This window comes from Pseudomonas sp. GW821-FHT02H09, from assembly GCF_059421425.1.
This window is the reverse complement of record NZ_JBWKVA010000015.1, coordinates 57190-114860: the sequence shown is the minus strand read 5'-3', so window position 1 is coordinate 114860 and position 57671 is coordinate 57190. Positions and strand designations below refer to the sequence as shown.

General features: G+C 56.9%; 52 protein-coding genes and 9 pseudogenes (2 of these 61 only partly in view). 20 read left to right on the top strand and 41 right to left on the bottom strand.

All coding sequences use genetic code 11. From position 1 onward, the window contains the following. From AC07VR_RS20230 to AC07VR_RS20220, 3 genes are all read right to left on the bottom strand, one after another. On the bottom strand, positions 1-3030 hold the 5' portion of the coding sequence (locus tag AC07VR_RS20230) for a response regulator (RefSeq protein ID WP_495012322.1). 717 nt of this gene lie to the left of the window's left edge; only the first 3030 of its 3747 coding nucleotides appear in the window; the start codon lies at positions 3028-3030; its stop codon lies beyond the left edge, outside the window. Positions 3031-3194: 164 nt separating this feature from the next. Continuing rightward, positions 3195-4115: a GGDEF domain-containing response regulator gene (locus tag AC07VR_RS20225; RefSeq protein ID WP_495012321.1), complete on the bottom strand. Its 921-nt coding sequence runs from the start codon at positions 4113-4115 to the stop codon at positions 3195-3197. A gap of 303 nt (positions 4116-4418) precedes the next feature. After that, the gene (locus AC07VR_RS20220; RefSeq protein ID WP_495012320.1) at positions 4419-4523 is read right to left on the bottom strand and encodes an alcohol dehydrogenase catalytic domain-containing protein; all 105 of its coding nucleotides are present in this window, start codon (positions 4521-4523) and stop codon (positions 4419-4421) included. 57 nt (positions 4524-4580) lie between these two features. On the opposite strand from AC07VR_RS20220, the gene AC07VR_RS20215 reads away from it, so the two are divergent. Both AC07VR_RS20215 and AC07VR_RS20210 read left to right on the top strand, forming a co-directional pair. Continuing rightward, positions 4581-5189, top strand: coding sequence for a trimeric intracellular cation channel family protein (locus tag AC07VR_RS20215; protein ID WP_494991623.1), 609 nt, complete (start codon positions 4581-4583; stop codon positions 5187-5189). A 423-nt stretch (positions 5190-5612) separates the two neighbouring features. Beyond that, on the top strand, positions 5613-6479 hold the full coding sequence (locus AC07VR_RS20210) for a patatin-like phospholipase family protein (protein ID WP_495012319.1): 867 nt from the start codon (positions 5613-5615) through the stop codon (positions 6477-6479). Between the two features lie 468 nt (positions 6480-6947). On the opposite strand, the gene metC is transcribed toward AC07VR_RS20210, so the two are convergent. The 8 genes from metC to AC07VR_RS20170 all read right to left on the bottom strand — a co-directional run bounded on the left by metC (position 6948) and on the right by AC07VR_RS20170 (position 14076). Further along, a complete protein-coding gene (gene metC / locus AC07VR_RS20205; protein ID WP_495012318.1) occupies positions 6948-9695 on the bottom strand; it encodes a cystathionine beta-lyase in 2748 nt (915 codons plus the stop codon). A 22-nt stretch (positions 9696-9717) separates the two neighbouring features. Beyond that, entirely contained in the window at positions 9718-10071 is a 354-nt protein-coding gene (locus tag AC07VR_RS20200; protein ID WP_495012317.1) for a glutathione binding-like protein, read from the bottom strand. Continuing rightward, the gene (locus AC07VR_RS20195; protein WP_495012316.1) at positions 10068-10664 is read right to left on the bottom strand and encodes a cysteine dioxygenase family protein; all 597 of its coding nucleotides are present in this window, start codon (positions 10662-10664) and stop codon (positions 10068-10070) included. Before AC07VR_RS20195 ends, AC07VR_RS20200 begins: the two co-directional genes overlap by 4 nt. 17 nt (positions 10665-10681) lie before the next feature. Further along, entirely contained in the window at positions 10682-11518 is an 837-nt protein-coding gene (locus AC07VR_RS20190; RefSeq protein ID WP_495012315.1) for an amino acid ABC transporter ATP-binding protein, read from the bottom strand. Further along, entirely contained in the window at positions 11505-12293 is a 789-nt protein-coding gene (locus AC07VR_RS20185; RefSeq protein ID WP_495012314.1) for an amino acid ABC transporter permease, read from the bottom strand. The genes AC07VR_RS20190 and AC07VR_RS20185 overlap by 14 nt, the downstream gene beginning before the upstream one ends. Further along, positions 12283-13017 (bottom strand): amino acid ABC transporter permease, encoded by a 735-nt coding sequence (locus tag AC07VR_RS20180; protein ID WP_495012313.1) that lies wholly within the window; start codon positions 13015-13017, stop codon positions 12283-12285. Before AC07VR_RS20180 ends, AC07VR_RS20185 begins: the two co-directional genes overlap by 11 nt. After that, entirely contained in the window at positions 13014-13172 is a 159-nt protein-coding gene (locus tag AC07VR_RS20175; protein WP_495012362.1) for a hypothetical protein, read from the bottom strand. Before AC07VR_RS20175 ends, AC07VR_RS20180 begins: the two co-directional genes overlap by 4 nt. Before the next feature lie 61 nt (positions 13173-13233). Beyond that, positions 13234-14076, bottom strand: a complete 843-nt coding sequence (locus tag AC07VR_RS20170; protein WP_495012312.1) for a transporter substrate-binding domain-containing protein — start codon at positions 14074-14076, stop codon at positions 13234-13236. A gap of 245 nt (positions 14077-14321) precedes the next feature. Here AC07VR_RS20170 and AC07VR_RS20165 point away from each other — a divergent pair, with 245 nt between their 5' ends. Beyond that, positions 14322-15173, top strand: a complete 852-nt coding sequence (locus tag AC07VR_RS20165; protein WP_008001698.1) for a LysR substrate-binding domain-containing protein — start codon at positions 14322-14324, stop codon at positions 15171-15173. Between the two features lie 79 nt (positions 15174-15252). Here AC07VR_RS20165 and AC07VR_RS20160 read toward each other — a convergent pair. Then, positions 15253-15398, bottom strand: a pseudogene (locus AC07VR_RS20160) (metallophosphoesterase family protein); the annotation flags it as partial. 32 nt (positions 15399-15430) lie between these two features. Then, the gene (locus AC07VR_RS20155) at positions 15431-15646 is read right to left on the bottom strand and encodes a hypothetical protein (RefSeq protein ID WP_494991632.1); all 216 of its coding nucleotides are present in this window, start codon (positions 15644-15646) and stop codon (positions 15431-15433) included. Between the two features lie 489 nt (positions 15647-16135). On the opposite strand from AC07VR_RS20155, the gene AC07VR_RS20150 reads away from it, so the two are divergent. Genes AC07VR_RS20150 through AC07VR_RS20140 form a run of 3 tightly spaced genes read left to right on the top strand, consistent with a single transcriptional unit; the run spans position 16136 to position 17732 of the window. Then, entirely contained in the window at positions 16136-16675 is a 540-nt protein-coding gene (locus tag AC07VR_RS20150; RefSeq protein ID WP_494991633.1) for a kinase inhibitor, read from the top strand. A gap of 5 nt (positions 16676-16680) precedes the next feature. Next, the gene (locus tag AC07VR_RS20145) at positions 16681-17502 is read left to right on the top strand and encodes a helix-turn-helix transcriptional regulator (RefSeq protein ID WP_494991634.1); all 822 of its coding nucleotides are present in this window, start codon (positions 16681-16683) and stop codon (positions 17500-17502) included. 8 nt (positions 17503-17510) lie between these two features. Beyond that, the gene (locus tag AC07VR_RS20140; RefSeq protein ID WP_495012311.1) at positions 17511-17732 is read left to right on the top strand and encodes an SDR family NAD(P)-dependent oxidoreductase; all 222 of its coding nucleotides are present in this window, start codon (positions 17511-17513) and stop codon (positions 17730-17732) included. Here AC07VR_RS20140 and AC07VR_RS20135 read toward each other — a convergent pair. Further along, positions 17704-17862 (bottom strand): annotated as a pseudogene (locus tag AC07VR_RS20135) (hypothetical protein); the annotation flags it as partial. The gene AC07VR_RS20140 and the pseudogene AC07VR_RS20135 sit on opposite strands and share 29 nt — an antisense overlap. Positions 17863-17865: 3 nt before the next feature. Beyond that, positions 17866-18426 carry an RBBP9/YdeN family alpha/beta hydrolase gene (locus tag AC07VR_RS20130; protein ID WP_495012310.1) on the bottom strand — a complete coding sequence of 187 codons (561 nt, stop codon included), beginning with the start codon at positions 18424-18426 and terminating at the stop codon, positions 17866-17868. Here AC07VR_RS20130 and AC07VR_RS20125 point away from each other — a divergent pair. From AC07VR_RS20125 to AC07VR_RS20115, 3 genes and pseudogenes are all read left to right on the top strand, one after another. Continuing rightward, entirely contained in the window at positions 18403-18948 is a 546-nt protein-coding gene (locus tag AC07VR_RS20125) for a MerR family transcriptional regulator (RefSeq protein ID WP_495012309.1), read from the top strand. The two genes, AC07VR_RS20130 and AC07VR_RS20125, sit on opposite strands and share 24 nt — an antisense overlap. Before the next feature lie 106 nt (positions 18949-19054). Then, positions 19055-19345 (top strand): transposase, encoded by a 291-nt coding sequence (locus tag AC07VR_RS20120; RefSeq protein WP_495012308.1) that lies wholly within the window; start codon positions 19055-19057, stop codon positions 19343-19345. Further along, a pseudogene (locus AC07VR_RS20115) lies at positions 19321-19425 on the top strand (transposase domain-containing protein); the annotation flags it as partial. The gene AC07VR_RS20120 and the pseudogene AC07VR_RS20115, both read left to right, overlap by 25 nt. Before the next feature lie 180 nt (positions 19426-19605). Here the strand turns inward: AC07VR_RS20115 and AC07VR_RS20110 are convergent. The 5 genes from AC07VR_RS20110 to AC07VR_RS20090 form a co-directional block, all read right to left on the bottom strand. Beyond that, positions 19606-19914, bottom strand: coding sequence for a hypothetical protein (locus tag AC07VR_RS20110; protein ID WP_494991637.1), 309 nt, complete (start codon positions 19912-19914; stop codon positions 19606-19608). A 44-nt stretch (positions 19915-19958) separates the two neighbouring features. Then, entirely contained in the window at positions 19959-20672 is a 714-nt protein-coding gene (locus AC07VR_RS20105; protein WP_494991638.1) for a helix-turn-helix transcriptional regulator, read from the bottom strand. Further along, positions 20665-20919 carry a helix-hairpin-helix domain-containing protein gene (locus tag AC07VR_RS20100; protein WP_494991639.1) on the bottom strand — a complete coding sequence of 85 codons (255 nt, stop codon included), beginning with the start codon at positions 20917-20919 and terminating at the stop codon, positions 20665-20667. Before AC07VR_RS20100 ends, AC07VR_RS20105 begins: the two co-directional genes overlap by 8 nt. Before the next feature lie 245 nt (positions 20920-21164). Then, complete coding sequence (locus AC07VR_RS20095; RefSeq protein ID WP_495012307.1) at positions 21165-21776, bottom strand: hypothetical protein; 612 nt, start codon at positions 21774-21776, stop codon at positions 21165-21167. A 468-nt stretch (positions 21777-22244) separates the two neighbouring features. Then, positions 22245-22874: a LysE family translocator gene (locus AC07VR_RS20090; protein ID WP_495012306.1), complete on the bottom strand. Its 630-nt coding sequence runs from the start codon at positions 22872-22874 to the stop codon at positions 22245-22247. A gap of 135 nt (positions 22875-23009) precedes the next feature. Here AC07VR_RS20090 and AC07VR_RS20085 point away from each other — a divergent pair. Then, a pseudogene (locus AC07VR_RS20085) lies at positions 23010-23219 on the top strand (transposase domain-containing protein); the annotation flags it as partial. A 16-nt stretch (positions 23220-23235) separates the two neighbouring features. On the opposite strand, the pseudogene AC07VR_RS20080 reads toward AC07VR_RS20085, so the two are convergent. Further along, positions 23236-23499: pseudogene (locus tag AC07VR_RS20080) on the bottom strand (oxidoreductase); the annotation flags it as partial. Positions 23500-23865: 366 nt separating this feature from the next. Here AC07VR_RS20080 and AC07VR_RS20075 point away from each other — a divergent pair. The 4 genes from AC07VR_RS20075 to AC07VR_RS20060 all read left to right on the top strand — a co-directional run bounded on the left by AC07VR_RS20075 (position 23866) and on the right by AC07VR_RS20060 (position 28841). Beyond that, positions 23866-24486, top strand: a complete 621-nt coding sequence (locus AC07VR_RS20075; protein WP_494991642.1) for a TetR/AcrR family transcriptional regulator — start codon at positions 23866-23868, stop codon at positions 24484-24486. A 127-nt stretch (positions 24487-24613) separates the two neighbouring features. Then, positions 24614-26122 (top strand): efflux transporter outer membrane subunit, encoded by a 1509-nt coding sequence (locus AC07VR_RS20070; protein WP_495012305.1) that lies wholly within the window; start codon positions 24614-24616, stop codon positions 26120-26122. Further along, entirely contained in the window at positions 26119-27309 is a 1191-nt protein-coding gene (locus AC07VR_RS20065) for an HlyD family secretion protein (RefSeq protein WP_494991644.1), read from the top strand. Before AC07VR_RS20070 ends, AC07VR_RS20065 begins: the two co-directional genes overlap by 4 nt. A gap of 11 nt (positions 27310-27320) precedes the next feature. Beyond that, positions 27321-28841, top strand: coding sequence for an MFS transporter (locus tag AC07VR_RS20060; protein ID WP_495012304.1), 1521 nt, complete (start codon positions 27321-27323; stop codon positions 28839-28841). A 21-nt stretch (positions 28842-28862) separates the two neighbouring features. On the opposite strand, the pseudogene AC07VR_RS20055 reads toward AC07VR_RS20060, so the two are convergent. The 4 genes and pseudogenes from AC07VR_RS20055 to AC07VR_RS20040 form a co-directional block, all read right to left on the bottom strand. Continuing rightward, a pseudogene (locus AC07VR_RS20055) lies at positions 28863-29036 on the bottom strand (PaaX family transcriptional regulator C-terminal domain-containing protein); the annotation flags it as partial. 233 nt (positions 29037-29269) lie between these two features. Then, on the bottom strand, positions 29270-29872 hold the full coding sequence (gene wrbA / locus AC07VR_RS20050) for an NAD(P)H:quinone oxidoreductase (protein WP_123359376.1): 603 nt from the start codon (positions 29870-29872) through the stop codon (positions 29270-29272). Positions 29873-30486: 614 nt separating this feature from the next. After that, positions 30487-31770 carry a salicylate 1-monooxygenase gene (salA, locus tag AC07VR_RS20045; RefSeq protein WP_495012303.1) on the bottom strand — a complete coding sequence of 428 codons (1284 nt, stop codon included), beginning with the start codon at positions 31768-31770 and terminating at the stop codon, positions 30487-30489. A 244-nt stretch (positions 31771-32014) separates the two neighbouring features. Next, on the bottom strand, positions 32015-33355 hold the full coding sequence (locus AC07VR_RS20040; protein ID WP_495012302.1) for an MFS transporter: 1341 nt from the start codon (positions 33353-33355) through the stop codon (positions 32015-32017). Between the two features lie 364 nt (positions 33356-33719). Here AC07VR_RS20040 and AC07VR_RS20035 point away from each other — a divergent pair, with 364 nt between their 5' ends. The 4 genes from AC07VR_RS20035 to AC07VR_RS20020 all read left to right on the top strand — a co-directional run bounded on the left by AC07VR_RS20035 (position 33720) and on the right by AC07VR_RS20020 (position 39364). Continuing rightward, positions 33720-34622, top strand: a complete 903-nt coding sequence (locus tag AC07VR_RS20035; protein ID WP_495012301.1) for a LysR family transcriptional regulator — start codon at positions 33720-33722, stop codon at positions 34620-34622. Positions 34623-35126: 504 nt separating this feature from the next. After that, positions 35127-36818 (top strand): NAD-dependent malic enzyme, encoded by a 1692-nt coding sequence (locus AC07VR_RS20030; RefSeq protein WP_494991648.1) that lies wholly within the window; start codon positions 35127-35129, stop codon positions 36816-36818. A gap of 327 nt (positions 36819-37145) precedes the next feature. Continuing rightward, complete coding sequence (locus AC07VR_RS20025; RefSeq protein ID WP_494991649.1) at positions 37146-37631, top strand: acyl-CoA thioesterase; 486 nt, start codon at positions 37146-37148, stop codon at positions 37629-37631. Positions 37632-37693: 62 nt separating this feature from the next. Next, the gene (locus AC07VR_RS20020; RefSeq protein ID WP_495012300.1) at positions 37694-39364 is read left to right on the top strand and encodes an FMN-binding glutamate synthase family protein; all 1671 of its coding nucleotides are present in this window, start codon (positions 37694-37696) and stop codon (positions 39362-39364) included. Between the two features lie 422 nt (positions 39365-39786). On the opposite strand, the gene AC07VR_RS20015 is transcribed toward AC07VR_RS20020, so the two are convergent. From AC07VR_RS20015 to AC07VR_RS19990, 6 genes and pseudogenes are all read right to left on the bottom strand, one after another. After that, positions 39787-41058: a c-type cytochrome gene (locus AC07VR_RS20015; protein WP_495012299.1), complete on the bottom strand. Its 1272-nt coding sequence runs from the start codon at positions 41056-41058 to the stop codon at positions 39787-39789. A 1-nt stretch (position 41059) separates the two neighbouring features. Further along, positions 41060-42670 carry a GMC family oxidoreductase gene (locus AC07VR_RS20010; protein WP_495012298.1) on the bottom strand — a complete coding sequence of 537 codons (1611 nt, stop codon included), beginning with the start codon at positions 42668-42670 and terminating at the stop codon, positions 41060-41062. 2 nt (positions 42671-42672) lie between these two features. After that, on the bottom strand, positions 42673-43182 hold the full coding sequence (locus tag AC07VR_RS20005) for a sugar dehydrogenase complex small subunit (protein ID WP_495012297.1): 510 nt from the start codon (positions 43180-43182) through the stop codon (positions 42673-42675). Between the two features lie 369 nt (positions 43183-43551). Next, a pseudogene (locus AC07VR_RS20000) lies at positions 43552-43791 on the bottom strand (ABC transporter permease subunit); the annotation flags it as partial. A 55-nt stretch (positions 43792-43846) separates the two neighbouring features. Next, a pseudogene (locus AC07VR_RS19995) lies at positions 43847-43948 on the bottom strand (hypothetical protein); the annotation flags it as partial. An 88-nt stretch (positions 43949-44036) separates the two neighbouring features. Beyond that, positions 44037-45173, bottom strand: a complete 1137-nt coding sequence (locus AC07VR_RS19990; RefSeq protein WP_495012296.1) for a glycoside hydrolase family 3 C-terminal domain-containing protein — start codon at positions 45171-45173, stop codon at positions 44037-44039. Between the two features lie 424 nt (positions 45174-45597). Between AC07VR_RS19990 and AC07VR_RS19985 the strand changes: the two are divergent. Next, a pseudogene (locus AC07VR_RS19985) lies at positions 45598-45779 on the top strand (group II intron reverse transcriptase/maturase); the annotation flags it as partial. A 123-nt stretch (positions 45780-45902) separates the two neighbouring features. After that, positions 45903-47594, top strand: a complete 1692-nt coding sequence (locus AC07VR_RS19980) for a sigma-54-dependent Fis family transcriptional regulator (RefSeq protein WP_495012295.1) — start codon at positions 45903-45905, stop codon at positions 47592-47594. Between the two features lie 18 nt (positions 47595-47612). On the opposite strand, the gene AC07VR_RS19975 is transcribed toward AC07VR_RS19980, so the two are convergent. From AC07VR_RS19975 to AC07VR_RS19930, 10 genes are all read right to left on the bottom strand, one after another. After that, a complete protein-coding gene (locus AC07VR_RS19975; RefSeq protein WP_495012294.1) occupies positions 47613-48812 on the bottom strand; it encodes an amino acid aminotransferase in 1200 nt (399 codons plus the stop codon). Between the two features lie 298 nt (positions 48813-49110). Further along, a complete protein-coding gene (locus tag AC07VR_RS19970; protein WP_495012293.1) occupies positions 49111-49848 on the bottom strand; it encodes an alpha/beta fold hydrolase in 738 nt (245 codons plus the stop codon). 98 nt (positions 49849-49946) lie between these two features. Continuing rightward, positions 49947-50954, bottom strand: coding sequence for a cytochrome d ubiquinol oxidase subunit II (gene cydB / locus AC07VR_RS19965; protein ID WP_495012292.1), 1008 nt, complete (start codon positions 50952-50954; stop codon positions 49947-49949). A 3-nt stretch (positions 50955-50957) separates the two neighbouring features. Continuing rightward, positions 50958-52358, bottom strand: coding sequence for a cytochrome ubiquinol oxidase subunit I (locus AC07VR_RS19960; RefSeq protein WP_495012291.1), 1401 nt, complete (start codon positions 52356-52358; stop codon positions 50958-50960). Positions 52359-52802: 444 nt separating this feature from the next. Next, a complete protein-coding gene (locus tag AC07VR_RS19955) occupies positions 52803-54104 on the bottom strand; it encodes an MSMEG_0569 family flavin-dependent oxidoreductase (RefSeq protein ID WP_495012290.1) in 1302 nt (433 codons plus the stop codon). 56 nt (positions 54105-54160) lie between these two features. After that, positions 54161-54496: an MSMEG_0570 family nitrogen starvation response protein gene (locus AC07VR_RS19950; RefSeq protein WP_494991663.1), complete on the bottom strand. Its 336-nt coding sequence runs from the start codon at positions 54494-54496 to the stop codon at positions 54161-54163. 1 nt (position 54497) lies between these two features. Next, positions 54498-55529 (bottom strand): sll0787 family AIR synthase-like protein, encoded by a 1032-nt coding sequence (locus AC07VR_RS19945; protein ID WP_495012289.1) that lies wholly within the window; start codon positions 55527-55529, stop codon positions 54498-54500. Next, positions 55522-56082, bottom strand: a complete 561-nt coding sequence (locus tag AC07VR_RS19940; RefSeq protein WP_495012288.1) for an MSMEG_0567/Sll0786 family nitrogen starvation N-acetyltransferase — start codon at positions 56080-56082, stop codon at positions 55522-55524. The genes AC07VR_RS19945 and AC07VR_RS19940 overlap by 8 nt, the downstream gene beginning before the upstream one ends. A gap of 28 nt (positions 56083-56110) precedes the next feature. Continuing rightward, positions 56111-57193, bottom strand: coding sequence for an MSMEG_0568 family radical SAM protein (locus tag AC07VR_RS19935; RefSeq protein ID WP_495012287.1), 1083 nt, complete (start codon positions 57191-57193; stop codon positions 56111-56113). Then, on the bottom strand, positions 57180-57671 hold the 3' portion of the coding sequence (locus AC07VR_RS19930; protein WP_495012286.1) for a Nit6803 family nitrilase. Its footprint extends 486 nt past the window's final position; 492 of the gene's 978 nt are visible here — the last part of the coding sequence; its start codon lies off the right edge, out of view; it ends in the stop codon at positions 57180-57182. The genes AC07VR_RS19935 and AC07VR_RS19930 overlap by 14 nt, the downstream gene beginning before the upstream one ends.

Genomic DNA, 57671 nt, shown 5'->3' with positions numbered 1-57671 from the left:
TACACACTGCTCACGCTCAGACTCAAATACCCCCGCAGTCATGGCTAATATCGGCAATGTCAGTCGCAACTCATTGCGGATAACTCGGGTGGCGGAAAAACCATCCATGACTGGCATTTGCACATCCATTAGCACTACTTGATAACGCTGCGGATCGGCACGCAATCTGTCGACAGCCTGCTGACCATCGCCGGCGACCTCCACAATCGCGCCAGCTTGTTCCAGTATGTTCGTTGCCACGAACTGATTCAGGGGATTGTCCTCCACCAGCAGTAGGAGCACGCCATCCAATTGCAGACTTGAAGATAAGCTCTCGCTTTTGAATTGGACGGACACCTGGGGATCTATTCGCGCTGCCAGCGCTTGATGCAGCGTATCGAACAGATTTGAACTGGTAACGGGCTTGATCAAGACTGCATCGATCTCCGCCGACGAAGGCTCTTGCATGAGCTTACCCTGATCAAATGCATTGACCATTATGATAATCGGCTGCGTATACGTAGGCAGTATCCTCCGGATCCCCTGCATGGTTTCGAGCCCATTCAAGCCCGGCATCTGCCAGTCTACTATCACCGCGTCATAGAGCTCACCACGCCGTTCAAGCACGCGCACCTGCTCTACCGCCTGCTCGCCTGACGCCACCCCGTCGGCTTGCCAGTTCCAACCAAAAATCGTTTTGCACAAATACTCACGACTGGTCACGTTGTCATCGACAACCAAAATGCGTAAGTCACCCAAGGTATTTTGTGGATGTTGTATGTGTTCAATGGAGCTTTTTTGTCGAAGTGGAATAGTTACCTGGAACTCACTGCCGACGCCGACGGAACTCTCCATCGTGATGGTTCCCGCCATTAAGGAAACCAAACGCTTCGAAATAGCCAGCCCAAGGCCAGTGCCGCCAAAGCGACGGGTGATGGAGGTATCTGCCTGGGAAAACGGTGAAAATAAACGCGCTTGTTGTTCGTTCGTCATACCAATGCCGGTATCACGCACCCGGAAGCACATGTTGACGATGTCCTCTTCGCTCCCCACCCGCTGCACGAGCACAACAACTTCCCCACGCTCAGTGAACTTAATAGCGTTACCCACCAGGTTGACCAGCACTTGCTGTAACCGTAGTGCATCACCGATAAAAGCTTGCGGTACATCCGGCTCGACGCCGATCACCAACTCCAAATCCTTGTTGACGGCATTGATGGACATAATGGTCGCTAGTGCGTTGAGTACATCGCACAACTGGAACGGAATGGGGACAATCTCTAAGTGACCGGCCTCAATTTTGGAAAAATCCAGAATGTCATTCAAAATTTCAAGCAAGGACTCCCCAGCACCTCGCAGCATTTGCAGGTATTTATTTTGGTCGGTGGATAAAGACGTATTAGCCAGAAGGTGCGTTATGCCCAACACGGCATTCATCGGCGTGCGAATTTCATGACTCATATTGGCAACAAACTCACTCTTCGCTTGACTGGCGACTTCAGCACGATCCTTGGCGATCAGTAACTGGGCAGTACGCTCAGCGACCTGCTGCTCTAGATTGGCGTTTAGCGAGAGAATCCGAGACTCGTTGGCCTTTTCTTGGCTGATATCACGAATTGTTTGCGCAACGGCTGTCACTTTACCGTCAGCCTCACGGACGGGTGAAACAGCGATAGAGACGTCCACGGTCGTACCATCGCGTCGGCGTCGTGTTGTAGCAAAATGGGGGACTGCTTCTCCGCGCTCAATGGCTGCCGTCAGGCGCACCTGTTCCGCTATCAGCTCCGGCGAGCCAATCAACTTTGCTAACGAGCGGCCCACTGCTTCGTCTTCACTGTAGCCAAACATGCGCTCTGAGGCCTCGTTCCAACTGAGCACAAAGCCTTGCGGTGTTGTACCAACGATGGCATCGCTAGAGCTGGCGACAATGGCAGCAAGGCGGCTTTGCTCCATCATTACTTGCAACTGACGTCGCGTACTGACTCCATACAGGTAAAGAAAGCCGGCAGCGATGCCGGAAATGACCAGCATCGTAAACAGGGTGATCTGTCTCGAACTGGCCACACTTTCGATGACCGCTGTGTCGCTGACAGCAATAAATACTGTCAGGTGGCGCTCCGAACCCTCACCGCTCAGCATCTCGTCATGCCGCACAACATGCAGCAAGCTTCCCGCCTGGCTTCTCCAATTTTGGACAGGGCCTTTCTCGCCAGGAGCAGACTGGCTCACAGCCTTAAATTCATCCTCCCATCGATAGCGCTTACCCAGATCAAAACCAAAGGCGCGAGCTGAGTCGGGGTGCAGCAGAAAGTCCCCTTCCTGATTGACGATGTAAGCAGAATAGTTATCAGGCAACCGCTCTCCCACCTGGGACAATATGGCGTTGCTGTCGATATTGAGTACCACGATACCGAATAGGCTGCCGTCGTCGGCATAGATGGGGGTTGCCACCCGTACCGTTGGTACGATGGGTAGTTCCAGCTTGCCACGCTCACGATTGAGGTTGAAGTCTGAGGTATAAACCTGCCCTTGGCGCAGTTTACCGGTGGCTTGGAAATAATCGCGGTCGCCCTTGAACTGCAACTGATCGGCGGGAGTCACCAACACAGCTCCAGCCTTGTGTTCAACACGCACCAACTCCTTGCCATTATTCGCTACGCCAATCAGCCTTGCCTGCAAGTAGTGCGGGTTGGTTTCGAGGTATGCGCTGTAGAGTTGTTCGAGCCGGTGTGTCCAAACCTCATAGCTGTCGCTTTCTTTGGCGTCAATACCTCCGGCAAGGGAAGCACGAACCATTCCCGACACCGCAGGAACCTTGGATAGAAACAAAACATCGTTGTGCAAGTCTGCAATCCGATGTTGCAACTGCCCAAAGCGCACTTTGGCAATTCTGACCACTTCTGCATCAAGTTCCGAGGTGGCTTTTTGCCGAGTCCGATAGTCAGAGACCAGTACCACCAATGTGGTTGTCAGGCATAACACAAACAGCAGGCAAGGCCATACAAACCACACGTCTGCAAAAAAAATGGACGTTCTCTTCTTGGTCTGCAAGCTGCTGCTCCTTGGTTAACCATCAAGCTAAGCACTTTCTAGGTATATCTCTAAGCCCCTCACTGGATACCCAAGGGGCCATTGCACTAAGCCCGCCCCCGTAGAATGTAGCTCAGCCAGATACGAAGCTATTGCCGCTGACGACTACCCGCCAGCGTTTCGAATCACTTCGGCGTACTCATCACCGCACGATTTCGCCCAGCTGACTTTGCTTGGTATAGCGCCTGGTCAGTTGCTGCAATCAGTTGCTGCATAGAATCGCTCTGATTAGGCACAATGGAGGCTAAACCAGCACTGATCGTAACGCTGCTGGCGGTTGCTGAGGACTGATGTTCGAGGTTTAAACTACGAACCTGTTTACAGATCCACTCCCCGTGCTTTTGTAGATCATATGTTCCCGTGTGCGGCAGGATGACCACGAACTCTTCACCGCCATAGCGTGCGACGACTTCACCTGGTCGTCTCGTGGTAGCACCAATGGCAGCCGACACACGCTTCAAGCACTCATCGCCACCCTGATGACCATAATGATCGTTGTAAGCCTTGAAGTGATCGATATCGATAAGCATTAGGCCTAAAGGCATTTTCTGCCGTCGGTGCCGCTCGAACTCTAATGCGAGTGTTTCATCAAAAAAGCGTCGATTATATAGCCCCGTTAGACCATCCCGATTCGCCAGTTGAAGCAAGAAATGATTGTGCTGTTGCAGTCGAAGGTGCGTCTGAACACGTGCGCGCACGACCGGAGGATTGAACGGTTTAGTGATGTAATCCACTGCACCAGAAGCCAACGCTGCGACTTCACTTTCCACCCCCGTATGTGCCGTAATAACAATGACAGCACAGCCAGAGGTGCTTGGGTCTCCTTTCAGCGCCGCGCAGACTTCATAGCCACTCATACCGGGCATTTCCACATCGAGCAGGATCAGTTGCGGTTTTCGCTCATGGGCCAGACGAATACCGGTTTCGCCGCTGGTGGCGAACAGTATTTGGCCTTGATCTTTGAGCATGCCGCTCAACAGACGAATCGTATCGACGCTGTCGTCAACAATCAGTATCAGGTTCTGCTCGGCAAAAAGATCTGACATCGATTCATCCCTATCGTAATCATCGTTTGCCGTAATGGCGTCACGCCCCCTTCATCATGTAGGCACGCTGAGTGCCATTGCCATCAACACGTCTTCCGCCGACGTGGTGTATGGGGTCACTGCAAGGCTATCGTTAAGAAGCAGCGCTTGCCGCGATTCACAGTTCCAACGAATTTACTGATACTGGGGGAAGCCTTCGATGTCGCAGAAGAGCTGCGTTGTACCGATAAGCAGCAGTTCCCCTCCCTTCCCAAAAATCTATCAGCCCAGTCTGCTGCACTAGCCTAGTACAAAAAAACACGCTTAGGCGACGCGATCCCCTACTCGCACATTGCTGACACCTGCACCAACAGCGGCGACATGCCCCGCGCCTTCCAACCCAGGTGCCCGAAAAAGCGATTTCCCCATCTTGGGCTACTGTCTCAACATAGTTGGGCGATTGGTAACCCGATGAAGGAACACAGGATGCTTTATTTTCAGGAAATGCTAGGCATTGCCGTATTTTCAATAACCGGTGTGCTGGCTATCCAAAAAGCCGATGTCGATTTGTTCGGTGCTGTGGTGCTCGGCATCATCACCGCTATTGGTGGTGGCACCCTACGAGATCTGCTGCTGGGTCTACCGATCTTCTGGATTGCCGATTTCAATTACATTTGGGCCGCCTTGTTTGCTGCGCTGTTGGCGTTTTTTCTGACTAAAAGATTACAACGACGTTATCGCCTGCTGCTCTATCTCGATGGTTTGGCCGCTGCACTGTTCGGCCTGGCTGCTACTGAGAAAGTATTGGCATTCCACCTTGCCGCGCCTTTGGCAGTGATGATGGGCGTGCTGACCAGCATTGGAGGCGGCATAGCACGCGATGTCCTGGCCGGAAGAGTCTCATTGTTGATGTCACGTGAGATATATGCCACGCCAATCCTGCTGGGATGCACCCTGTATGTTGTGTTGCGCAACATATTCCCGTCGGTCTGGATCGCCGGTTGGATTGCTTTGATTTTCACCTTCGGCCTGAGGTTTTTGGCCATTTACAGGCATCTTCAAATGCCAGCGATTTTCTCTACCAAGCAGGGATAATTCGTCCGGGGTGACGGCCGTGTCGGATCTATTGAAACCTGGCAGCGCTGTGGCACTGATCCAGTTGAGCTATCGAGTGCCTCGGGGCATGAACAGTAGAGCTTCTGTTAAATGCGATCTGAGTGAGTTCAACCATTCCTCACTCGCAACACTGACGCCATTTTCCATATCGTGGTGTGTCTCTAAGATAGCGCACCACAAAGTCAGCCTTAAGCGTCTCGCTCCAAGGCATCCAGCAACCCAAAAAACTCCAGCGAAAGCTTATGGTTAGGGGCCAAATGGACAATAGGTACTGAAACGTTGTGAGATACGCGCATCTTGACGGAGCTGCTCAGGTGTCTCGATCATGTGGCGAGCACCCGGAAGTAACCCCGACCCGCCAGCTACACTAATTCGATACATTTCTGCACAGAGACTTCGACCATGGCTACCAATACCGCAATCGTATTCGCTGGCGGCGGCAGCTTGGGTGCTGTCCAAGTGGGTATGTTGCGGGCCTTGGTCGAGGCCAACGTTCGATGCGACATGGTGGTGGGCGCTTCGGTGGGCGCCATCAACGGTGCCTATTTTGCCGCAAGACCCGATTCCGAAGGCGTCGAGGCGCTCGCCAATTTCTGGCGGGGCCTACGTAAAACGGACATCTTTCCCCTGTCCTGGCTCGATACCTGTAGAGGACTGATCAAACGGCGTGGTTTTCTGTTGCAGCCGGCGGCCTTGAATCGACTGCTGGATCAGGCACTGCCCATTCATCGCATTGAGGATGCGGTGCTGCCCCTACACATCGTCACCACCGACCTGCTCAGTGGTGCCGAGACGGTTCTGTCCAGTGGCGAACTTGAGCAGGCGTTACTGGCCAGCGCTGCCATCCCGTTGGTGTTCCCCTGCGTACAAATCGCCGATCAGTTCCTGGTTGACGGCGGCGTGGCAAGCAATACACCTATTTCGACTGCCGTAGCCTTGGGAGCCACCAACGTCGTGGTAATTCCCACCGGGGTGAGTTGCGCCCTAACACAACCGCCCCGAGGCCTGGTCGCCTTAGCCCTGCACACCGTCAATCTGATGAGCATGCGCCAACTGGTGAGCGACATCGAACACTTCCGCACTCTCACCAGCCTGCACATCGTCCCGCCCTTGTGCCCTGTGGATGTCTCGGTGTTCAACTTTGACCAGACCGAGTCTTTGCTGCAGCGCGCCTATGAGCAGACCCTCCGGTGGCTGGAACGTGGGGGGCTCGAACGCACCAAGGTACCTGGTGCCCTGACCATCCATTCACATGCCCATGAGCATTGAGTCTCCGCTGAACTAAGCGCCACACCTGAGATTCGAGTGTAGCGAGCACCATCCGCAGCAGCCCAAAAAGGCAATGGATATGCGCAAAAGCTTGGGATAAAGGACGGCCTAGCAGCGCCGAGGATAAATAAGGAATGCCATAGACCTCTTCGGTCACTCAGCAACATAGAGCGGAGCGGCAGAGACCTCCGCCGAGCCGGCAATATAAACTGGGCACATTGAGATTGTGTTTCCGTCTGGAAGGGCGGGGAAGACAAATAATCACTCCTCTCCCCCAGTCGACCGATAAGATCGACGACAACGTTCGTTTCCGCCCTCGCCCCCAGCATCTCCAAGGGACGCTTCGAACCAAGCCCCGAGCCGGCGTGTCCACCCACCCTCTCGCAGCGTTCACGCTACTACCGGTCAGTGCCCCTCGGCAGATATGCATTACCGTGTGAAAGCGCAGCAAAAGCCTCGAGCCAAGCCCTATTCCAAAGCCTTAAACCCGCGCTGCAGATCTTCGATCAACGCTGCGACATCTTCCAGACCGATGTGCAACCGCAACACAGGATTCATTGAGCGATCAGCCGCACTGTTACGGTTTTGTGTATCGGCCACGGTGATCAGACTTTCAAAACCGCCCCAGGAAGCACCCAACCCGAACAGCTGCAGTGCATCAATGAAGCGCTCGACATACGCGTCGTCCGCCTCGCTCAGTTCAAAGGACAGCAAGCCGTTGCTGCCGGTGAAATCTCGCTGCCACAAGGCGTGGCCAGGATGATCGGTCAAGGCCGGATGGAACACCCGTTTCACCTGCGGTTGCGCTTGCAACCAATGAGCGACTTCCAAGGCCTGGCGCTCATGCACCTCCAGGCGTGGCGCCAACGTTCGGGCGCCTCGCAATACCAGATAAGCGTCGTCGGGGCTGACGGTCGCGCCAAAGGCATCGCTCATATTCATCATGGGCTGCCAGGCTGCTTCACAGGTGCAGACACTGCCCATGACCACATCACTGTGGCCGCTCAGGTACTTGGTCAGCGCCATGATCGAGATGTCCGCACCAAGTCTCAGCGGTCGGTACAGGTAACCAGAGCCCCAAGTATTATCGACGGCCAGCAAAATCCCTCGCGGTTTGCACAGGGCGGCGATGGCCGGCAAGTCACACAGTTCATACAACAAAGAGCCTGGCACTTCGGTATAGACCATTTTGGTGTTGGCTTGCAGTAGAGCCTCCAAGTCATGGCCGTCCGGGGCGAAATAATTGACCTGAATACCGAAGGGCTGAAGAAACTCCCGTGCTAGACGCCGCACAGGCGCGTATACCGCGTCGGTGATCAGCACATGATCGCCGGGTCGCAGGTAAGCGAGAAACGTCTGCGCGACCGCTGCCAACCCGGTACCGAACAAGCGAGTGCGATAACCACCCTCCAGCTCGGTGACCAGGTCTTCGAGGGCAAACGCCGTTGGATTTCCGCGTGCTCCATAACTCAGCACACGCTCGCTATCACGGCGAGCTCGGGCGTCACGCATTTGCGCCAGGTTGTCGAACAGCACGGTGCTTAAGCGAGTGACCGGCACATTGACTGCGCGACCGCCGACACCCTGAGCCCGCGCCGAATGCACCAGGCGCGTACGCACCTGCGAATCCGAACGAGCTAGAGGTTGCAATGGTTTAAGACTGGCGATTTCGTCGTCGCTCATCTGCGCCAGCAAACCGATTTCCCAAGCCAGATACTGACGCGCCGCGTCTTTGTTGCCGGAGTGGCGGTCATGGGTAAAAAACAGAAAATCGATGCATCGATCATTGGATGGCGTGTCCGGGCTTTCCCGCACGGCGAAACCCGCTGCACGCCAGGCCTCGAGCCCGCCGTCAAGCAGCTGCACCTGCGCACGCTGGGCTTGAGGTAATTCCAGTGTGACGAACGCAGCCAGTTGCGGATCATCGGCCAGTAACACCAGCGGTCGCTGTTCATCTACGACGTGTGACGCCAGCAACGAGCGGATTGACCAGCTCGAACCGACAATGTGCCCCTTGCGAAAGGTCATGCTCGGACGCAGGTCAATCAGCGCGACGGCGTTATCTTTCAACGCATCAGCCAGCGCCCGCGCAGTGATCGTTGGCAACTTTTCATAAGCGAGAGCGTTACCCGCGGGTAACGCCAGGCCACTGCTCACACCACCTTCCAGCACATACGCCTCATGCCCCAATTGGCGCAGCCAACTCGCGACAATCGGCGCCCGCACACCATCGCTGTCGATCAGCACCAGCCGCGCCTGACGCACGCCGATATACAGATCAGTCGATTGAACTAACTGACCGCCTGGCGTGTGTTGCGCACCAGGTAAACTGCCGGCGGCAAACTCTTCGGCGGTGCGCACATCGCACAAAAACAGACTGCGCCCGGCGTCTGTGGCCCACTGCATGACCTTTGCAGCCGTTACCGTTTTCACACCGGCCCGATCCGCCAGTTGCGTGGCCGCCAGACGTTGCGCCGTTAGTGGTGCAACGGACACCGCATCGGCATATCGACGGCTGCTGCCATGCTCCAGTTGAAAGTCTTCCAGGTACCAGCCTTGGGTTCCGTTTTCCAACGCGTAGATCGGGTTTTTCAAGCCCAGGTTGATCAGCGTCTGCGCACCGATAATGCTACGGGTTCGACCAGCGCAATTGATCACGATTGGCGTGCTGTTGTCTGGCACCAGGTCATGGATTCGATAGCCCAGCTCGCCGTTCGGGCAGCACACTGAACCGGGAATGGTCATCTTGCGGTATTCATCGAACGGCCGGCCGTCCAGTACCACCAGAGGCTCGCCACGAGATTGCCAATCGGCCAATTGTTGCGCGGTGACATGCGGTGTATGACTGGCCTCTTCCACCAACTCGCCAAAAGCCTTGGACGGGACATGCACGCCGGCGAACAGTTGATAACCGGCGGCCTGCCAACCATCCGCACCGCCTTCCAGAACGTGCACGTTGCCATACCCCAACGCATACAGGCGCTGGGCAGAACGCGAAGCGACATCACCGCCGTTCTGGTCATAGATCACCAGCCGCACTTGGAGATTCGGTGCAAGACGCAGCACCTCCAGCTCCAGTCGGCTGTAGGGCAGATTGACTCCGAAAAACAGATGGGCTTCGCCATACTGGCCATGCTCGCGCACATCAAACAGGGCGATTTCCTGCCCGTCGAACAGCCACTGCTGCAATTGCCCTGAGGTTACGGTTTGGCTCATGGGTGTTCCGCTCGAAAGAAAATTATTGAAGCGCCAGAGAGCGCTCATTGGCCGCCAGTTCGCGGCCCTTCGCGTACGCACGCTGAATGGCTGGACGCGCCTTGAGGCGTTCGCGCCAGGCACGGATGTGCGGAAAATCCGCCAGTTCCTGGCCGTGTCGCTGCGGCTGAATCCACGGAAAAATCGCCATGTCGGCGATGGAGTACTCACCCGCCACATGCCGCACTTCAGACAGACGCGCTTCCAGCACTCGATACAGTCGCGTCTCGCCTTCGCGGATGTTGATCGGCAGCACACGGTAATCCAGCCCGAGCTCTTCGATCAGGATGCCGATTTTTAAACCGTTGGCGGTAGGCCAATAGTAAAGATCGATCATGCGTAAGCCTTGATCGACGGCGCCATTTGCGAGGCGTTGTAGTTGAGAATGCGCCCGTCAGCCTCTACGCCATAGCGCCCATTGAGAGACTCCAGCGGCAGACCGTAGAGGTGAAAATGCAAGGTCGCGTGCTCGCCTTCGACGCGAATGCCGTGCAGGTCTTCACCCAAGAACGAGATTGATCTGCCTGGTTGCACGATCACTTCCTTTTCCAGGTGCAAGGTGGTGAAACCAGGCTCGCGACCTTCGTCATCACGGCTGTAAACGTAGTTGATCTCCTGGCCTTCGACGGCACTGATAATCGCCCAGGTTTCGTGGTTGTGCGGGATCGTACTTTTGCCCGGCAACAGTGAGTTCAGGTACAGCGTCGGTGTGTCTCCGTCGTCATTCAGACGGTAACGAAAGGCAGAACTGCCCTGCCCCGGCACCGGCGCGGGAAACTCGTCGAAATTAAATAGATCACGGCGTTCGGCCAAGGCTTCGAGCAGGTAAACAATTTCCACCAGCGCGGCGCGGTCAACGCCGTGTTGGTTGATGACGCGGATTTTCTTCAGGAAATCTTCGATAACGATGGCACGGTTTTCGGTGCTCATGAACAGGCTCCTCGGTTTTAGACGGACAGGCTGTAGCGACCCAGGTTGGTCAGCAGATAAGGGTCGTTGACGACGGCAGGACGGCGCCCCGAATCACCCACCGCATGGCGCAGAAATTCCTGGGTACGCTCGCTGGTCGGGTGCTGAAAAATCTGAGCGGCGCTGCCGTGCTCGACGATTACGCCGTTTTCAGTGAAGTAGACGATGTCGCTGATCTCTTCGGCGAAACGCATTTCGTGTGTGACCAGCACGCAGGTCATGCCCTCTTCGGTCAACTCGCGAATCACCGTCAGCACCTCGCCAACGGTTTCCGGATCAAGGGCCGATGTCACTTCATCGAACAGAATCAGTTCAGGCCGCATCGCCAGCGCCCGGGCAATTGCCACACGCTGTTGCTGGCCCCCGGACAGTTGTCCCGGATAGGCATCGGCCTTGTGCTCCATGCGCACTTTGGCCAGCAAGGCACGTGCCTCTTTTTCGGCATCGACCCGGCTGCGCCCCAACACCTTGCGCGGTGCTATCACCAGGTTCTCCAGCACCGACAAATGCGGGAACAGGTTGTACTGCTGGAATACAAAACCCACGCGCTTGCGCAATTCGATGCGCTGGGCTTCCTGGGCCAGGGTGTGAACTTCGGTGGCACCGACGCGGATGGTGCCGCGCTGCGCCTGCAATAGCCCGGTGATGCAGCGCAGGATGGTTGATTTACCGGAGCCGGACGGGCCGATGATCGACACCGCCTGACCACGGTGGACGTCAAGGTCGATGCCTTTGAGCACCGGATTGCTGGCGAACGACAGGTGAAGATCGCGCAGGCTCACCAGCGGCTCGGCGACGGTTTCAATAGAAGGCATAACGTCGCTCCAGGCGTTGGGTGAGACGGGAAATCGGGTAGCAATAAGCAAAGAAGAGCACCAGCAAGCTCAGGTAGATCACCACAGTGAAACCGGTCATGTTCACGGTGTTGCTGGCAATCTGTGCGGTGTCGATCACATCATGCACGCCCACCAGAGAGGCCAGCGCGGTGCCCATGGTGATCACCGCATACAGGTTCATCCACGGTGGCAACATGCGCTTGAAGCACTGCGGCAGAATGATCGAGCGGAAAATTTGCCCCCGGGTAAACGCCAGCGAGCGTGCGGCCTCCCATTGAGTGCTGGGGATCGAAGCGATGGCGCCACGGAAGATCTCCGCAACGTTGGCACTCGCCGGCAAAGCCAGGCCGATCGTCATCTTGACCCAGTCCGGAAACGACACATAAGCACTGCCGATGTGGATTTCAAACGGGAACACGTAGGTAGTGAAATAGATCAGCACCAGCCAGGGTGCATTGCGGAAAATCTGCACCCAGATCCGTGCAGGCAAACGCAGCAGACGCAGTGGCGACAACCCCAGTGCCCCAACCAGCAACCCCAGCAGCGAGCCCAATGCGATCGCGACCAGGCTGATCAGAATGTTCTGACCAAAGCCTGCGGCCAGTGCCGGCGACCATTGCAGCAACGCCTTTAACACCGGACTTTGCGGGGCGAACCACACCAACCAGAGCACGACGCAGACCAGCAGCAGAAGTTTGCCGACATGCCGACGCGGCCAGGCCACCGGTACGGTGACGGACGATTCAATGGCCATAGCCAGGCATCCTCAGGTGCGCTTCAAGGTAGCGCCCCACACAATTGACGATAAAACTCAGCAGACCGAAAAAGCTCAGGATCAGAATCATCAGTTCCAGCACGTTATCGCTTTGAGTCCAAATCATGATCGACGCGTAGGTGATGTCACCGACGGCAATCGCCGAGGCGACGGCGGTCATCTTCACCAGGTCGATCAGGTTGTTGATCAGCGAAGGCAAAGCGAACCGCAGGGCCAGCGGCAGTTGCACGTTCCATAGCAACTGACGGCTGCTGAATGCCAGCGAACTGGCCGCCTCCAGCGTCACAGCCGGTACAGCCTCGATGCCGGCGCGCAGGGCCTCGGCATGGAAAGCGCCCTTGTGCAACGAGATCACGATCACCACCCAGGCGAACGGCGTCAGTGGGTTTGCTGCACCAACGGCTTGAGTGAGCAACATGTTCAATACGAGGAACGCGCAATACAGCTGCACCAGGGTCGGCGTGTTGCGGGTGACTTCGACGAACACACGTGCCGGTTTCGCTAACCAGGGATTGCCCGACGTCAGCATCGCCGCCAGTCCGAGCCCGGCGAGCAAACTGCCGAGGATGGTGAACAGGCACAGCCACATCGTGGTCAACGCACCCTGCACCACGGTGCCGCGTTGATAGGCGTCCAGCAGGAAGTTGTAGTTCAGACCGAACCCGGCAGCCCAGTGGACGAAAAGCTCCAACCAATGACTCATGCTTCGCCCCGCAATTGCGCGCAGGCCCGGGCGATGCGACGTCCGGCTTCAGCGACGCTATCGGTCGCGGTGGACAGGTGAAACCAGGGCGACAATGCAACAACGCTGGCCAGGCACAGTGAGGTCAGGTTTTTAGTGAAAAAATGACGGTTCATGCGCGACTACCTTGAATAGCCGTCGCGCGATGCGGCGGCGTATTGAATACGACTAGGTGAATCAGGCGCCGTTGGCCTGGAACTGCTTTTGCAGCTCCACCAGCGCGGGTGACGCGGGGGTGATGTGATTGCGGGTCTGGGCTTCGATCAACCAGCCGCTGCGGTGCAGTTCCTTGACGATCGGGTCGAGCTTGGCCTGGGTGTCGCTTTCACCACGACGTGTCCAGATCACCGACGGCGCCGGGTTGAGCTCTGGACTGATGGCGCGATAGCCTTGCCATTCGGTGTTGTTGGCGATTAACGGATTGATCAGTGTGGCGTCATGTACTGCCGCAACGCAGTTGTTGCCACGCAGTGCCAACAAGGACTCGGACGAACTTTTGAACGCCTTCAACTCAACGCCCAACTCGGTGAGTGGCTTGACGTAGCTGCTGCCTTGAGAGGTGCACACCGGTTGCCCTTTCAGGTCTTCCCAGCGGGTGATCTTGCTATCCTTGAGTACTGCGGCGGTACCGCCAACCCGGTAAAACGGTGTCGGCACAAAACCGAGAATCTCGCCGCGTTCTGCCGTCCATTCCATATTGGCGATCAGCAAATCGACCTTACCCTGCTGCAGAAACTGCACGCGGTTGGCCGGCAATACCGGCACCAGTTGCACCTCAGCACCCAACTGCCGACCCAGTTCTTGAGCGAGCTCTACGTTCAGACCACGCGGCTTCTGTGTGGCAGGATCGATCCCGCCAAAGGGGCCACCCGACAGCAGCACGCCAACCACAACCACATGACGCTGCTCGATCTTATCCAGCGTCGCGTCAGCTTGGGCAGCAGTGCTGGCGGCCAGTGAGATCAAGGCACCCAACATCACGGGCAATAAACGTTTTATAGGCGCGCGCTCGAACAACATGGATTTCCCCTCATTAATGATCGGCAAAACCCCGATCTGATGAGTGGGCATCCTGCGTACAGCGCCGAGGTAACGGAAATACAAATATCTAATATCGTTATAACTCAGGTGCTGTCACTTTTTAGATAAACGCCTATAAGCCTACGTTTATTGGCCTCTGCGGGCTTCCAGGAAAATAAATTTCTCCGAACACATAAAGATATGTAATGTTTATGTTCGCACCCTTAATGTAAAAAGCAGCCGCCATGTCGACCCTCGATCTCGAGCTACTGCGCACCTTCATTGCCGTAGTCGATCAGCACAGCTTTGCCGAGGCCGGTGTGCAACTGGCCCGCACACAATCGTCGGTCACTCAGCACATGCAACGCCTGGAGCAACAGGTCGGGGTCAGCCTGTTCGAAAAACGCGGGCGGCAAAAGCAGCTCACGGAAGCCGGGCAGCAGTTGCTACGCCATGCCCGGCAGATGCTTTCGCTCAACGATGACGCGCTGAACTCCTTGCGCGAAAGCAGCTTGAGCGGCGTGCTGCGCATTGGCTCTCCCCATGACATCGCCGACACCATCCTGCCACCGATTCTCAGTCACATCGCGCGTTCGGCGCCACGTTTGCGCCTGGAAATCGACGTCGGTCGAAGCCCGTTTCTCATGGACGACCTGCACCGGGGCAAGGTCGACATGGTGATTTCCACTCGAGAAGACCCCAATCTGGAAGGTTTTGCCTTGCGCACCTCGCCGGTATGGTGGATTTGTTCTGCGCAGTACCTTCACAACCCCGGCGAGCCCTTGCCGTTGATCCTGGTGGATGAACCCAGTATCTATCGGCGATATGCTCTTGAGGCTCTTGAACGCGCCAACATTCCTTGGCGCCAGGCTTATCTGGCGTCGAACCTGATTGGTATCAAGGCGGCGACCCGCGCAGGTCTTGGCGTCACTGCCAGAAGCATGGAAATGTTAGGCCCGGATATGCGGGTGCTGGGTGAAAGCGATGGTTTGCCCCGTCTGCCGGACGTCACCTACCACCTTTGGATTCGGCCCAATACTATTAATCCTCTGGTGCGTCGGGCTTATGAGTTAATTCGCAGCAGCCGCGGGCATTAAATGCCGAATCAACATGACGCTCGCGGTGCTGATGACACCTGAGTGATCTGGTCGTCCTTTTCACCATTGATGATACGAGTCACTCGAATAGGTGAATCAATCGAGGCTTAATGGAGGTTGCAGATGTTTCAAGCAGAGCTGCGTTACAGGCAGCTGGAAGCGTTGTCGCCCCGCACTACCTGGATTTAGATAAAGCTGCTCATCGCGCCACTCAATGCGTGGCTTAGGTGGACGAGCTTAGAAGTGGAGGATGCGGGTCACGCGAGCTTGATAGCTCCGCCCTGGATATCCTCCCGGGCCATTCGCAAGTCATTGGCGTCTTGGTTGAGCCGATGAATGAGATTAAGCAATCGTTGCCGCAACACCTCATCTTGGAGCTGCTCGGCAGCACGCATCACATCAAGCGCCGCTGCCTCATTGTTGGTGGCAACGGCGTCGAGCAGTTTGCGCATACTTCTTGATGGCCGATTCATCTCCAACCCTCCTAGCTTTCGGTGACGCGAATCATATGGCCGGAATGTTTCGTCAGTGTTTCAGCTACTCGAACTGGTTTTGAATCACCGGCTCTTGTCGAAGGAGGCTCGGCGAGCGTGTTCAAGGTCAGAGCTGAAGTCGCGACTGTTTGCACCGACTGAACACCGAACATCCATAGTCGGCAGGCACGTCCGGGTCTGTAGCTTCGTACCATTGCGCCATGCCTGTAATAAACGCTCGAGTACCGTCGATGGGTAGGGGTTAGACGCAACGTTTCGCCGTTGCACATGATCAGGGAGACCTCGGCTCTCCCTAAACCCATCGAGCAAAGGGCGGCTGAGTTTGGCTTCACGCTGCAACCGGCGAATGATGTTTCCCAGTACAAACTAATCGAGCGTTTCGGCACAGCTATCGAGCATTTCGGCACAGTAACCACCCTTTGATCTACCTAGACTCGGGTTTCACTCTAAGATGCAGATGAGATCGCAATGAAAATCAGATTAATCCTGCCGGCCCTATCTATGGCAGTAGCTCTCAGCGGATACGCTGCCGATTTCTCGCTGACCAGCCGGGATATTGCTGAAAACCGACCGCTGACCAATCTTGAAGTATTCCAAGGCTTCGGTTGCGAGGGGGGGAATACCTCTCCTGAGCTTTCCTGGAGTAACGCCCCTGCAGGTACTAAAAGCTACGCGATCACGGTCTACGATCCTGATGCGCCGACCGGCAGCGGCTGGTGGCATTGGACTGTGGTCAACATACCTGCTTCAACCAGCAGCTTGCCAAGAGGAGTGGGGTCGAACCTGCCTATTGGTGCAGTACAAGGGCGGACCGATTATGGTCAGTCGGGATTTGGTGGAGCTTGCCCACCAGTCGGGGATAAGCCCCATCGCTATCAATTCACCGTATGGGCATTGAAAGTAGATAAGCTACCGCTCGACGAGCAGGCCAGCGGCGCCTTGGTTGGCTACATGCTTAATGCCAATACCCTGGCCAAAGCCACAATCACTTCCACTTACGGACGTTAGGAACGATGCACCCTCCTGCCAGCATCCAGCACCGAGAAAACTTCATCGAGGGTTGCGTAATCCGGGCTCGGCAGCCCCATACCTTACAAAGGGTGCCGATATTCGTTACCACCTTGTGTCGAGTGCGGCAGGGAGAAAAGCTGTTGCAGTGGGACGAGCGGGAGATGCGTGCAGGACCACAACATCTATTGCTGATGCCGGCAGGGTGCGAACTGGGAATTTCCAACCTCCCCGGCCTTTACGGTCACTACATCGCCGATGCAGTGACCTTTCCCAGCTCGACACTGCGTAACTTCAGCGCTCGATATGGCCAGCAGATCATGAGTCATCGTAGTCGAGCCTTGAAGACGGACCTATGTGTCCTTCTGGATAGACATACAACACAGGCATGGGATCAGTTATTGGCCTCCATCAGTGCCAATGCCCCAGACGCATTACGCACACTCTATGGGGAGGCCGTCCTTCTGAGCTTGGGCCTTTCCGGCCTGGCCGGCCCGCTACTGATGAATCGCAACGATCCACTTTGCGAACGTGTGCAGCAGCTAGTAATGGGCAACCCAGCCAGGGAATGGACTGTTGCAAGCGTCGCACAACAGCTAAACCTTGGTGAATCGACTTTGCGTCGCCAACTGGCCAATGAAGGTGACAGCTTCAGGAACATTCTGGAAAACGTCCGACTAGCCATGGCGTTGCAATGGTTGCAAACCACGTCTCGCCCCATCGGTGAAATCGCCGCTGCCTGCGGTTACGCCTCGGCCTCACGTTTTGCAGTGCGCTTTCGCTCGCACTATGGTCTGTCGCCACGGGAATTGCGGGCGGCAATTTAAGCATTCCTGTGAGGTATCCCCATACCTTCCTGTTGAAACAACCCCGTGGCGCGATCCCGAACGTCACCTCCACTGCGGGGTTTGTACCCAAGACCGTCATCACCAGCTACTGCGCGACGAAAGCCGCGCTTTATTCCTGCGCGCAATTGTTGCGTCAACGGACTCAAGGGCATCAGCCTTCAGGTCGTCGAGATCGTTCCACCCGGTCAGCCACATTAGTTCGACGTTGAGCTGGACCTCTCGCTCTTGCTTACAACTCGACTGGATGCAGTTCAGAGTTCATAGACAAACAACGCGCACTGGGTTGGTTTCAGTGACGTAATCGTCAAGGCTCTCCGGACGCCGGATTTTATTGTGCAAACTCTAGTGCTCGATCATCGGCAGCAGCCCCACCAGCACTTGCGGCATCCGCACGAATCCATCAGAAGCCAGAAAATGACCGCCATGCTCCACTGACATTAAAGGCGACTTCAGCTGTATGGCGAGTGAGGCACTTAACGCGTAAGGAACTATCGGATCATCCTGGGCTGCGATCACGCGACGATTGTCGACTTTTTGTATGATTGCGTTGTAATCCACAGGGGGACTGACAAAGTCATCAAGTTGCGGGAGGGAGGGAAGCTTTGCGGAAAAGCCCGACACCAATAGCATCCCACCGATCCGGGTTCCCGCCGGCTGACGCTGTAAGTACCTGAGTAGCGCGATACAGCCAAGACTGTGCGCGACAAAAAATGTCTCACGATCCTCGCGGGTAATCGTCTGGTCGAGATAGTCTGCCCAAGCTTTCGATGACGGATGGCTCGAGTCGGGTAAAGACAGTATGTGTGCCTCGATACCTCGTTCGGCCAGGCTGTTCTGAAGCCACGCAAACCAGTGATCGTCTGCGGAGGCTGCGTAGCCATGAAGGATGTAGACAATTGGCATGAGGGGCTTGCTGGAGGCAGTAGCCGGCAGACCATAGATGCAAAACACGGCGACAATGCAAGTCAGCGAAGCAGCTTTCAGGAAACTGATCATTTGGGAATACCAACTCTTTTCAGGAAACAAGACATCAGTCTGAACCCTGACAGCACTGTGAAGGTCAAGGAAAACGCGATGCGAATTAGCGAGGTGTCTCGGCTGACCGGGGCCAGCGAGCGAATGCTGCGCTATTACGAAGAACAAGCGCTGCTCTGCCCGCAACGATCAACCACCGGGTATCGGTCCTACAGCGATCAGGATTTAAGAACAGCGCACGCCATATGCCAGCTAAACCGCGCAGGGCTCAGGCTGGAAACCATTCGTATGGTGCTGCCTTGCATGATTGACGATACACCTCGTTTTCATCCATGCGCCGCAGTGCGCTCTGCTTTGCGTGACGAACTGGAAAGGTTGGAAGAGAGACTCGAAGCCCTGATGCAAAGCCGGCGTGTTCTTGCTGCTTTCGTTGGCCAGGTAGAGAGTTAGTTTGTATCCGTCCGCCCAAGTCATCTACCCAACCCTGCAAAGCCAAGACATGGTGTGCACTTAAATTTAAGTGGGCACCAGTTCTAGCCTTTTAAGCGGGTATTTCATGCAGCCACAACGCCGTTCCTACTCCAAATCCTTCAAAGTCCAGGTCATTCAAGAGTACGACCAGCCCGGTGCCTCGATTGCCAGCGTCGCGCTGAGCCATAGCCTCAACGCGAACCTTGTCCACAAATGGATTCGGCTGCAAACGCAAAAAAGCACGGAGCTGCAACCTGCTTTTATTCCGTTACCCATGAAGCTAGCCGGAGCAAATTCGCAAGCTGCATCACCGAATATCTGCATTGAAATCCAGCCGCCGCGTGGCACTACGGGCATGATCCATATGCTTACCTGAAGGACGTCCTCACGCGCCTGCCGACGCAGCGGGCGAGTGAAATTACGGAGTTACTGCCGCATAGGTGGACGCCCGTTTAGTCACGCAAGGTGTGAGGGCGGACGATACGTTTTTTCGAAACGGTTTTACCATATAACGTCAGTTCGCAGCCCGGAACCTAGCAATAGGTGATCTGAGAACACTTACACTGGAAGTGACGACAACGATGCCTGACAGCAAAGGCATCGGTGTCGCTTGCCTGCTCTGACAGTCCGTCGGGGTCAACTCATCTCTGGAACGAGGTGGCTCATGAACGTCAGGTTTTCAATAGCGTGCATATACTCAGAGAATCTCGGATCTCCATCGTTGAACGCCTTTGCCACTTTTTGTGCGTTCTCAAGACTGTCCCACATTGCTAAGTCCGCGAAGATTCGGTCGTCGCTCATAGGGCAGTAGGCGCGGTACTCGATCAAACCAGGGAAGGTCTTTAACGTTTCACGAAGACCTGCGCGGAGCACAGGCACTTGCGCAACGCATTCCTGTTTGACCTTGAAAATGGCTAATTCGAGTACATGAGATGAGCGCTGCATAGGGATGACCTTCTGTGTGTTAGGGAGTCCCAATTATCAGTGCCTCATACTGACAGCGTAGTGTCAGTAGTGGTGATCGCTTTCCACTGGCTTGCCTGGTGCTTCATATACGCTTGGAGATCAAGGGCAGGATTGTCGGGTGATGGTTGTTGGGCAATAGCGATGGAGGCTATGCGATCGACCCGAAAATCGCGGTAAGCCGCCTTGGCACTACACCAGCTTCCAACCGTCCACTTTCCTCCCCAGTAGAAAAGGCCAAGGGGAGAAATGAGACGTTGCGAAACCACACCGTCCAAGCTGGTATAAATTATCTTCAGCGCCTGAGTGTTTTCGATGGCATTTCGAAGGGTTGCCAAATGGGCACGCGTTGAGGAAGGTGTTGCTCCAAGTGCCCTGATTTTTGCCGTGCTGGGGTCAACCTTGTGATGGACTATGGACGCTGAGATTTTGCTCAACAACATCCCCGCAGCAGCACTTAGTTCGTTATCGGCGGAAGCTGAAAGCATTTCCATCCCGAGCATCAATGCATCCAGTTCGAGCTTGTTCAACGTTAAAGGCGGCATCTCAAAATCGGCATCCAAGGCATATCCCACGCCAGCGGTACCATAGATTGGGATTCCACTGAAGGAAAGGTCGTCGATGTATCGATAGATTGAGCGAACGGAAACTCCGACTCGGCTAGCCAGTCGTTCAGCAGAGATTGGCTGATGGACACGAATCAGATTTACCAATTGAAATAAGCGATCAGCTTTACGCACCAGGTGTGCTCAACTGAGAGTCCTTCGCAAGCTCAATGGCCGCGTTAATGGCGGCCCGAGCTTGGGGGCTATTCTTCCAGCAAGTCGATCCCACTGCTGCCGATGCCTGAGCCAGGATGTCACAAACATTCGCTTTGCTGAGCACAGCTAGCGAGTCAATGCCCATCTGCTCAAGGCGAGCGATAACGGCCGGCCCCACGCCCTTTAGGGCCAACAAGGCATTATGTTCCGTCAGTGGAAATGGCATCCGTAAACTCCTGTTATCGGCCAATGAGGCAACCGGAGTTTGCCCGACGAGAGAGGGCATCTCAATAGATGGACTCCATCGCCCTAAGCGTAAGCATCAGGAAGGTGGGTTCGGCAGACGGACGATGCGGCTGCCAACCCAGCGCGCGAGTGAGATCGAGCAGCTGCTGCCGCATCGGTGGATACCGGCCTGACTAACGTCGAGCGATTCGGTCGCACGCTTGTCGGAAGCCAGCTATCGCCTGCTCAATCTGGCAATGTCTTAGCAATTGCCGCTTCAAGCATAGGTTTGGCTGCGTCATGCAAGAGTTGGCCGTGAGCGCCTACGACATGTTCGAAATCAAGCCTCAGAAGCCTCTCGAAGTCGGCGGCAAGGCTGCCCCCCTCCGGCGTGACGCGTTTCAGCCAAGGGCCGCCAATAAGTAGCGTCAGCTTAAAACCCATCATTCGAAGTATGCATCTGCTAAGGAAAGTCGTGTAACTCCAGTCGGCCCAATATTGAATGCTATCCGTGGCGATGAGCAGTTTTAGATTCTTCAGCAAAAGGCACGCCTCAGGGTATTTGGCCGCTTCATACACGAAAAACTGTGCATCAGGCATCGGCGGAGACGCTGCGGCGTTGATCACATGGTTTGCCATAGGCACCTTGTAAGTCTCCGGTCGAGATTGGCACCAGAACTCCGCCTGATATCGGTCAACGTAAAACCGATCGTCTAGACCATGGAAATCTCCTAGACGCAGGACATGGCGAACATTACCTAGCGCATCCAGCTGACTAAGTGCGGCATCGCTCAGGCGCACCGGGTTGATGAGGGTCAATTCATCGCCACTTTTGACAATGACCATGTTTCGGTTCATACGCATTCCAGGGCCGATCCTGATGCTGCCATGAACTAGGTAAACGTTGTGGAAAATAGGAGTGATAGGGTCATGGGGGAACGCGGGTGGGTACACTGACAATTCCTTGTGAAGTTATCCTTACTCACTGCTTGGCGAATCCTTATCAACCCAAGCGTGACGACCGTACCTTACCTTGGGACGTCCTACGCATCCATAGCTGACCCTGCCAGCAATGTTCAGGATCCTATCTAGACCGTTGCGCGGTGAGGTTCGGGGCGACTGCACCTCATTGCAGATCCTGCTCAGTACAGGTAGGCGCCTTCACCGGACGGTTACATTACACAAGGTGTGTTGAGCGGACGCTTATCCAGAAATGTCGAACTGGGGAGGTTCATCGTGGCACCCGCAACCTGGGATGGTAAGCGCGGGGGGCGCGGGCTTGAGTGTATTTGCCGGGCGCGTCCCCCCGCTCTGTCCTGCACTGCGTCAAAGCGGGCGGTCAAGAAACAACAAGCGTGCCGCTAACGCTGCCATCACCCCAGCAAAACCATACGTCCGAAGACGCTTGGAGATCCTGCCGCTGCCCAGTTTCCCTCTTAGCTGCCCGGCACACATCCCAAGTACGGCATGGAAGATTAGCGCGATCAGCGCAAGCAGCGCTCCAAGGAACATTAATTGGAGGCTAACATCGCCGGTTGTTACGCTGACGAATTGAGGCAGGAATACCATAAAGAACAAAAGCGCCTTAGGATTCAAGAGGCTGTTGAGGGTGCCTCGGGCGAAGATTTTCCACAAGGAAGCCAACTGAGGTTGAGTGCCCTGAGTCACTGCTGGCGTTTTTAAAGCTTGCCAGGCGATCCATATGAGATAACACGCCCCGGCCAAGCGGAGTACTTCGAACGCTGGTGCCCAGCTCATTACCATAGCGCCAATACCTGCGCTAACCAAAGCGGTCATCAGCAAGTCAGAGAAGGAAATACCAAGAGCGGCAGCGAAGCCCGCACGCCAACCGTGGGCCAACGCATGGCTGGTCACAAAAGCCATGTTCGGGCCCGGAACGATTAACAGGAGCATGGCGGCGACAATGAATAGATAGAGATTGGCTGCATCCGGCATGGGCATCACTCCGTAGGCTTGAGCGACGACGGTAAGCGAACTATTGATATGGCGGTAGCTACAGTCAGAGTTTATCTAATAGCAACAGTCGATTTTCAGGGAGCGTTAACTGCTGCTGTCGCAGGGATGCATAGGGCACGTGGACAGGCGAACAGGCTGTTCTCGGGGTCGTTACGCAGCGACAAACGCGCGGTTGCGATCATGAGTTTGATCCAGTCGGCAAGGCTCGATTGGCACGATCCAAATGCTTGCCTGAAGGACGTTCTCACGCGCCTGCCGACGCAGCTGCCGAGCGCAGTTACAGAGTTGCTGCCGCATAACTGGGGGCCGTCGCGCAACCTGTGATGCCCAGCCGCTTACTGTCAAAGAGCTGCCCATAGGGCGAAATACGTATGCCCACACGGCCTGCCCCAATCCGGGCAACCACCGCGTCAATGACTTCCAGGGTGAACCGAAGACGATTTGCCAACTTACCAGCGCCGTACTGGTCTGTACGATCATTGACCAATGGATTCATGAACTGCTCGAACAGGTAACCGTTGGCACCATGAATCTCCACACCATCAAAGCTCGCCTCGATCGCATTTTCGGCCGCTTGCGCGAATTCACCGACGATTCGGGTGACCACGGTTCTTGAGCGTGGTGTCGCCCAAGCGGAACTCTTCGAAGAGTTTCGACATTGGAGTGTCCATAATTTAATGAGTGGGATGATGATTAGCCGAGAGGCAGTCAGGTGACGCGGGACGCCTTGAACTCACGCTAGAGGTCTGATGAATTTCTAAGGTGCATTGATGCTAACTTGAGGGTTTCGGAGCCACAATCCGCTTGAATCGCAAATGACTATTGCTTTTTAAGCAACGCCTTGAAGCAAAAAGCTGAGGATTTACTTCCGCCCTAAGTTGCCTCTGGAAAAACGCCCTTGTATAAACACTGTTGGTTTCTATAGACTTCACGAGTCACTCAAAAGCCGATTTCGAGCATCGCCAAGCCCATGACCCAAAAGACCACCAAGTCCACGCTTGCCAAACCGCGCAGCCGATCCTCGATTGGCGCGGTACGCAGCCCGCAAAGCACCGAGGCCATCCTGGAAGCGGCCGCCGCTATTCTTGAAGAGCAAGGGTATCGAGCGTTCACCATGGACGCACTTGTCGAGCGCGCCGGGTCAAGCAAGCCGACCATCTATCGGTGGTGGCGCAGCAAAGGCGCCTTGTTGAGGGATGTATACGAGCGCGCCGCATTGACGTTCGTCACCTCCCCCGACACCGGGAATCTGGAACAGGATCTGATTGAGCATTTACGCTCGCTTTGGAGTTGGTGGCGGTCTTCAAGCGCCGGGGAAACCCTTCGCAGTTTCTTCATTGAAATTCAGCTGGATTCAAAGGCCATTGCGGAATTCCGAGAAGAATTTCTACCGCGCCGCGAACGTACTTTGCGCAAGATATTCGCCAGAGCAGTAAGCGCAGGGGAAATTGTCGACGGTCCTGCGGTGGAAGTTGCCGTCTCGATGCTCACAGGCATGTCCTGGCTGCATCTGGTTACCGCGAACCTGGAGAATCTTGACGACATCGACAATTCGGTCGCGGTGATCGTCAAGGGCTTGAGAGTTCGATAGTCGGTGGGGGGACCAGGATCTTTTTTTTGCCCATAACGACACTGTTAGTTTTTATTAGCTTTATCGCGCTTCCAACCGGTCACCTTTTGTCGCTGCAAGTCAGTCTTTACACCAGAGAATACCGTTCATGAACAGTCGAAAAAATGAGGAGCTAACGGACGTGCGATCCAGATGTCCCTTTGCCGCCCAAGCGTTAGCCGCTGTCCTGCTGATCCTGCTTGCCGGTTGCTCTTTCAGCGACTTGAAGCCCCAGTCCAGAATGCTCTCACCCAGGGATGCCGGTGAAACCCTGGCCAATAGCGGCATCACGTTATCGCCTGCCGCTTGGCCAACCGAAACCTGGTGGACCAGTTTCAAGGATGCGCAGCTCAACACCTTGGTTGAAGAGGCGCTCGCAGAGAGTCCGACACTGCGCTCCGCCGCCGCTCGTGTGCGCCAGGCCGGCGCCCTGGAGTCCATCGAAGGTGCCTCACTGCTACCACGTATTGACGCAGCAGCAAGCACCACCCGCGAACGCTTCAGTGCTAACGGCACCACGCCTGCCCCCGTGAAAGGCACTTGGCAAAATGTCGACCAGGCGACACTGAATGTCGGGTACGAACTGGATTTCTGGGGTAAGAATCGCTCTGCCGTTGAAGCCGCCGTGGGGCGCCGACATGCATTAGAGGTCGATAGCCGCGCGGCTGCGCTAATGCTGTCAGTGTCCATCGTGCAGACCTATATCGACTTGCAGGACACTTATGAGCAACTTGACGTTGCTCAAGCGTTACTCGACCAACAAGTCCACATTGAAAAGCTGACGCAGCAACGCTTTACCGCCGAATTGGGCACACAAATCGATATCAAGCAATCCCAAGCCTCGTTGCCCGCCAGCCGAGCCAACATTGCAGGCCTCAAAGAAGTGATTGAGCTGAACCAGAACAAGCTCGCCTCTTTACTGGGCAAGGGACCTGACCGTGGACGCTCGATTGCCCGCCCCCACATGCAGGCAAGCAACACCATCGCATTACCCAGCCATATTCCTGCCGAGCTTGTCGGGCACCGTCCCGACGTGGTCGCTCAACGCTGGCGCGTAGAGGCGACGGGGCATGAGATTGAAGTGGCCAAAGCCCGGTTTTACCCAAACGTGAACCTCACGTCCTTTATTGGCTTGCAAAGCCTTGCGTTCGACACCTTCAATGATCACAGCAGTCGAATTCTCGGTTTTTCGCCGGCGATCAGCCTACCCATCTTCGAGGGTGGTCGCTTGCGCGGCAATCTGGATGCTCAGGATGCGGCTTACGACCTGGCCGTTGAAAACTACAACCAGACCGTCATCGACGCGCTACGTGACATCGCCGATCAATTGTCTTCGCTGCGTTGGTTGAAAGAGCGCCTGGCCCAGCAGATTGAAGCAGTCAATACAGCCCAGGCCGCCGCCGATCTGGTCAACCTGCGCTATGGCGCGGGGCTGGCCACTTACCTGCAAGTGCTGGCCACCGAGAACGCGACACTGACCCAGAAACGTCAACTGGTCACGTTGCAGTCCCGCGCGCTTTCACTTCAAGCCAATCTGAGCCGGGCGCTGGGGGGTGGCTACCGCCCCGAGTTCCCCACCACCGCCTCTGCACTCCCAACCGTAGCTGATAAATCATGACCACCCAAACGCCCTCCCCCGTCGATCCCGCTCAATCCAAAGCTTCCTATCGCCCCCAGTTTCTGCTGATCTTGGGCATCGTGCTGTTAATGGCAACCTTGGGAATCTGGTACCTGTTAGGACTTGGCACCGAATCTACCGACGATGCCTATGTGGACGGCAACATCGTTCAGGTGACCTCCCAGGTCAGCGGCACCGTCACGGTGATCAGCGGCGATAACACCGACCATGTCGATGCCCATTCGCCACTGGTCACGCTCAATGCTGTGGATGCCGAGATCCAATATGAGCGCGCGAAATCCAACCTTGCCCGCGCCGTGCGCCAGGCACGTACCCAGTATTACCAGGTGCAACAACTGGAGGCTGAAGTCAGCCAACGACAAAACGACGTACGCAAGGCCCAGGACGATGTACGCCGACGCAGTCAGCTTGCCACCAGCGGCGCTGTTTCCCGTGAAGAGATCAGCCACGCCGAGGAGGTGCTTAAAAACGCCCTGGCGGGCCTCGACGGTACCCGGCAGGCACTGGCCGTTCGCCTGGCCATGGTCGATAACACGACGTTACGTACCCATCCCGATGTGCTGGTAGCCGCCGCCAATTTGCGCGATGCCTGCATTTCCCTGCATCGCACGCAAATCTACTCGCCGGTTACCGGCGTGATCACCAAACGTAGCGTGCAGGTTGGCCAGCGAATCAATCCGGGCGTGGCCCTTATGTCGGTCGTACCAATTGACCAGGTATGGGTGAACGCCAACTTCAAGGAATCGCAGATCCAGGATTTGCGTATTGGACAACCTGTGGTTCTGCGTGCCGATGCCTACAGCCGCAAGGTGGTATTTCACGGTTCCATCGTAGGCCTGGATGCCGGCACCGGCAGCGCGTTCTCGTTGATGCCCGCCCAGAACGCCACGGGTAACTGGATCAAGGTGACCCAGCGCGTGCCCGTACGAATCGCGCTGCAACCGCAGGAGGTCGCCGACAACCCGCTGCGCCTTGGCCTTTCCATGCGCGTGTCCGTCGATACCACCGACACCAGTGGGCAGGTGCTCAACAAAAAGCCTCCCGCACAGCCGGCTTACAGCACCAACGTCTTTGAAAATGAGCTCAAGGACGCCAATGATGTCGTAGAGCAAGTGATCAGCGCCAACGATGACCGTGGCCAATATGCCAATCTTCTGAAACCTTGACGGGGTATTTCATGTACCGGAAAAACGCAGCCCTGTTGATGACCGTAGGACTGCTGTGCGCATTGGAGTATCTGCAGGCCGGCATGATCGCCTTTGCCTCGGCTCCCATCCGCGGTGAGATCGACGCCAGCCCTGAAGAATTCACCCTGGTTGCAGCGCTCTATGCGTGTATCGCGGTGGTGGTCATATCAAAACAGCGCTGGCTGGTGGAACGGCTCGGCTGGCGCAACTTCATGCTTGGCTCCATCAGCATTTACGTGTTGGGGGCGTTCGTGTGCGGCGTTAGCAGTGACCTGACCACTTTCACCGCCGGCCGCGTGATCATGGCGTTGGGAGGCGCATCGTTCATGACCTCCGCGCGCCTGATGGTCAACCTGCTTCCACCGGGTCCTGGGCGATTCGTCGGGGTAAAAGTATTCGCCACAGGCCTGGCCAGTGGTACAGCAGTAGCGCCCTTTCTTTCATCACTGGTAGTGGTCGAGGACACATGGCACGCAATCTTCTGGCTACTGATCGCCGGTGCGTCGGCGGCGGCTGTGCTCTGCACACGCTTCTTGCCCAACACACCGATTCACGAAGATGACCGGACGCCCTCCAGCCCAGCGAACATCCTGTTGTTATCCGTCAGCACTTTCTTCCTGCTGTATGTGCTCCAGCGCTCCTACTATGACTTTTACAACGAGACCCTTATCCTCATCGTCTTCGCGCTGCTGGCCGCCCTGGGCGTGTATATCTTCTTCCACGCCGAACACGGTAAAGAGGCGCCTTTCCTCAAGGTCAGAGACTTGATGCAGTCTCGCTACACCCTCGGGGTTACGTTGTTCTGCTTCACCTACATTGTGCTAGGCAGCAACAACTACATCTTGCCGTATTTCCTGCAAACGGCGCTGGGATACTCCTGGGATACCATCGGTACGTTCCAGGCCTTCGGTCTGGCCGGCGCGTTGTTGACATGGATCGTCATGGCCATCGTCATTCCAAAGTACCCGGCTCCCAAGAAGTTCTTCATAGCCGGATTCAGTGCCCTGATCTGCTTTGGCGTGTTGTTGTCATCCCTGCCCCCCGACGCCAATATGTGGTCGAACATCTTGCCTGCGCTGGTGCTTAACGGCAGCTTCGTAATGCTGGTGCTCGCCACGGCGGCCATGCAGACATTTCGTGATGTGACACACCATGACACGTTGTTCGCCCATGCCTATCAGATCAAAAGTATGTTGGGGCAGATTGCCATGGCACTCGGCACCACCGTTGCCACCTTGTTTCTGCAATGGCGAACCACCTTGCAATACAACAACCTCAACGGGCATTTCAGCTCAGGCGATCCGCTCTATCTGGAACAGACTCAAATACTGGCTCAGGCACTCACCCCTGCCGTAGGCGCGGGCCCGGCCAGCCAGATTTCGGTGTCGATGCTTGCACAATCCCTGCACCAACAATCAACCCTGGTCGCAAGCATGGAATACTTTTGGGCTGTCATCGTGGTAGCCAGTGTTGCACTGGTCATTTCCATGATGCAGAAGACCTTCAAGTGACATCTGCTGTGAAGGCACGGACTCATGAACAAGCAGAGTCCGCGCCAGAAAGCAGTCGGATGGTTGCAAATGCTCTTGCTCGCGAAGCGTTTTCCAGAGTGGCCGGAACAGCTGAATGAACTCGCTGTAATGCGTCGCCAGCTCTTCGATGTTCCAGCTCCCGCGCACCTGCAAACGCAGAGCCTTGGAGGTCAGTTTGACTGACGGGATGAGGAGCGACCTCGCTAGAGCGTCGCTCCTTTGAATCCAAAAACGCTTACGTCTTCTTCAATGACTACCGACGCGCAAGGCTTTCGCTGGCAAGGCCAGCAGAATCGCCTCGCCACCAGCGAGCATCAGCAGCACGATGGTGAAATCCGCCCCGGCGTTACACAGGCCAGCGAAGCTCGACTCCTGTCCTGCAACATGTGCCCATTTACGTGCTTGCGTTAACCCGCGATCTTTATTGCAAGCTCAGCGACGTGTTTACCCTGGAAACGCGCAATATCCAGTTCATTTTGTGACGGTTGCCGTTTACCGTCGGCGCCTGCCAGGGTGGTCGCGCCATAGGGCGTACCGCCGGTGATCTCGCTCATGTTGGTCAGCCCTGCGCAGGTGTAAGGCACACCCACGATGACCATCCCCTGATGCAGGAGTGTGCTGTGGAACGACGTAATAGTGGTTTCCTGGCCACCGTGCTGGGTGCCGGTCGACGCAAAGACACTGCCGATTTTCCCGACCAGCGCGCCGCTCATCCACAGTCCGCCGGTCTGGTCGAGAAACGTGCGCATCTGTCCCGCCATATTGCCAAAGCGCGTCGGTGTACCAAAGATGATGGCATCGTAATTGGCCAGCTCGTCAGGTGTCGCCACCGGTGCCTTCTGGTCAAGTTTGACGCCGATGGCTGCTGCCTGTTCGGCCGGGATGGTTTCAGCGACACGCTTGAGCGTCACGTCGGTGCCGGGGACGGATCGTGCGCCTTCGGCCACTGCGCCAGCCATCGTTTCGAGGTGACCGTACATTGAGTAATAGAGAACCAGTACCTTCGCCATGATTTTTCCCCTGGATTAAGTGCCATTCGATGGATTAGGAGGATCTTGGATTACACCACTGCCAACGAACCACAGCGGCAGGTGTAGCGCTTGGTCACGAACAAAACTGCGGCTCACACCCCACCCGACTGCAGAGACTTTGACGGCATGCGGACTTAACACTAGCAGTTCCGTATGCTGCCTGCTGGCAGACAGAGACGCTTTTATAAGCAGTGTCAGCGGCACCATTTCCAACCAGGTCACGTACCCGCTCAATTCCAGGGTTTGGGGAGCATGCCGACCAAGATGTCATCCTTGTCGAGGAAGTGGTGCTTAAGAGCGACCAACAAATGGCCGCCGACGAAGACGTGCTCGAGTTTGCATAGTCATTAAAACAGCGGACACCAAGGTAGTTCGCCTCGCATCCTGCCAGCGACACAGAGGCAAAAAACCCTGACATCGCTGGCAGTCGCTTATCGACTCACAACCACTTCCATTACCCGCCTCGGGCTGTGTGTCACTAGGTTCTATGTCTAAAACACCCTCTTCCTTATTTCGGGGGTCTGAGAAATATTCAATGTCATGATCATTCACCTGATGTTATGGGTGTCTGCGGACGAAAGCCGGTTCAAGTCTCAGGCGAGTACTTTCCAGCCCAATTGCTCACGAGCCTCTTGCAGGTCGGACTGCAGATCGTGATCCCACAGCCAATCGAAACGTTCTGCAAGGGTTTTGCCCAGCAATTGCTCGTTATCGGCTACTGCCGGATCACGCAGTTCATAGAGCTCGCCGGCTTCCCAGGAGGTGCGTTGCACACGACAGGCACGTGGACGACGAATAGCGTCATAGACCTCTAGCACCGCCTGTGGCCGGCTCGCCAGAACCTGTGGGTCGGCCAGCAATCGGGCCAAAAGCCAGGCATCTTCCAACCCCTGCCCTGCGCCAGCGCCCTGGTGCGGCAACATCGCGTGGGCCGCATCTCCGATCAGCCCTACACGGCCGTGCACGTAACCCGACAGCTCTTCAAGTTCATGCAGAGCCCAAAGGGTCGGTGCCGGAATGCACTCGAGCAGCACTCGCGCGGCATCGCCCCAATCGGTGAAGGCCGCAAGCATTTCTTCCTGGCTGGCATTACGAACCCATGGGGAATCACTCGGCCAGGATGGGTCAGGCCGACTGCGGTCGGAAATGAAGGCCACTACGTTGATCAGCCGGCCTTGCTTGACCGGGAATGTGAGGATGTGTGCATCGAGCCCCAGATACATCTGCGGAACGTCGACAAGGTGTTCATCGACACCCCGAGCCCGATAGGCAGCGCGCAATTGTTGGCTGTCGATCATTCCTCGGTAGGCGCAGGTACCGCTGAAGCGCGGCGCCGCAAGGGGCTGGCCGAGGCCTTGGAGCACATGATCACGAATCGAAGACTTGATGCCGTCAGCGGCGATTAACAGGTCGCAGCGGTGTTCGCTGCCATCGGTGAACAGCACGCGGGCCTGTTCGGCATCCTGTTCCACGCTCACCGCACGCTTGCCAAATTGGGCGATACCGTCGGGCAACTGGCTGGCCAGAGCGTCGAGAAAATCAGCACGGTGCACCGAAGACTGCCCTACCCCTTCGGCAAGACTCGCGCCCAGGTAGCCGGCATCCTCGCCGCGGCGCCATTCGAACCAAATATCCTGCCAGGGATCAAGCGTGCGGTCGGCGATCTGCCGGTAGGGTTCGGCAATGCCCAGACCAGCGATGGCACGAACGGCATTGGCGCCGAAGGAAACACCTGCACCGACCTCGCCAAAGGCGGGTGCCGATTCGAATAACTGCACGTTGAGATGGGAGTGGCGGCACAGATCCAGTGCCAATGCCACGCCAGCGATACCACCGCCGACAATACCGATGTGCAAGGTAGATTGAGAGTTATACATAGCAAGGTACCCATGAGGCTGGTTGTTATTGGAGTAACCAGATCATCGCCATCTGAGTGCTATTGATAAATACCGTAACTCCCATACCAGGCATTACCAGTGTGAATATTACTCAGCAGAGCAATGCAAACCCGTCGTCATATCTTCATTTTTTAATCCGGACTTTTCGCCAGCATGCTCTACAAGCTGTATATCTTTCAGATACGACGAGCCCTTAACGGAACTCGTCTTTTTTCTGCTGCTATTACTGCGGTATAGCCTGCCTGGACGATGTGATCTGACGGCTCGCAGCGTTTTGCATCAAGAAGACCAGAATGGCTACTGCTCCAACCAATCCTGGTATTGCGAAGATGAGGAAGCTTGCCTGCAGCGGCAACGATGAGGCATGCAGCGCGCCGCCCAGCAGAGGACCAATGATTGCACCCGTGCGACCAACACCCATCGCCCAACCGAGGCCTGTGGCCCGTATCTGCGGCGGGTAATATTGCACGGTGCAAGCGTTGGCCAGGATTTGCGTGCCGATGGTGCACGCCCCGGCAACAGCGATGAGTAAATAGAGCACAGGTAATGGGGCCTTGAGTGCGAGCAGGCTCAGGGCCAAAGCACCGCAACCGAAGAAGGCGAACAAGACCTTTGCGATGCCTATTCGATCGCCAAGCCACCCACCGGCTACCGCTCCGATAATCGCGCCAATGTTCAGCGCCACCAGAAACGCCAGGCTCGAGTTCAAGCCGTATCCTGCGGCGCTCATGAGTTTTGGCAACCAGGAGCTCAATGCATAGACCATCAACAGGCAACAGAAAAACGCCAGCCACAGCATGAAGGTGCTCAACTTGCGCCCGTCCCGGAACAACTGCGCAATCGATACGTTCGTGCCTTTAGCGACTATCCGGTTCAACTGATCGATTGCGCCGGGCACATAACTCGGTACGGCCTGCGTCAGTAACGTCTGGGCCTTGACCGTCTGCCCGGTGCGCAGAAGAAAATCCATCGATTCGGGCAACTGCCGTACCAACAGTGGCACTGCCAACAGTGGAATCAAGGCCACATAGAACACCGCTTGCCATCCCCACTGAGGAATCAGCACCATGCCCAGTCCGGCGGACAGCATCCCCCCTAGCGAGTAACCACTGAACATGACGGCGACCAAGGTGCTGCGGGATTTCCTGGGTGCGTACTCGTTCATCAACGCGACAACGTTGGGCATGACCCCACCGATCCCCAGGCCGGCAACAAACCGGCACAACGCAAATGCCTCTGGGCTCTGCGCCAAGCCGTTGATTGCTGTGACACCGCTGAAAAGTGTTACGCACATCATGATGACTTTACGTCTGCCTATCCGGTCCGACAATGATCCGAAAAACAGCGCACCCAACATCATTCCTACCAGCGCACAGCTACCCAGCGCTCCAGCTTGTAATGAGCTCAGCCCCCACTCGGTCATCAACGAGGGCAACACGACCCCATAGATCACCAAGTCATAGCCGTCGAAGATGATGATTAGCGCACACCAGAACAGTACGCGTGCATGGAAGGCGTTGAAACGTGCCCCGTCAATCAGGGCTGATACATCGATCGTACGCATGGCATCGCTCTTTTTGTCATTGTTATAGAGCCGGAGGATCAGACGTCTCCGGGCGTTGCGCGGTGCCCAACTAGCTGACCGATATGCGAGTTGTTCTTGAGGGACGTAAACCGTTCAGAGTTTGGGCATTGCAGCGATCATGGCCAAGGCATCCACCGTGATAAATGCAGCGATCCGAATACCTACTATTTCGAACGTGAATAAAGATTAGAGATGAGCAAAAGCCAAGCAACTCTTACGATGGACGCAACGGTGTAGCACTTGATAGGCTTGCGGTTCTTGCAGCGGCCATTTCAGAGCGGTGCAAACCCCGCGGCGGGCAACGGTTTATCGCCCTGGTATGAGCCAATCTGCACGAGGCGTTATGGAATTACGTGAGCTGGATCTCAATCTTCTTTTGGTGTTCAACCAACTGCTCATCGACCGTAGGGTTTCGACTGCGGCGGATAATCTTGAGCTGACCCAACCCGCTGTCAGCAACGCGCTAAAGCGGTTGCGTAGCGCCTTGAACGACGAACTTTTCGTACGCACCTACCAGGGAATGGAGCCCACGCCTTATGCCCGGCAGCTGGCTGAGCCGGTTGCGCAAGCCATTCAAACGTTACGCGATGCACTTAGCCGACAGGACACGTTTGACCCGCTCCACAGCAATCGCAGATTCACCATGGCAATGACGGATATTGGTGAAATCTACTTCATGCCGAGGCTAATGGATGCTCTGGCTGAACGCGCTCCGGGTTGCTCGATCAGCACGCTGCGCAACAACGTCGATACCCTGGCCGAAGGGCTGCAAAACGGTGCGATCGATCTTGCTGTCGGGTTGCTTCCTCACCTTCAAGCGGGTTTTTTTCAGCAACGCTTGTTTCACCATCGCTACGTCTGCTTGTGCCGCAAAGGCCATCCCGCCACCAGGGAGCCGTTGACGCTGGAACGTTTTTGCAGCTATGACCACGTTCGTGTTGTAGCAGCGAACACAGGACACGGTGAAGTTGATACGTTCCTCGCACGCGCCGGTATCGAGCGAAAAATACGTCTGGAGGTTCCGCATTTCGTTGCGGTCGGCCACATACTTCAACGCACGGACTTGCTGGCAACAGTGCCTGAACGGTTTGCCACCAGTTGCGAACAACCCTTCGGGCTCGCCATTCTACCGCCGCCGCTGGAGCTGCCAAAAATCGAGATCAATCTGTTCTGGCATGCCCGTTACAACAAGGATCCGGCCAATCGTTGGTTACGCCAGCTCATGTTCGAGCTGTTCTCCGATTAAATGCACTGAATCCTCGGAGTATGACGGTCATTAAAAGTCGTCACGAGCGATAAACCCAAAATCCGTAGGCTGTTCGCCCGCCATCTCGTGCCCCAGCCCTCCCCACCATTGAATATCTGCGATGGCAGATTCCTTCAACACCTGCGCATGAATATTCAATACCCATGCCGTAGCGCGCCCGATGATCAAACCTCAAAAGAAGAACAAAAATCGAGGAGATATAGGCAATGACACCCTCAGATATCCGCAATAAGCAGTATCGGGAAAAAAACACGTCTAAGCTTTGCTGTGCGGCGACCCTGACCGACAGAGCTTTCCGAGTGATTGGATACATCGTGTCCAAGCAGAGAAACCCACACCGCATTCAAACGCTCGCAAGGCTCACTTGGCACCTCGCCACAAGGACCGGGAGCAAATAAGTAGCAGACTAACGTTTACTGTACCGCGCTCTCATTAGCCTGCTAGGTTCGGGTTTCTGCAAAAAAGATAGAGAGTGAATTCAAGATGAACGAAAAACAAAAACGGCCGCTGTACATTCCTTACTCCGGCCCGTCGTTACTGGAAATGCCCCTGCTGAACAAGGGCAGCGCTTTCAGCTCGCAGGAGCGGATCGACTTCAACCTGCTCGGCCTGTTGCCGCAAACCACGGAAACCATCGAGGAGCAGGCAACCCGGGTTTACCGGCAATATGAGCTGTGCACCAGCGATATCGACCGGCATGTCTTTCTGCGCGGCGTGCAGGACAATAACGAGACACTGTTTTTCCGTCTGCTCGAAGATCACCTCGAAGAGATGCTGCCAATCATCTATACCCCGACCGTCGGCCAGGCCTGCCAGGAGTTCTCCAGCATCTACCGCACCCATCGCGGACTGTTCATCGCCTACCCCGACCGCGATCGCATTGACGATATCTTGCACAGCGCCACCAAGGGCAACGTCAAAGTCATCGTGGTCACTGACAGTGAGCGCATCCTCGGGCTCGGCGACCAAGGCATCGGTGGCATGGGTATCCCGATTGGTAAATTGTCGCTGTACACCGCTTGTGGCGGCGTCAGCCCGGCCTACACCTTACCGGTGGTACTGGACGTCGGAACCAACAACCCTGACCTGCTGAACGACCCGATGTACATGGGCTGGCGCCATGCACGTGTCAGCGGCGAACAGTACAACGAGTTCGTCGAACTGTTCATCCAGGCCATCAAACGTCGCTGGCCCAACGTGCTGCTACAGTTCGAGGATTTCGCCCAGACCAACGCCACCCCGCTGCTGGAGCGTTACCAGGACCAGATCTGCTGCTTCAACGATGATATCCAGGGCACCGCTGCCGTAGCCGTCGGCACCTTGATCGCCGCGTGTAAGGCCAAAGGCGAACGTCTGTCCGATCAGGTAGTGACCTTCGTCGGCGCAGGTTCAGCCGGCTGTGGTATTGCCGAGCAGATCGTCGCGGCGATGATGCTCGAAGGGCTGAGCGACAGCGAGGCTCGCCAGCGCATCTTCATGATCGACCGGTGGGGCCTGCTGACCGATGACATGGCCAACCTGCTGCCGTTCCAGCACAAGCTGGCGCAAAAGCGCAGTAGCATGCCGGCATGGGCTGCAGGCAATGGCGATTTAACCCTTCTGGATGTAGTTAGCCACGCCAGGCCCAGCATTTTGGTGGGTGTATCGGCGCAACGCGGACTGTTCACCGAGCAAGTCATTCGGGCCCTGCATGCTGGCTGCTCCAAGCCGATCGTCATGCCGCTGTCCAACCCGACCTCCAAGATCGAGGCTACCCCTCAGGAAATCCTTACCTGGACCAATGGCCAGGCTCTGGTGGCCACCGGTAGCCCGTTTCCACCGGTCAGCCTGGGCGAGCGCAAGATTCAGATCGCCCAGTGCAATAACTCCTACATCTTCCCCGGGGTCGGCCTGGGCGTCTTGGCGGTCATGGCCACCAGGATCACCGATGGCATGATCATGGCCGCGTCCAGAGCCTTGGCCGACTGCTCGCCACTACTCACCGGAGAGGGTGATGCAGTGTTACCACCGTTGAGCGAGATACAGGCGGTGAGCAAGAAGATCGCCTTCGCCGTGGCCAAACAGGCTCAGGAGGAAGGCAAGGCTTTACAGATCAGTGACGAACGTCTGCACTTGGCGATCGAAAGCAACTTCTGGCAAGCGCGTTATCGGGATTATCGTCGCTCCTCGATCTGATGTTGTAACGATCTGTGGGAGCACCTCTCATGTGCTCCCACACTGTCCGGGCGTACCGGAATACCCGCACACCATGTAGCACCGTTACAAAATATGAAACAGACTTTCTCATTTCATTAGCTAGCTATCGTTTTTTTCGATTGTTAGACTCCCCCCGCCACCATGGCTCATCCACCTGGTGCTTCGTGTCCTGCAACCCTGTTACGCCCTGATCGGCCGGAATCTGCCCTTCTCGTTGCGTCGACGTACAACCGCGCCAGTCGCCCATGGCCCAGCAACATCCGGATGAGTTGAGCCAACATGTTTGACCGACCTGATGAGGCAGTAATGGAACCAGGAAGCTATCAATTGACCATGAGTGTGCTTATGACCCCGGACAAAGCCAACTTCTCCGGCAATGTTCACGGTGGGGCTTTGCTCAAGTTGCTTGATGAAGTGGCCTTCGCTTGCGCCAAGCGCTATGCCGGCAATTATGTGGTGACCCTGTCGGTCGATCAGGTGATCTTCAAGGAGCCGATCCGCATCGGTGAGCTGGTGACCTTTCTGGCATCAGTGAACTACACCGGTCGTTCCTCGATGGAAATCGGCGTGAAGGTCATGACTGAAAACATTCATGAGCGCAGCGTACGCCACACCAACAGCTGTTACTTCACGATGGTCGCTGTCGATCACAACCACCGCCCCGTAGCCGTGCGCTCTCTGGTTCCGGAGACCTGCGCCGAACAACGCCGGTACGCCCAGGCTCAGCAGCGCCGCCTGCAACGCCAGGAGCTGCAAGCGCGCTACGACTCGCTAAAAGTCTCCCAGGCTTGAACCACGTGAAACCGAGCGGTCAGCCGATAGCTGTCGATGCCACACTACAAGGAACAACACGCATGAAACTATCATTATTGAGTCGTTACTCATGCTTCGCCTTTTGCTTTGTCTTTACCCTCGTAGGTCTGTGCCTGTTCGAGCGCATCGAGTGGCTCTGGTCCTTCACTCTGATCACCGGGATCCTGACGCTGATCGGCCTTAATGACCTGCGTCAGACCCAACACTCGGTGCGTCGCAACTATCCCGTGATCGGTAACCTTCGTTACCTGATCGAACATATCCGTCCAGAGATCCGCCAGTACCTGCTTGAAGGTGATGACGACGAACTGCCCTTTTCCCGCACCCAACGCTCGCTGGTCTATGCCCGCGCCAAGAACCAGAGCGCGGAGAAAGCCTTCGGCACCCTGAAGGATGTCTACAAACCCGGATTTGAATTCATCGTTCACTCGATGCTGCCCAGCGAAGTGCTCGACCCCAAGGAGTTCCGCATCATGGTCGGCGGCCCGCAGTGCCGTCAGCCTTACAGCGCTTCGATCTTTAACATCTCCGCCATGAGTTTCGGCGCCCTGAGCGCCAATGCCATCCGCGCTCTGAACAAGGGAGCAAAACTGGGCGGCTTTGCCCATGACACTGGCGAAGGCAGCATCAGCCCCTATCACCGTGAATTTGCTGGCGACCTGATCTGGGAACTGGGCAGCGGCTATTTTGGCTGTCGCGACCAGGACGGTCGGTTCGATCCCGAGCGTTTCTCCACGCAGGCCTGTAACCCTCAGGTGCGGATGATCGAGATCAAACTCAGCCAAGGTGCCAAGCCCGGGCACGGCGGTATTCTGCCCAAGCATAAGGTGACTGCGGAAATCGCCGAGACCCGGGGCGTGAGCATGGACCGCGATTGTGTGTCGCCGGCTCGCCACAGCGCGTTTTCTACACCGATCGAACTGCTGCAGTTCGTTCAAAAGCTACGTGAACTGTCCAATGGCAAACCGGTAGGCTTCAAGCTGTGCATCGGCCAACCCTGGGAGTTCATGGGGATCGCCAAGGCGATGCTCAAGACCGGCATCCTGCCCGACTTCATCGTCGTCGACGGCGCCGAAGGTGGCACAGGCGCCGCACCAAGGGAGTTCAGTGACAACATTGGCATGCCTCTGCGCGAAGGGTTGTTATTCGTGCACAACACCCTGGTCGGCCTGAACCTTCGAGACAACATCCGGTTGGGTGCCAGCGGCAAGATTGTCAGTGCCTTTGATATCGCCAGTGTGCTGGCTATCGGTGCCGACTGGGTCAACTCGGCGCGCGGCTTCATGTTTGCCATCGGTTGCATCCAGTCCCAAAGCTGCCACACCAACAAATGTCCGACCGGGGTCGCCACTCAGGATCCGTTGCGCCAGGGCGCACTGGTGGTCGAGGACAAAGCCACTCGCGTCTACAACTTCCACCGCAATACCCTGATGACACTGGCCGAAATGCTCGCCTCCGCGGGTATCGAGCATCCCTCGCAATTAACCGCCGAGCACCTGGTACGGCGAATCAGCGACACCCAGATCCGTTTATTTTCCCAGACACACACCTTCCTTAAATCAGGCGAATTGCTCGATGACCGCTGTACCAGCGAGTTCTATTTGCGCATGTGGCACAGCGCCCGGGCCGATAGATTCAAACGCAACGACTCAGGCGATGAGATCGTTGTCGACAGGACCTCATCTGAGACTCGATATACCGCTATCGCGTGAGTATTGCCATCAGTGCACCGCTGAGAGAGAGGGTTGGCCAACGCATCCGCTTAGTGCTCTCCCGGTGACTGGTTTGATAGGGAAGCTAAACCAGAACAAAAAGCACGCATAGCACACTCGCCGTAGCGCTGGTCGCTCTCGGTATCACCAATGCCAGTGTCCAGAATACCGATCCATCTAAAGTTGGCCTTGCGGTGATGGATGCGACCAATCGGGCGACATCGGCCTCGCGCCCCGAAAGCCCTTGTGCATGGTGAGGTAGTGAGGCAGATCGCTACGCAAGCTTGATCCAGCCGGTCCGAGGCCGGTCGAGGGGCGGCATAGTCAGGCTCGCGCCGTGTTCCACTGAAATTCGCTGGCGCTACCGAGATCAGTCTCAGGGGCAGCCTGGAGCACCTGTTGCATGATCGCAGCATTACTCGTTAACGCAATTTCGCGACGTCCTGCTCGGAGACCTTGGTGGCTGGATTGCCGAACTGGGTTGTCACGTAATTGGCCAACACAGCGATCTGCGCATCGGACAATTCGTTGGCGAACGCCGGCATGCCGACATCATTGCCGGCCGCTTGGCGATGTACGCCATGCAGGATGACCTGCAGCAGGTTGTCCGCAGTCGGTGCGCCGACAGTCGAGTTATGCAGCAGTGACGGGTAGTAACCATCAGGCGTACCGTCGCCCTTTGCCTGGTGGCAGGTCGCACAGTTGCCCAGGTACAGCCGGGCCGGGTCCGGTGTGTCGTTCAGCGCGACTCCGCGCAAACGGCTGACGTCGGTCGCCGGCTTGCCCCATGCCGCCCGAGGGCCCGCGCTGGCGTCAGGCACGGCGGGCACGCTGCGGATGTACGTGGCGATCGCGTCGAGATCGGTATCGGCCATGTGCGAGAAGCTGTGCTGCACCGCTTCGGCCATCGGCCCGGCTGCCTGCGCGAGCCCCGGTACGCTGCCGGTGCGCAGGTACTGGACGAGTTGCGGCTGGGTCCAGCTGCCAATGCCGGCATGAGCGTCAGAGGTTATGTTGTACGCGTCCCAGCCAGCGAGTACCGAGCCGCCGAGGAAACCGCTGGCGCTTTCGTCGAGCGCTTTTTCCTGCATGCCGGTCCCGCGCGGCGTATGGCAGGTGCTGCAGTGGGCCAGCCCCTGCACCAGATAGGCCCCCCGGTTCCACACCGCATTCTGCTCAGGTTTGGCCTGGTAGGGCCCGTTTTTCAGGAACACCCGGTTCCAGGCGGTGAGTGGCCAGCGCATGCTGAGCGGCCAGGGGATATCGCCGGGGCGCTGAGCCTGGTTGACCGGCGTCACGCCGTGCTCGAAATAGGCATAGAGCGCTTTCACGTCGTCATCGCTGATTTTCGCGTACGACACATAGGGCATCGCCGGGTACAGGTTGTGCCCGTCCTTCGACACGCCCTGACGAACGGCACGGTCGAAATCGGCCAGCGTCCAGCTGCCGATACCGGTCTGTGTATCCGGTGTGATGTTGCTGGAGTAGATCGTCCCCAGCATCGGGACGTTCAGCGGCAGGCCGCCGGCGAACGCTTTGCCGTCAGCGGTGGTATGGCAGGCCATGCAGTCGCCGGCGATCGCCAAGTATTCGCCGCGCTTGACCAGCGCCGGATCGGACAGGTCATCGGCATGTGCAATGCCAGGCAAGGCGAGCGCACCGGCCAGCAGAAAGAAAAGGGGCTTTTTCGACACGTCAAACCTCCTTCTTCAACTGGTCGGCCATGCGCAGCGCCAGTGCAGCGATGGTCAGCGTCACGTTGACCGTGCCCACGCTGGGCATGGTGGAGCTGCTGGAAATAAACAGGTTGGGGTGGTCGAAGGTTCGGCAGTCCCGGTCGACGACCGAGTCGCGGGCATCGCTGCCCATGATCGTCGCGCCGGTGATGTGATTGTTCGGCGCGAACTCGTCATTGAACTGGATCTCCGTACCGCCGAGCACCTTCGCCGCCGTCGCATACACCTCGCGGGTATGCACGGCGCTGCGCTTCACGTAGTCATCGATGTGGTAGGTGATCTCGGGGCGCGCAATGCCGATCGCGTCGATCTCGGTCTTGCTTGGCACGATGCGGTTTTCCGGCAACGGCAGGATTTCATGGAAGCAGTCGAACTGGACATAGCGTGCCGACTGGTCGCGAATCCGCGAGTCAAGTTCGGAGGGTTTCAGCAGCTTGCCCTGGTCGAAGATTTTCTGGGTTTCCTGATCGATGCGCGACAGGTTCGACAGGTGGATTTTCTTGCCGGCCTGATGCGCGCGGAACGGGCCGTCGCGAAAGCCGATCAGCGAGGTCATTTCCTGCGGCCCCCGGCCAGGCCAGAGCTTTTCATTCGCATAAAACGAGACGCCGGTGCCGGGGTGGTCCATCAGGTTGCGGCCGACCATGTCCGAGCTGTTGCCGACCCCCTTGGGAAAGTCGTTGCTGGTCGACATCAGCATGATCTTCGGTGTTTCGATGCCATTCGCGGCGAGCACGAAATACTTGCCCTCGACACGATGCTCCTTGCCTTGCGGGTCTTTGTAAAGCGCCGCGGTGATTTGTTTTTTTGGGCCGACTTCAAGCTTGAAGACGACGGCATTCTCGATCAGCTTCGCGCCCGCCTGTTCGGCTTTTTCAACGTGGAAGATACCGTTGTACATCGCGCCGATGGGGCAGATCGGCATGCAATTGTTGTTGCCGCAGCAGGTCGGCCGGCCGTCGTAGGGGCGGCTGTTGCGCGCGACCGGTTCGGTCACCACATGAAAACTTTGGTCGTGCGCGTTGAGCGCGCTCTTGATGGTGTGCTCGTTATAGGAGAGCGGCAGTGGCTGCATGGGATAGGGCTGGCTGCGTGGCGAACCGAGCTCTTCATCGCTGGGCCCCCACACGCCGAGTTCTTCTTCGGCGCGCTGATAGTAGTGTTCAATGTCGTCGTATTGAATCGGCCAGTCGCGGCCGACGCCATACACGGTCTTCGTCTTGAAGTCGTTCGGCAGGAAGCGCCAGGCGGACGCCGCCCAGTGCCAGGTGGTGCCGCCCACCGCGCGAATGTATTGCGAATTGAATTTGTGCTCGCCCTTGAGGATCAGGTAGTCATTGGGCGGCCCGTATTCGGGGTGCGGTGCCCAGGCGCTCGATGGATATGGCGCCATGAAGTCCATCTTGTCGGGTTGGTTGCGAAAGCGTTCGACAATCTGCCAGCGCGGCATGCGTGGCCCGGCTTCCAGCAGGATCACGGACTTGCCGGCCAGCGCCAGCTGGTGAGCGACGATTGCGCCCGCCACACCCGAACCTACAACCACGATATCCGCTTGTTGTGTGTCAGCCATGTCTAGGACTGCCTTTCTGTAGGTTTGGTCGCCCAGAAGCCGGGCTTGTTGGGGCAATAGGAACGGATCACCTGGGTATCGGCGACCACCACGAACATCAGCGCCTGTTCGTAGGTCACCACGACGTTGTCGACGATGCCCAGGTACCAGCCTTTCATGATGTTCAGCGCGAGCGCTTGTTCGGAGGTGCCGAGCGAACCGGCAACCAGCGCGCTGGCCAATGGTGGCAGGCGCTGGGGCAAATCCGGCGTGGTTTTTTGCAACGCGGCGAGCAGCCGCGCGCCCACGCCGCGATCGAGCCCGGCCTTGCCGGTCAGCGACTGCGACAGTGTCATGAAAGTATCGAGTGGTGGCGCGCTTGTGTCGTCGGCGAGTGCCTTGAGCGTCAGCGAGCCGATCAGCCCGGCCACGCTCAGCGCAAGCATGCCTTGCAGGCACTGGCGACGATTGATGAAGGGCGCAGCCTGCAGTCGGTTCTCGGCTGGAGCGCTGTCAGAGTCATTTCGATTCAATTAACTCTTCCTCTCTAACAAACATTCTTGTTTTAAAACAAACGTGTTAGCCCAACATAATTAACGACCATCGTTTCCGCATCTGGTGCGTTAAGACCTCCAGTCGTGTAGTCGCTCAGCTAATTCAATTTTCTTGAGTGTCCTTTCTGGATGTGCCCATGCCATGTGGTGACCCATCTGAATGATAGCCAACGCTACCAAAAAAGCAGCTCGGCTCTTGACCTACTTGCCGGCCTCGTCCACGCCCTGGATCTTCAGCAGACCGGGCAGGGCAAACCGCGCACCTCGCCGATCACTTCGGTGCGCAGACATATCAAAGAAATGTGAGAGCGGCGGAGCGTCAGCACTCGCCCCCCCCCATTGGCCTTATCAATGCTTGGTACGGCTCCTGCCAATATAGATCGCCAACAAGATTACCCCACCCTTTATGACGTTTTGGACATAAGGGGATACGTCCATCAATTTCATGCCGTTATTAAGTACGCCCAGCATCAATGCGCCGATCAGGGTGCCAATGATTGCTCCACAGCCTCCGGCGATGGCCGTGCCGCCCAACACCACCGCGGCAATTGCATCGAGCTCGAAGCCTACGTCCGCATTGGGTTGACCCGGGCAGCCAAACTTCGGGAAAAGCAATCAAAGCTGCGCCGTTGCGCGCAGCATCCTCGATCAGGCGTACCGCTTTTTCGATACTCGCCGGCAGGTCCAGGAATACCGGGACCGCTTGAACGGCGGCCACCTTGTACTGGCCGTTGATGGTTTTCATGTACGTGCTCCTTTGGCATGGAGGGGTCAGCGGGTGACGGGACGGTCGCTGAAGCGGTAGGCGTCGCGTTGCACCAGGAGTGGTGCGCTCAGGTCCGTCGCCGAATACCCCAACGCCAGGCAATAGGTGCCGCCTGCAAGCGCCATTGCTGGCTGGACGGGTCGAAATCGGCGAGCAGCCGATCATCCACCTCGAGGGTTACGCGTCGGGATTCCCCAGTCTTGAGGGCCACCTTGTCCCAGCCCAGCAACCGCTGTTGCTGACGCCCGGGTACACCGGTCACATACAACTGCGGCACGTCCTTACCAGCCACGGAGCCTGTATTGGTGACCGTGGCCGCGACACGCAGCGGATGGGTAGAGGTCACTTTCAAATCGCTGTAAGCAAAGGTGGTGTAGGTCAGCCCGAAACCGAATGGGAAAAGCGGTTTGGCTTGGGTACGGGCAAACCAACGATAGCCGATGTCAGCGCCCCCGAAGCCGACGATAGCCGGGCGGGGAAGCTGTTGCAGACTGGCCGGAAAGGTCATCGGCAGGCGGCCCGAGGGCGCTTCACGCCCGGTCAGCAGATCCGCGATGGCCTGGCCCCCAGAGGCGCCGGCATACCAGGCTTCGAGGACCGCCGCTGTCTTGCCAAGCCACGGCATTGCCATGGGGCCACCCGTTTCCAGCACCACGACAGTATGGGGATTGGCCGAGGCAACGGCTTCCACCAGTTCATTCTGACCCTGCGGCAGATTCAGGTCATAGGTGTCATAGCTGTCCATCATCCATTGGGTGGCGAAGACGATGACGACGTCTGCGTGGCGGGCCAGTAAGGCAGCTTCGCCAGGCGAGCGCCCATCATTGAAAGTGATGGTGCTGTTGGGCAGTGCGGCTTTCAGCGCCTGAAAGGGAGAGGAGCGATGCCAGACTTCATCACGGGTACTGGCCAGAATGCCTTCGCCACCCAGGTGAATGGACACAGCCGAACCTTGCGGTTCGATCACCTGGGCAGAACCGCCACCCGAGAGCACCCCGGCGTCCGCGTGCCCGCCGATGACTAGCACCCGCCGGGTCGAGACGGTAATTGGCAACGCCTGTTTTTCGTTTCGCAGCAACACCGCCCCTTCCAACGCCACCTGGCGCGCCACCTCGCGACTTGCCGCGTAATCGATAGGGGTTTTGATGGGAGGGTGGTCAACCAGACCGATTGCAAACAGCGAGCGCAAGATGCGCTTGTTCATGTCGGCTACGCGATTTTTGTAGGTTTGATCGTGGGCGGTCTTCTGAGCTAGCGGCGCGGCGAATGGGATATCACCATAAAGCATCAACCTTATGTACGTCGATCGTGCGCATGGCATCTTCTCTTGTTGTTGTTTTTTTAAGAGCATCGGTAACGCGGTAAACGTTCGTACAGCCGAGTTTAGGGACGCCGGGCGCGCGGAAACATCAGCTTTGCGCAGATCGCTATCCGTTTTGTGCAGCGCCCTGAATCGGGTTTTGGAGGAAGGTTGCTGAACGCTTGCCGTGAGGAAGACTCGGCAGAGATTGTTCTTCTCCGACAGACTGTCTTCTTTGCGATCGCATTCGGACGCTAAGCTTGGCCTATGGATGACTCAGATTATTTGCGCCTGCTGACCATCGCAACCGAGCAAGCCAACACGTTCGAGGGCGTGCAACCTGATGCACCTGGGGCTTAACGAAGCACGGGCCTGTAAGTCAGCGCTCAATGGTGCGGCCCATGGTGGCACTCGGGGGCGCCTCATGTGAATCAGTCGTTGCCGAAGAAGCTGTGGGATCGACTTGGGTTGGTCTCAATACTGGATACGATAAACGGCTTAGCCGCATAACCTGAACCGCCGTATACGGAACCGTACGTACGGTGGTGTTTCGTCGAAGGTGTCACCCTGCCCTCTAATCTTCTGCCCAGCACCATCGCTAACTCCTGGGAGCGATCACGTGAAGCAGGCCTGTTGCCCTGGCAATCCTGGCTAGCAGAACAGGACGACGGTCTGCTGCCGCTTGATGAGACCGACCAGCAACTCGCGCAATGCGTGCAACCAGAAATCGACCGACTTTGGCAGCAGATCGGCGGCGCTTCATGGACAATTTTCTGCGTTAACCCGCGGGGTGTCATCGTCCACGCTCGTCAGGCGCGCACGCTCGCTGGGCCACTGCTGCCGTTGCAAGTTGGACGCCGTATTCAGGAGTCCGACATTGGCACTACCGCGCCCAGCTGCACATTGGCCGAAGGTGTTCCGATGGTACTGATCGGCAACCAGCATTACCTCAGTGACTTCGAGCATTTCTTTTGCGTGAGCGTGCCCATCCGGGGCCTGCAGGGTGAAGTGATTGGCGCGCTGGACATCACCGGGATCGGCGACCGTCAGGCCGGCGCTGTATTGGAACAATTGAGTCACGCGGCTATGGCGGCCGAAAATCGCTTGTTTACCACTCTGGGCGATTGCCGGACCCTGTCGCTGCAGCATGACCCACGACTGTTGGGTACGCCGTTACAAGGCCTCCTGGCAGTTGACCATACAGGCCGCATTCAAAACGCTAATCGTGCTGCCCAGCGATTGTTGGGACTTGAACAATTTCGACCAATAGGCAAGCGCATGGACCACCTGTTCGAAGAAAGCAGCGCAATCGATCTGCACCGAACACCACAGCAGTTGACCCTCAGCGACGGTTCTCGGTTGTACGCACAGGTGATCGAGCAACGTCGAGAATCAACTGCGCAACACGTCTCCTCCCCGCTCCTTTCCGTGTCAGTACTGGGCGCCGATCCTAAGCTCAATCATCAGTTGGACAACGCCCGAAAGGCCTTCGCTGCGAGCGTCCCCATTTTGCTTCAGGGTGAAACGGGAACCGGTAAAGAGGTATTCGCCCGTGCTTTACATGATCAATGGAACGCCCAAGCGCCCTTCGTTGCGATCAACTGCTCGGCGATCCCGAAAAGCCTGATAGAGGCTGAGCTTTTCGGTTATGTGGAAGGCACTTTCACCGGTGCGCGCAAAGGTGGGGCCAGCGGACAACTGGAAGCTGCACAGGGCGGAACCCTGTTACTCGATGAAATCGGTGATATGCCGGCGGCGCTGCAAACCCGTTTATTGCGGGTACTCCAAGAGCGCGAAATCACTCGTCTAGGCAGCACGACACGGCGAGCTCTGGATGTACGGGTGATCAGTGCCACCCATTGCGATCTGCAGCAACGCATGGTTGAGCAAAGCTTTCGTGAAGACCTCTATTACCGCCTCAATGGCCTGCAAATCAGCTTGCCAGCCTTGCGTGAGCGTCAGGATCTGAACACCTTGATCGACCGCCTGCGTCAACGCTACGGTGCTCCACCGCTGGAACACCAGGCATTACTGGCTCTGCACCGCCAGGCCTGGCCAGGCAACATTCGTCAACTGGAGCAGACACTGCGCCTTGCGGCGGCGCTGGCCAGTGACGAACCGATGATACTGCTGGAGCACCTGCCAGCAGCTATGCGAGTGGAAGGTGAGCAGGAAAGACAGAGCGACTTGCAGGACGTCATGCGCCGTACCGTCAAATCAGCGCTGCAGGCCAACGCCGGAAATATCTTCGCAACTGCCAGCCAGCTCGGTATTTCCAGGACCACGTTGTACAAAAAACCGGGGCGAATCACCAGACCTGAGTAACCTGCATCACAATAGGTTTCACGCCTTCCAGACCTCGATCAACGCATGAGCAACGCAAGGCAAGTTAGTCCCGTTTAGCCCCGCCATACACATGCGACCGCTGCCAATCAGATAAACACCAAATTCATCGCGCAACCGTTCCACTTGCGATTGAGAGAGACCGGTAAAGCTGAACATACCCTTCTGCTGAACGAAAAAATCGAAGCTGCGTTCGGGCAAGGCTTCTGTCAGGAGTGCCGCCAACATCTGTCGCATACTTGCGATGCGCAGACGTATTGCTTCTACCTCTTGCAACCACAACGCATGAAGAATGGGATCGCTCAGCACCTTGGCGACAATTTCAGCACCGAATCGCGGCGGACTGGAGTAGTTGCGTCTTACGGTCGCTTTCAGCTGGCCAAGCACCCTGTGCGCTGTAGCAGAGTTGTCGCAAACCACCGATAAGGCCCCGACCCTTTCGCCATAAAGTGAAAATGTCTTGGAAAAAGAGTTGCTGATTACGCAGGTCACGCCAGCTGACGCCATGGCGCGAATGGCATAACTGTCTTGAGTCATACCATCACCGAGCCCCTGATAGGCAATATCCAGGAAAGCGATCAATCGACGCGCCTCAAGGACTGGCACCAGAATATCCCACTGATCGTGGGTAAGATCGGCCCCGGTGGGATTATGGCAGCAGGGATGCAAGAGCAGAATACTGCCCTCTGGTAACGTCTGAACGGTCCGCATCATCGACTCGAAGTCAACCTTGCCGGAGGTTCGATCGAAGTAGGGATAACCGTGCACAGCGAGCCCGGCCCCGGCAAATATCGCCCGGTGATTATCCCAGGTAGGATCGCTGACCCAAACAGACGACCGAGGAAAATTGTCCCTTAGAAAGTCGGCCCCTACCTTGAGCGCGCCCGATCCTCCCACCGTTTGGATTGTGACTACCCGCCCTTGGAGAACAGCTGGGTGCGTCGAACCGAACAAGAGCGATTGGACATGTCCTCGGTAGACGTCCAGTCCTTCCATAGGTAAGTAGAGGGAGGGCTCCGCCTCCTCGGTACAGAAAGCCGATTGTGCACGCGACACGGACTCAAAACTCACTACATTGGCGTGATCGTCGTAACACAGACCAATACTCAGGTTGACTTTAGTGGGGCGAGGATCGCTCTGGAATTTTTCCATCAGCGACAAAATAGGGTCGCCCGCATAGGGTTGAACGTTGCTGAACAATCGATTTACTCCTGAATGCAGAATGACGAACGAGGTGCCAAGTAGCCCAACACCTCGCTCGCACCCGGATTACAGCGTCACACGGTGCAGTATTGCCTGACGAAACTCAGCATGACTTGGCGAGCATGCAGGGTTTCTCCCAACGTGGCCTGTATCACCAGTGCGCACCTGGGGGGAATTTCAAGGACGCTTTGTCATGCGTGAGATCGGCTTGAAACGATTGGGTAAGCCGGCCAGGATTGGTTGGAATCAATCCTCCCTTTTTATCCCGCAGTGTATTGCCGACTCTCGTCACCTCTTAGTTCGCGTCGGTAGCAGCCCTCAACACCAGCAGGTCAACGAGCTCCCCAGGCACGGAAAGAAACGGCTCGTGGCCGCTTTCCAGGGAAAACACATTGGTGATTCCGGCACGTTCGGCCATGAGAGCCTGAAGCTCAGGGTGAAGTACCCGGTCCTTGCAGCACTGGATATAGTCCTTCGGTAGGTTCTCGAAGTCCGCTGTCCAAGTCGCGGGTGTGATGATCGGCTTGAGAGCCTGAGGACGAAAACGCGGAACGGCCTTGATAATCGCATCCTGCGTACAATCATTCAGGAAGGTATCCGCGATGCTGTTTGGAATCAGTCGGGATGCTATTCCGTTGTCAACCATTTCCATTTGGGGACCGCCGCCGTCAGGTAAATGGCCTTCAGCGGCCAAAGAAGCCACTGACTCGCCGGATCGCGGCAGGAAGGCGCATACATATATCAACCGCGCGAACAGCTCAGGCGCAAGCGACGCAGCGGCAGTAATGGCAGCGCCGCCCATGCTGTGCCCGACCAATACCAGTCTTCCTGACTGCATTGCCCGAGCCTCAGCGACAATTGCCTCGGCATAGCTCGCGAGCGTCACGTTTGTTACGGGCGTTTGATCATTGCCGCTACCTGGAAGATCGAGCGCACGCGCTTGGATCCCTCGATGCTCCAACAGGTCAGTTACCTCTTCCCAGACCCAGGCCCCCTGCCAGGCGCCATGGATCAGTAGAATACTCGTCTTCATAGTGTTTGCTCCTGTATGGCCGTGATACCGAACGGTTTCGATTGCTCATCACAGCCTCTTCAAGCTCGCCGAACTTCCGTTCGGCGAGCACTTTTGATTTAGTGGTAACCATCCTCATGGCGGACTTTGCCGCGGAACACGTAGTAGCTCCAGAATGTGTATCCCAGAATGAACGGCAGGATGAATAACGCTCCCACCAGCATAAAACCTTGGCTTTGCGCGGGTGCAGAGGCCTCAACGATAGAGATAGAAGGCGGAATGATATTTGGCCACAGGCTGATACCCAATCCGCTGTAACCCAGGAATACCAAGACCAGTGTCAACAGGAACGGTGCGTAGTGAGCGTTACGCGATATGGCACGCAGAAGCATGCCAACCGTCACCACCACCAGAATAGGCACCGGTGCAAACCACAACAGGTTGGGCATCGAGAACCAGCGCCCGGCGATATCACTGTGCACCAACGGCGTCCAGATACTCACCACAGCAATCACCGCTAGCAGAACCAGGACCAACGGGCGGGCCAGCACATGCATCTGTTCTTGCAGTCGGCCCTCGGTCTTCATGATCAGCCATGTGCACCCGAGCAATGCATAAGCCACCACCAGCCCCAGGCCACAGAACAGACTGAACGGCGTCAACCAATCCAGGGCAGCACCGGCGTATGTACGATTTATCACCGGAAAACCGTCGATGAAGGCACCCAGGGCGACACCTTGGAAAAAAGTCGCTACCAAGGAGCCGCCGATGAAAGCCTTGTTCCAAATATGGCGTTTTTCGGCCCGTGCCTTGAAACGAAACTCAAAGGCGACGCCACGGAATATCAAGCCCACCAGCATCAGTACCAAGGGTAGGTACAACGCCGACAGGACAACCGCGTAAGCCAGTGGAAAGGCGCCAAACAGTGCAGCTCCTCCGAGCACCAGCCAGGTTTCGTTACCGTCCCATACCGGGGCGACCGTGTTCATCATGACATCGCGGTCTTTCTCGCTGTTGACAAAGGGAAACAGAATCCCGATCCCCAGATCAAAGCCATCCATGACCACGTACATCATGATTCCGAAAACAATGATGATTGCCCAAATGAGCGGTAGATCAATTCCCATGACTCAGTTCTCCTCATCGGCGGCAGAAAGCGGCCGAGCGGGTGTGCGTGACTGCCCCGGACCACCATGAGGTGCATGATCGGCATAAACCTGAGGACCTTTCCTTACCAGGCGCATCATGTAGCCAAGCCCCGTACCGAACAGTGCAAAATAAACCACCACGAATATCAGCAGGGTCGCACTCAGTTGCTGGACACTGTGTGTGGCTACCGCATCGGCAGTACGCATCACGCCATAAACCACCCACGGCTGACGACCCGCCTCAGTCGTAATCCAGCCTGCCAACAACGCGATCAAGCCCGACGGCCCCATCCACAAAGCTAGATACAGGAACGGGCGGCACTGATAGAGCGTGCCACGGCTGCGCAGCCACAGGCTCCAAAGGCCTACTGCGATCATTAGCATTCCAAGACCCGCCATCACTCTGAAAGTCCAGAAAACGATCATGGAGTTGGGACGATCTTCAGGCGGGAATGACTTCAATGCCGGGATCTGTTTGTCGAGGCTATGGGTCAGAATCAAGCTACCCAGGTAAGGAACTTCCAGCGCAAAACGGGTTTTTTCTGCTTTCATATCCGGCAGACCAAACAGGATCAGCGGCGTTGGTTCATTCCCTTCGTTTTCCCAATGCCCTTCTATCGCTGCAATTTTCGCCGGTTGATACTTCAAGGTATTGAGTCCGTGCATATCGCCAATCACTGCCTGCAACGGCGCGACGATCAGCGCCATCCACATCGCCATCGACAACATTCTGCGGATCGCCGGATTGTTTCGTCCGCGCAGCAGATGCCAGGCAGCAGAGGCACCCACAAAAAAGGCTGTCGCGACAAATGCAGCTGTCGCCATATGCATCAAGCGGTAAGGAAATGAAGGATTGAAGATCACGGCAAACCAGTCCACTGGGACCACCTGACCATTGACCACTTCATAACCTTGCGGCGTCTGCATCCAGCTGTTGGATGCCAGAATCCAGAAGGTTGAGATGATGGTGCCGATCGCCACCATCACCGTGGCGAAGAAATGCAGCCTGCGGCCGACACGATTCCAGCCAAACAGCATGACGCCGAGGAAACCGGCTTCCAGGAAGAATGCCGTCAGTACCTCATAAGTCAGCAGCGGCCCGGTGATGGAACCGGCAAAATCAGAGAAACGACTCCAGTTGGTCCCAAACTGGTAGGCCATGACCAGGCCGGAGACCACGCCCATACCGAAATTGACCGCGAATATCTTCGACCAGAAGTGGTACAGGTCACGGTAGGTATCGTCGCGAGTCTTCAGCCACAGGCCTTCGAGCACCGCCAAATAACTGGCCAGGCCAATAGTGATGGCGGGAAAGATGATATGGAAGGAAACGGTAAAGGCGAATTGGATTCGGGCGAGATCAATCGCCTCTAGGGCTGACATAGAACATCCTCAGACTGATAAAGCGGCGAGCGGAATACCAGTGCCATCGGTCCCCCAACCAGGATGCTGCTTATTGGCGTTATGCACACGAGGAACAGGGGAAGTTAAGTGGCGAAACACTGCTTCATCACAACCCATGAGGGGCACAACATAGGCTGCGTCGCTTCGCCCCTCCCTGGTCGAAGCCTCTGATCAAGTGTTATGCAACGCTCGAACAGGCCACTCCTTTGTTGAGAAATATCCTCTAAAACTGGACTGCATTACAGAGTCAGATAAGATCGAAAAATACATATCAGATACAGAGGAAAAGCCAGTTTTGATGCTCAAATAACGGCAACTATTCTCATCAAAATTTACAAGCGCTGACAGTTGATGAGTCAGGTGTCAGCAACACCTGACTCATCAATACTCAGATCGGAAATAGCCACACGTATCAGGTTCTGCCTACCTGGAAGCGGAGCGCCGTAACTGCGCATTCAACTCCGTCTGCGAATCGACTATGTGCTCGACCAGATACTGCGCATCCCGCGCGACCCCGGAAAAACGCCCGGAGCCCCAGGTGTACAGCCACGGCAACCCGAGGAAGTACAAACCCGTCTGCGCCGTGACCCCACGCTGGTGGCCCGGATGACCACGACCGTTGAACACAGGGGCTTCTACCCAAGCGAAATCTGGAGTGAAGCCAATGCACCAGATGATGCTGGTGATGCCCTGCGCTTGCAGGTCCAGTTCACTGCGCTCCTGCTCGGGCGTCCAGACCGACTCATAACGCTCACCGGCTGGAGCGACAATCGAGTGTTGCTCGATGTATTTATCGATCGATGCGTTGATCCGGTTGTAGACCGCGTCAGCGCTGTCCAGGCTCTCGCCCAGGTTGCAGGAAAACTGCAAGCGATTGCCTTCCAACCCCTCAAGACGACCAAATAATTCCATACCTTCGCGAGCAAAAGTGCGCAGGTCGATATCGCGCCCCCCATCTCGGCCGGTGACGTAGTGGTTGGTGTTGTCGCGCACGCCTTCACGCAGCGGATGGGTATCAACGCCGATATCGTAGTAGCCCATTTCCGCCAGCCAATCGACCACGTCCTTGCCACGGTAAAAGCGCGCGCAACGCGGCGCGTCGCCGACCGCCAGAAAGACCTTGCGCCCGGCCAGGTGCAGGTCCTCGGCGATCTGCGCGCCTGATTGCCCTGAACCGACCACCAGTATATTGCCAGCGGGTAAAGCCTGTGGGTTGCGGTATTGCTCGGAGTGAATCTGATGGATGCCCGCTGGCAGACGCTCGGCCAGGCGCGGGATGATCGGCGTGTGATAGCCGCCCGACGCGACAATCACCTGATCGGCAGTGAACTCGCCTTGCGAGGTGTGTATATCGAAACCACCAACGGCTCGGGGGACCACGCGCTGCACCGCGACACCTTCACGGACCGGGGCATTGACCGATTTGACGAAGCCGGCCAGGTACTCGTTGATCTGATCCTTCTTCATGAAACCGTGAGGATCGCTGCCGTTGAAGCCGTCGGTATAGGTATAACCCGGCAAAGCGCATTGCCAATTGGGCGTTACCAGACTGAAAGCATCCCAGCGCTGGTTGCGCCAGGTGTGGGTCAGGCTGTGCTTTTCCAACACCAGATGATCGATGTCCTGTTGTTGCAGGTAGTAGCTGGCGGATAATCCGGCCTGACCGCCGCCAACGATGATCACACTGTGGTGTGGAGGTTTGACTGTAGTGAGGTGACTAGCCATGGGGTGCTCCGGAACATAATGAAAAAAATAAGGGTTGAAGGGGAAAGACCGTTGAATCAAAACGAACTCCAGCCCGCGCTAATCACCTGGCCTACGCCTTCGGTACGCATGCTGAGAACGTCCACCTCACCAGTCTCGAACAGCTCGCCTTCGAGATAACTGGCCTGCCCCTTGAGCGAGCTCAAGGTGTCCATGGCCGAGCTGCAATAGAAGCCCTTGACCTGCTTGACCCGCTCCGAGGCGCTGTTCAAGGCGGCCTCCACGCGCAGCAGAAACTCGGCGAGCGGGTAACTGGCCCCCTCTTCCAGGTGTTGATAAATCACGGTCGACGGCGAATAGCCTGTCGCTTCCTTGCCATTGGGCCAGCGGATCTTGAAGTTGACGGCGGGCATGTCAGTGCTCCTGTTCGGTGAGTGTCAAAGGGCTGAGATCGAGATGGGGGTAGCTGAAGCCGGTAAATGCCTGCTCGCGCAGATTCCAGAATTCATCGTGCTGCTCACCGGCGCGGACCCGCAGTGAGCCACTGGCGTTGACCTGGCCGATGCGTTCGCAACGCACACCTTCGAAGGCGAAAGCGGCCTGGACCTCGCTCCAGTCCTCTCCCTCCAGGGTCATCACAAAGCCGTAGCTGGGGAACACTCGCAGCCAGCGCTCAAGATCGGCATCTGCTGGGCATGGCAGGGCCTGCAGATCAATGGTCGCGCCGCAGCCGGTGGTTTCCAGCAGCATCAGCAGGCTGCCTAGGACCCCGGCATTGCTGATGTCTTTGGCCGCCCGCAGCAAGCCGGCTTCGGCCAGTCGTGGCAGCACTTCGAGCTTGCTGCGCAGGCGCTCGGCCGGCACGCCTTCGAAGGCTTTCCAATAAGTGCTGTCGGCATGCCAATACCCCTCAAGGTCTACCGCCATGGCGATGACTTGACCGGGAGCCACGTGCAGCGTGGACAGCAGTTGGTGAGCGATGCCGGTGATCGCCACCGCCAGTGCGGTCGGGTTACCAGCGGCGAGGCTGGTATGCCCACCGGCCAGCAGCAAACCGTAGGCTTCGCAAGCCGCACGGATACCGGCCAGCACCTGCTGCGCCGCAGCGTTATCGTGATGCCAGTAAGCATTGACCACCGCTGTGGCGCGCCCGCCCATGGCCGCAATATCACTGACATTGGCCATGACCGCCGACCATCCGGCGAACCAGGGTGCGGTCTGAACGAAGGCCGGCAACATGCCTTCGATGGCCAGCAACTGGAAATGATCGCCACAGGCAATGGCCGCCGTGTCATCGCCTGGCATCGCGTAAAGTTGCTCGCGAGTCAGTGCCTGTTTTACCTGGCCGATGACGGCCGCAGGCTGCTGAATCGCCTGCTTTGCGCGCATCGCTGGAGTACAGCGCAACGTGTCGAGCAGCGCCGACAGGTCAAGAGTTTCAGTCATGACGGGCCACCTTCAGCGCACGCAGCGAGACCTGGCGCTGCATCAATGGGTAGCTCGACAACCGTGCCTGCATCAGGCAATGAGGCCGTCCAAGCAACTCCATATGTTCAAGGGTTTGCCAGCGCAGACCATGGAAGTACCTTTCGTTCTGTGCCTGCACCGTGGCGCGAAATATCTCGCAGCCCAGCTCCTTGGCTCGCGACACCGCTTCGTTGACCAACGCCTTGCCGATCATGCTGTGGCGCCGATAGGCCTGGTCCACACACAAGCGCCCGCCAAACCACAACCCAGGCTCTGGTTGATAGATGCGCACGGCACCGACCACCTGATCCGCCATACCGCAATTGCCGGCCAGGGCGACTATAGCGATGGCCTGAAAGTCGTGACTGTCCTTGTCCTGCGCCAGCAGTTGCTGCTCATCGGAGAACACCGAGCGTCGCAGGGCAAAATAGGCCTGTTTCTCCCAGTTTTCGCTGGCTGGCTTGACCACCAGCTCGCCGGCGCGAAACGGCTCGAAAGTGCTGTCGACCAAAGCAAACGCGAGGTTGGACATGGTGAACCCTCTCTAGGACAAAGCCTGCTTATTCGTAACTTTTCAGCGCCGAGCAGGCGCCACATTTAGCGCAGCCGGCGTTGATCTGATCGGAGTGCAAACCGTGACGGCGCAAACTGGCGCCAATCTGCGGATACAGCCGAGCCATCATCGCGCTGTCGGGTTTGGGGTGGTGGGCCAACGGCGTGCCGTCGATGGGCACGAACGGCACCACGAACGGATACACACCCAGTGCGCACAACCGCTCACTCATTTCACTGATCGCCGCCTCGCTGTCGCCCAGGCCGGCGAGGATGTAGGTACTGACCTGCCCCCGACCGAAGACTTCGACCGCCGCGCTGAATGCCTCGAAATAACGGCTCAGAGGAACCTCGGCCTTGCCCGGCATAATCCGTTGGCGCACGTCATCGGTGACCGCTTCCAGGTGCATGCCCAACGACACCACACCACTGTCGGCCAAACGCTGAAACCAGCGGTCGTCGTCCGGCGGCTCGCACTGGGCCTGAATCGGTAAATCGACCGCGGCCGTCACCGCAGCGGCGGATTCACACAGAATCGCCGCACCACGATCCGGGGTTTGCGGCGTGCCGGTGGTCATCACCATGTGCTTGACGCCATCCAGTTCCACCGCGGCTTTCGCCACTTCAGCCAATTGTTGCGGACGTTTTCGGGCGATGGTTTTACCGGCCGCCAGTGACTGGCCGATGGCACAGAACTGGCAGGAGGTGCCGCGATCATTGAAGCGTATGCAGTGTTGCAACACCGTTGTGGCGAGCACATCGCGGCTGTGCAGGGTGGCGATTTTCCAGTAGGGAATGCCGTCAGCGGTGCTCAAGCCATAGAACTTCGGCACACCGGGCATCTGCACCTGACCGACCTGCAGACCTTCGCGAAAGATCAGCGCCTGGCTGCCATCGGTGCTGGGTTGCGCCTGATAGGGCGAGTCCTGCGAGGCCTGATTGAGGATCGGCACCATCATGGTCCGGCTACCGGAACTCAGCGCCTTGTGGTCTGACGGCCCCGCTCCGCCTTGTCGAGACAAGCCGTTTTGCGCAGCAGGCCAACGCACGCCGTGGCATTGCAGTTCGGCGAGCAGTTCATTGGTTTGCATAATCGAACTCCTCGGCGGCGACCGCCACAAGGTGTGCACTGCGTTCATGCACATGCGCAGTGGGCGTGCGGTCGATCAACAGACTGAGCAGTTCCGGACGACTGTAATGCCCAACCGAATCCATCATCCGTTTACGCTTATCGATCAGTGCCAAATCGAGATCGGCAATCACCACCCCTTCACCGGAACGCAGCGGTTCACCGAGCAATTTGCCTTCAGGGGAAACGACGGCGGTGAAACAGCCACCCGAGATCGGGCCGAGGCCGCAACCGGTGTCTTGCATGATTTGGCCCTGCTGATCGGCGTCCAGCCAGGCGGTGGCGTTAACCACGAAGCAACCGGACTCCAGGGCGTGATGGCGAATAGTGACTTCAATCTGCTCGGCGAAAATGTCGCCTACCAGGGATCCCGGAAACATCGCGGCATGGATATGTTCGCCATCGGCCATCAAGGCATAACGAGCCAGCGGGTTGTAATG

Bases quoted from the DNA above. Each gene is read 5' to 3' on its own strand.
- AC07VR_RS20060 (WP_495012304.1), top strand. From the start codon at position 27,321: ATGTACCGGAAAAACGCAGCCCTGTTGATGACCGTAGGACTGCTGTGC.
- AC07VR_RS20110 (WP_494991637.1), bottom strand. From the start codon at position 19,914: ATGCAGCGCTCATCTCATGTACTCGAATTAGCCATTTTCAAGGTCAAA.
- AC07VR_RS20065 (WP_494991644.1), top strand. From the start codon at position 26,119: ATGACCACCCAAACGCCCTCCCCCGTCGATCCCGCTCAATCCAAAGCT.
- AC07VR_RS20210 (WP_495012319.1), top strand. From the start codon at position 5,613: ATGGCTACCAATACCGCAATCGTATTCGCTGGCGGCGGCAGCTTGGGT.
- AC07VR_RS20200 (WP_495012317.1), bottom strand. From the start codon at position 10,071: ATGATCGATCTTTACTATTGGCCTACCGCCAACGGTTTAAAAATCGGC.
- AC07VR_RS20175 (WP_495012362.1), bottom strand. From the start codon at position 13,172: ATGAACCGTCATTTTTTCACTAAAAACCTGACCTCACTGTGCCTGGCC.
- AC07VR_RS20195 (WP_495012316.1), bottom strand. From the start codon at position 10,664: ATGAGCACCGAAAACCGTGCCATCGTTATCGAAGATTTCCTGAAGAAA.
- AC07VR_RS19960 (WP_495012291.1), bottom strand. From the start codon at position 52,358: ATGTCAGCCCTAGAGGCGATTGATCTCGCCCGAATCCAATTCGCCTTT.
- salA (WP_495012303.1), bottom strand. From the start codon at position 31,770: ATGTATAACTCTCAATCTACCTTGCACATCGGTATTGTCGGCGGTGGT.
- AC07VR_RS20030 (WP_494991648.1), top strand. From the start codon at position 35,127: ATGAACGAAAAACAAAAACGGCCGCTGTACATTCCTTACTCCGGCCCG.
- AC07VR_RS20010 (WP_495012298.1), bottom strand. From the start codon at position 42,670: ATGGCTGACACACAACAAGCGGATATCGTGGTTGTAGGTTCGGGTGTG.
- AC07VR_RS19940 (WP_495012288.1), bottom strand. From the start codon at position 56,082: ATGTCCAACCTCGCGTTTGCTTTGGTCGACAGCACTTTCGAGCCGTTT.
- AC07VR_RS20180 (WP_495012313.1), bottom strand. From the start codon at position 13,017: ATGAGTCATTGGTTGGAGCTTTTCGTCCACTGGGCTGCCGGGTTCGGT.
- AC07VR_RS20095 (WP_495012307.1), bottom strand. From the start codon at position 21,776: ATGAACCGAAACATGGTCATTGTCAAAAGTGGCGATGAATTGACCCTC.
- AC07VR_RS20170 (WP_495012312.1), bottom strand. From the start codon at position 14,076: ATGTTGTTCGAGCGCGCGCCTATAAAACGTTTATTGCCCGTGATGTTG.
- AC07VR_RS20185 (WP_495012314.1), bottom strand. From the start codon at position 12,293: ATGGCCATTGAATCGTCCGTCACCGTACCGGTGGCCTGGCCGCGTCGG.
- wrbA (WP_123359376.1), bottom strand. From the start codon at position 29,872: ATGGCGAAGGTACTGGTTCTCTATTACTCAATGTACGGTCACCTCGAA.
- AC07VR_RS20220 (WP_495012320.1), bottom strand. From the start codon at position 4,523: ATGGGGAAATCGCTTTTTCGGGCACCTGGGTTGGAAGGCGCGGGGCAT.
- AC07VR_RS20145 (WP_494991634.1), top strand. From the start codon at position 16,681: ATGCACCCTCCTGCCAGCATCCAGCACCGAGAAAACTTCATCGAGGGT.
- AC07VR_RS20100 (WP_494991639.1), bottom strand. From the start codon at position 20,919: ATGCCATTTCCACTGACGGAACATAATGCCTTGTTGGCCCTAAAGGGC.
- cydB (WP_495012292.1), bottom strand. From the start codon at position 50,954: ATGGGAATTGATCTACCGCTCATTTGGGCAATCATCATTGTTTTCGGA.
- AC07VR_RS19970 (WP_495012293.1), bottom strand. From the start codon at position 49,848: ATGAAGACGAGTATTCTACTGATCCATGGCGCCTGGCAGGGGGCCTGG.
- AC07VR_RS20215 (WP_494991623.1), top strand. From the start codon at position 4,581: ATGCTTTATTTTCAGGAAATGCTAGGCATTGCCGTATTTTCAATAACC.
- AC07VR_RS19990 (WP_495012296.1), bottom strand. From the start codon at position 45,173: ATGAACAAGCGCATCTTGCGCTCGCTGTTTGCAATCGGTCTGGTTGAC.
- AC07VR_RS20120 (WP_495012308.1), top strand. From the start codon at position 19,055: ATGCAGCCACAACGCCGTTCCTACTCCAAATCCTTCAAAGTCCAGGTC.
- AC07VR_RS20125 (WP_495012309.1), top strand. From the start codon at position 18,403: ATGAAGGATGTAGACAATTGGCATGAGGGGCTTGCTGGAGGCAGTAGC.
- AC07VR_RS20025 (WP_494991649.1), top strand. From the start codon at position 37,146: ATGGAACCAGGAAGCTATCAATTGACCATGAGTGTGCTTATGACCCCG.
- AC07VR_RS20090 (WP_495012306.1), bottom strand. From the start codon at position 22,874: ATGCCGGATGCAGCCAATCTCTATCTATTCATTGTCGCCGCCATGCTC.
- AC07VR_RS20075 (WP_494991642.1), top strand. From the start codon at position 23,866: ATGACCCAAAAGACCACCAAGTCCACGCTTGCCAAACCGCGCAGCCGA.
- AC07VR_RS20150 (WP_494991633.1), top strand. From the start codon at position 16,136: ATGAAAATCAGATTAATCCTGCCGGCCCTATCTATGGCAGTAGCTCTC.
- AC07VR_RS20035 (WP_495012301.1), top strand. From the start codon at position 33,720: ATGGAATTACGTGAGCTGGATCTCAATCTTCTTTTGGTGTTCAACCAA.
- AC07VR_RS19945 (WP_495012289.1), bottom strand. From the start codon at position 55,529: ATGACTGAAACTCTTGACCTGTCGGCGCTGCTCGACACGTTGCGCTGT.
- AC07VR_RS20225 (WP_495012321.1), bottom strand. From the start codon at position 4,115: ATGTCAGATCTTTTTGCCGAGCAGAACCTGATACTGATTGTTGACGAC.
- AC07VR_RS20130 (WP_495012310.1), bottom strand. From the start codon at position 18,426: ATGCCAATTGTCTACATCCTTCATGGCTACGCAGCCTCCGCAGACGAT.
- AC07VR_RS20020 (WP_495012300.1), top strand. From the start codon at position 37,694: ATGAAACTATCATTATTGAGTCGTTACTCATGCTTCGCCTTTTGCTTT.
- metC (WP_495012318.1), bottom strand. From the start codon at position 9,695: ATGAGCCAAACCGTAACCTCAGGGCAATTGCAGCAGTGGCTGTTCGAC.
- AC07VR_RS20165 (WP_008001698.1), top strand. From the start codon at position 14,322: ATGTCGACCCTCGATCTCGAGCTACTGCGCACCTTCATTGCCGTAGTC.
- AC07VR_RS20070 (WP_495012305.1), top strand. From the start codon at position 24,614: ATGAACAGTCGAAAAAATGAGGAGCTAACGGACGTGCGATCCAGATGT.
- AC07VR_RS19935 (WP_495012287.1), bottom strand. From the start codon at position 57,193: ATGCAAACCAATGAACTGCTCGCCGAACTGCAATGCCACGGCGTGCGT.
- AC07VR_RS20190 (WP_495012315.1), bottom strand. From the start codon at position 11,518: ATGCCTTCTATTGAAACCGTCGCCGAGCCGCTGGTGAGCCTGCGCGAT.
- AC07VR_RS20155 (WP_494991632.1), bottom strand. From the start codon at position 15,646: ATGAATCGGCCATCAAGAAGTATGCGCAAACTGCTCGACGCCGTTGCC.
- AC07VR_RS19950 (WP_494991663.1), bottom strand. From the start codon at position 54,496: ATGCCCGCCGTCAACTTCAAGATCCGCTGGCCCAATGGCAAGGAAGCG.
- AC07VR_RS19955 (WP_495012290.1), bottom strand. From the start codon at position 54,104: ATGGCTAGTCACCTCACTACAGTCAAACCTCCACACCACAGTGTGATC.
- AC07VR_RS20040 (WP_495012302.1), bottom strand. From the start codon at position 33,355: ATGCGTACGATCGATGTATCAGCCCTGATTGACGGGGCACGTTTCAAC.